The following is a 50,393-nucleotide window of genomic DNA, read 5'->3' as shown; positions in this document are numbered from 1 at the left end:
TTTTAATGCTTGTTGCAGAGTTTCCTTTGTCTCGGAACTGAGAAAGTTTTTAGCAGGCATTGACTTTTTCTGGATATCATTATGTTATATTATACCAATATGCGTTTTAAATGCACAACAGCTTACTGCTAAATCTGTTTCGCGTTTCGGATTCATTTGATGTTTTAATGATGGCAGGTGGAAATTCTGCAAGTTGGGAAGATAAGGTAGATAATCAAGAATTTTTAATTTTGGCAAAATCTCGAAAATTGGCAAGGCTGGGGCGATCGGGAAGATAAGGAAGATAAAGGAGAGATTGGGATTCATCGTCCTTTTAGCAGTTAAGCTGAAATCCTAGCAGGAAACGCCGGACGAGCTTAATTCTTGAGAGCGTTTAATGCTAACAACGCTGCACCGAAAGCTGGTTCGGATCGGGGCGAAATTACTTTAGCATTCGGGGCGATCGCACTTATCGCACTTTCAAACCTACCCCGGAAATTAGCTTCTGAACCCCACACACCTCCGATCGTCACAATTTCAAATTCCTCTGTGGGGCTAAACAGCGCTGAAATAGCTGTTTCGGTGGAAAATGTTAATTCTGCCACAGCACGACTAATAATGCCGTCAGCGACGCGATCGCCCTCTGCTGCTGCTCGATCGACAATCGGGGCTAAAGCTGCAATTTCTGTCACTCCCCAACCCCGCCGGTAAATGACTTCTACCAATTCTTCTAGGTTGTTGAGGCGTAAATGCTGTTGAAATTTTTCCGCCAGCACGGTAAACTCCGAGCGTCCATCACAGAACTTCAAAGCAGCTTGCAAACCGGCAACAGCGATGTCATATCCGCTACCTTCATCGCCTAAAATATATCCCCAACCGCCGACTCGTTTGGTTTTCCCTTGACGGTTTTGGCCGAAAACGATCGAACCAGTTCCAGCAATAACCGCGATACCGACTGGATTGCCCGTACCGCCCACAAGTGCGATCGCGCAGTCGCTGCAAATTACAATATTTCTGGGCAAGAGCGATCGAGTTACTGGTAAAGTCTTTGTCAACTGCAAGTTCTGCACTACAAATTGCACTATTTCAATATCTTTTGGACGCGCGACGCCTGCTAGTCCCAGACAAATTGCTTCTATGTTGAGATTGCTATTTGCCTCTATTTTAGCGGACATAACTGCTCGTTCGATGGCCACTTCAATAGATTTTTTGGCTGTCTCGATTCCCTGCGTTTGATAATTTGACGGCCCTGCTTCCCCCCGTCCCAAAACAACTCTGTTTTCGTCTATTAAGACGCAGATAGTTTTAGTTCCGCCGCCCTCGATGCCGAATACGTAACTCATGGATAATTTAGAGAATGAACCGCATAGCAAGCCCGACCGACGCAGATATCTCTATTCTACGCTTGATATAATTTGATTAAATCGACAGGGCAATGCTAATAATAATTAAACCAAATAAAGCCAACCAAATGACATTTCGCTGACACCAATTTTTGATTGATTGGGGCCAGCCGCCACTGATATAACGGCTCGTCTGTGGTACCAGCGGCTCAGCTCGATCGTGATAAAGCGTGCATTCCTTGGCGAAGGGACGCTGCGGGTAGTTGCAGGTGTCGTCTTCGTGGTAAATACAGGTAGCGCACAGAAATTCTGCCGATGGCGATCGATAGAGGGGGATACCCGGATGACCGAAAGCTTTGAGAGGGGTTTTGCAGTAGGTGCAGGCGATCGCTTGGGAGTCTACAGGTTGGTGACAGCGGGGACACTCAGGCATTGGATAGCAGGGTGATGGGGTAATTTTGTCGGGAGGCTTTTTAGCGGGTTTTCCGAACGCCCATGGGCGGGTTAAACTCGCCAGCAGGCTGCTGGATGCTCCAAAATAGAAAGGTAGGTCAGTGCTGATGTAACTAAAATTGTACAAAGGGTTTCGCAGCGACCGCAGGCGACCTGAGCCGATCGGGTATTTTGGGGCAAACAGTAGGAAAAATCTATGGATAACAATAGCAACTTACTCAAACAACTGGTAATGCTGGGCATTGGTACTACCTCCTTGGTGGCGGAGAAATTGCAGGAAGCCAGCGAGCAATGGGTCAAAGATGGCAAAATCAATCCCGAGCAAGCCAAAACCTTTGTCGATGACGTGACTGAACATCTCAAGTCCGAGCAGGGAAATTGGGATACGCAGTTGCAGCGCCAACTCCGGAATATGCTGCAAGATATGGGCGTTCCCCGACAGTCGGAAATGGATGAGTTGCGCGGCAGGCTCGATCGACTCGAACGTCAGATGCGGGATCTAGAAAACCGTAACTGGCGCTAAGTGCGATCGCGTGCTCTCGCTGCTCGGACTTGTGATAAAATTGTCACCCGAACGCAGAAGGCTCGATCGGGCACTTCTTTAGAAAGCAGAAGGTAGAATTACAAAGATTCTGACTTCATACTTTCTTTTGCCTTTAAAATTAACTGGCACCCGCTGTTTTTGGGCGGAAAAGTTCAGATAAAATTTTGTGGTTCTTGTTGTACTAGATGTCTTAGATATCTGAGATATCGCGGTTAAAAGTGTCAGGAGGATTAATTGTGCAAGGAATTCTGGTCAGCTTGGGCATAATGCTGGTTTGCTTTGTGTTTTTGATAGTCGCTCAAATGAGCGGCTATGTACCTACAGCAGTTGCCTCCGAAGTGAATAATCCTTTAACCGATGCTGCGCTTGAGATACTCTCAGCGAAGTCTTTCACTGAAGATAGCTTGCTAGTAGCTGATGCTAATTTACCAAAAGAACCAGCTACTATCGCTGGCAATAACATGACTGGAAATACTGAGAAAACTGGAAATACTGAGAAAACTGTCACCACAGGTTCAGGTCTGAAATATGTTGAATTGAAAGAAGGTAATGGGGCGACTCCAAAAACCGGTCAGACGGTTGTAGTGCACTATACTGGCACTTTGGAGGATGGCACAAAATTTGATAGTTCGCGCGATCGCAATTCTCCTTTTCAGTTCAAAATTGGCGTCGGTCAAGTAATTAAGGGTTGGGATGAAGGTGTCGGTACAATGAAAGTTGGAGAACGCCGCAAGTTGATTATTCCCCCTGAACTAGGTTACGGTGCTCGCGGTGCGGGCGGGGTGATTCCTCCTAATGCTACGCTGATTTTTGATGTGGAATTATTGAAAATCGCTGGCTAGGTAGCTCAACCTAACTAAGCGTAAAACTTTTAAGCTGTTTGTAAACCCGGTTTTTGTCTTGAGAAACCGGGTTTCTGCGTAAATCCTGGTTGATTTAAGTAGATTGACCTAAATTAAACGTAAAATACGGATCGTGCTCAAGCTTGCTGTGTGTTCCTTCTTCCTTCTTCCTTCTTCCTTCTTCCTTCTTAAGAGCGCTTTGGAGATGCCAGATTGCGGAACGAGGTATATTGAGCGTCAAATATTAGTTTGATGATGCCTGTGGGGCCGTTTCTGTGTTTGGTGATGATGACTTCGGCAATTCCGCGATCGGGCGAATCCGGGTTGTAATATTCATCTCGGTAGAGCATAATTACTAAATCCGCGTCCTGCTCGATGCTATTATGGACTACGATTTCATTAGCGACAAAATTATGCAGTGCAGGCACTGTTAAATCGTAAACTTCCGCTTCGCCATCAACTTCTATTAATGCAATTTCATCCCAGTAAATATCGCTCTTAGATAAGAGGGCAAGTTCATCAGATTTGACAATTGTAGCTAATCTTCCTGCTCCTTCTCGACGGAAGTTTTGTTGGTAAAGGGTTGTGCCGCAATATAAGTTTTCAAGCTGTGCTTGCATAGGTAAAGCAATACGATCGCCTATTTTCAACTCGTCCAATCGCCGCCAGCCCTGAATGGTTAAGAACTTATGATTAGCCGTTGCTCTAATTGCCCGTCCCGAAAGAGTTTGCAGTCGCAAAACAGGTTTCACACCTGTAGCAAAGGCATTGGTAACAACAGCTTTTTCTAACTGCATGGTGGCTTGATTTAGCGCCCAAATGGTGAAGCCAGATTTCCCTACTAATTCACGAATTGGTACGCGTACATCGGTATCTGCTAGCATTACGCAACTATCACCTGTTAAGCAGCCACTTTCTCTCAAGTCTGACATCATCGGCCGCTTATTTGTCCTCGCTTCCACACTTCGACTCAACTGAGACAAAGCAATAATCGGCACGTTGAGTTCGCGGGCTAAACCTTTGAGACTTCTGGTAATTCGAGATAATTCTTGCACGCGGTTGTCGCTGCTACCTTCCATTAATTGTAGATAATCTAGCAAAATTAATCCGAGAGCTCCGCCTTGTTCTGCTTGGAGGCGGCGGACTTTGGAGCGAATCTCCATCACGGTAATATTAGGAGTATCATCAATAAACAGCGGTAGTTCTGATAAGTTACCAATGGCTGTACTGATGGGTTCCCATTCGTTCTGACTGATTCTGCCCGATCGCAACCTATTACTTTCTATTTTGGCTTCACTGGATAGAATACGCTGCACTAGCTGTTCTTTCGACATTTCCAAGCTAAAAACGGCAACCGGCAATTTTTGCTGTCCAGCGGCGATATGATGGGCGATATTGGTACAAAAGGCCGTATTGTGAACGCAGATATCGTTAGCCACAAAATTGTGCGTCTCCGGGATAGTTAAGTCATAGACTTGCTTGTTTCCCATCGGTTCGATCGAAACTATTTCATCCCAGTAGACCTCGCTATTTGCTAGTTGTTTCAGCGACAAATTATCTAAAGCAGTTGCTAAAACTAAAAATCTTTCCCTGGACAGCGCACGTTTACCAACGTGAATATTGGAATAACCTTTGATACCTGCACGTTTTGCTAGCGATACCCAAGATTCGTTGCCTTTGGCTAATGCTAGGTATTCCCAAGCCTCGACAGGAATTAAATCGCGATTATTGTGAGATATTTTATTTTCTAGTGCTTCTTCTACTTTAGCTAGTGCTGCCTCTTTGCCAAAAATCCCAATTTCTGATATGAATATTTTGATAGATTTTGCATTAGTAATATCAATAAACCAAGCTGGGTTGCGAGTATTTTTGTATTTGACTAAACGCTTTTTGAGGGCGGCAATGATGCCAAATCTCAGCAGTAGATGCTGTACGTGTCTGGCTAGTCCTTCACTGACAGAACAGTAGCCTAGCTGAGATTGACCGCTGGTAAGTACGGTAGCCCAGCCGTCAGTGGAAAAGAGGCGGTTGAGGAAAAGGGCAACTTGCGATCGCCGCAATCTAAACACTATATCCGGTACGGTTTTTTGGTGAGCATCTTTTCCCATCAGACCTAACTTTTCTAACCAATGTGTCAGGGGATTTTTATGAGTTGTATTAATAACATCCATTCCCTCATCGGCTAGGTGTTCTGGTTCTACTCTTAAAACTCTGCAAATGCCACTAAATAATTTTTGATTGGGAAATGCTATTCCTTCCATCCAAGACCGGACTAATCGCGGTTTAATTTCCAATTCTCGCGCTAATTTTTTAGCATCGAAATCTCGTTTGAGAAGGATTATTTGTAAATTATAACCAAAGTTTTTTATACTATCTGTGTAACTTTCTCGATCGCTGATAAGGCGATATTCGGGTGCGCGTCTCCCTTGATCGTTGAATCGCAGCTTAAGACCTCCGAAGCTAGTAGCAGCTTCAGCAAAATCTTTCAGTATAGCAGTATTTCCATTGGTGAAGTGTGGCGCAGTCTGTGTCAAACACCCATCGCCAATTAGATAAGCTAATAACTTAACTTCACAGTCGCGGATGGTTTCTCGACCAAAAACATTCATCCGGCGAGGTACAGCAATCTTATCGCCTGCTTGTATTTCCGCCAACTGTCGCCAACCCTTAATTGTTAAAAATGGGTGTGTAATCGTAGTTTCTATAAAACGTCCCAGTCTGGTTGTTACCCGAAATACAGGCTTAATTCCATCATCTATAAAAGCTGATGGTCTAGTTAGGTGAAATTGCAAATCTTTTCCTAATGTTAGTAATTCTGCTTGACGTTTTTGATAGATTTCTTTAATGGTAACAAGGCTTCCATCGCTTTGTACGATAGCAGCCTCATCCGTGGCGCATTTGCCCATTGCCGGCCTGGCAGCAACGATGATTAAATCCGATCGCTGAAAGCCTCCTGTCATCGCATCTAAATCATAAAAACCGCACGGAATACCGGGAAGCGTGAGGCCTTCATTGCGATTTTCTAAGTCTTGAAATGTTTGGTTTAGGGTTTCGCCGATGGATACTAAATCTTGTTGCGGGCGGTCTTGAGTGATGCCAAAAACTTCTTGTTCGGCGCGGTCTAAGACTGTTTCTAGCGGCGCTGCTGTCTCGTAACCTAATTGTACTATGTTGTTGCCCGCTTCGATCAATCGGCGGCGCTGATATTTGTCTTCGACTAGGGCAGCATATTGGTCGATGTTGACTGCTGAAACTGTGCGATCGACTAATTGTGCTAATTTAGTTAATCCTCCGACTTGTTCTAACTGGTTGCGATCCGTCAGCCAAGTTGTTACGGTCATCAAATCCGTCGGTTGACCTTGCAAAAATAGCCCTAATGCCGATCGATAAATGACTTGATGAGCGGTGATGGCAAAAAACTCCGGTCGCAACATTTCAGCAATTCGCGAAATAGCTTCGGGGTCGATTAAAATCCCGCCCAAAATTGCTTCCTCTGCCTCTATATTTGTCGGCATCAAATCGCTCATTAGTCAATAGTTATTGGTTATTAGTTATTGGTTATTGGTTATTAGTTATTGGTTATTGGTTATTGGTTATTGGTTATTGGTTATTGGAAAAACTATTGACCAGTGCTTTCATGCCCAATGCCCAATGCCCAATGCCCAATGCCCAATGCCCAATGCCCAATTACCAATTACTATTACATCGGAACAACTTGAACATCAACTTCGGCGGTAACTTCTGCGTGCAGTTTGATTTCAGCTTTGTATGTACCAGTGCCGCGAATTTCGGGCAGGGTGATGCCGCGCCGATCGACTTCTTGACTGGTAGAGTTGAAGATCAGCTCTGCTACTTCTTGGTTGGTGACAGTACCAAAAATCGCGTCTCCTTCGCCGACTTGCTTGGAGATGATGAAAGGCCCGGCTGCTTCCAGGGCGGTTTTGCGGACTTCTGCTTGCTGCTTGAGCTCTAGCTGGCGCAGTCTTTCTTCTTCTCTGCGGCGGGCTGCTTGCTTGAGAATGCCGGGAGTGGCTTTAAATCCCATTCCTTGGGGTACTAGGTAGTTGCGGGCGTAGCCTGGGGCTACTTCTACTACGTCGCCAGCTTTGCCGAGTTTGCTGACATCTTTGTTTAAAACTAATTGGACGCGCTTGGCCATGATCGTTGCTTCTGGGTTTTAACTCGAACAGTCTATAATAGCGAAGTTTGAGCGGCGATCGCAAGGAAGAGGACTGAAGTCCTCACTACGAACCTATTATGTGTGTTTTACGATGTACAGGAAGAAGGACTGAAGTCCTCACTACGAACCTATTATGTGTGTTTTACGATGTACAGGAAGAAGGACTGAAGTCCTCACTACGAACCTATTATGCGTGTGTTTTACGATCGTAGAATCGCCCGCGCTACAGTAGCAACTAACTCACTCGGATCGATCGGCTTAGATAAGTGCTTTTGAAATCCGGCTTGCAAAACTTGGCGCTCGTTGGCTTCTCCAGCATAGGCTGTGAGGGCGATCGCCACTAGCCCCCGATACTGTGGCGGGAGTTGAGTGCGGATGTGACGGATCAGCATATACCCGTCCATGTCGGGCATTCCGATGTCGCTGACGAGCAGATCCGGTGCGGTTTGGACGATCGACAGCAGCACCTCAGCAGCAGATGACAGGGAAATCACCTCTGCACCCGCGTCCTCTAGCACGAAGGCGACAAAATCGCGCGAGTCCGGCTCATTATCTACCACCAAAATTCTCAATCCAGCGAGTGGCAAAGATGAAATATCGGCACTCTCAGATGAATGACGTTCTGTCTCATCCTGCGTTCTAGAATCATCATTTAATAGCGGTAATCTCACCGTAAACGTCGCTCCTTGACCTTCTCCGGGGCTTTCTGCAAACACCCTTCCGCCGTGAAGTTCGATCAGTTGGCGGACGATCGCCAATCCCAATCCCAAGCCGCCAAATTTGCGAGTTGTGGCGCCGTCTTCTTGTCGGAAATGCTCGAAAACATAGGGCAAGAAATCTGGAATAATGCCTTTACCCGTGTCTGAAATTTGAATTTGAACTTCGCGTGCGATTTGCGCTAATTTAACTTCAACTCGACCGCCTTCTGGCGTGAATTTCACCGCGTTCGATAACAAATTCCACACAATTTGCTGCAAGCGACCTGTATCGCCGACAACGAGTCCGATCTCTGGATTTAAGATTGTTTGAATTTGAATCTTTTTAGCTTCGGCTGCTAGTTGCACGGTTTCCAAAGCAGACAAAATAATGGTTGCGATATTCACCGGAGCAACATTCAATCTGAGTTTTCCTTGCAGAATCCGGGACACGTCGAGCAAGTCTTCTATTAGTTGAGATTGCAGTCGGGCGTTGCGTTCGATCGTCTCGAAGGCTTGGGCGGTTTTAGCCGCGCTCAGTTTGCCGCCGAGCAGCAGTTGCGACCAGCCTAAAATCGGATTTAAGGGCGATCGCAACTCGTGAGAAAGCACCGCCAAAAACTCGTCTTTAATCCGGTTAGCTCGTTCGGCTTCCGCGCGCGCCGTTTGTTCCAATTGCAGAACCATATCGCGCTCGGTTTCCACTTGTTTGCGCTCTGTAATGTCGATCGCAGAACCAATATAACCCTCAAATTGTCCGCTTTCGGTAAATCTAGGAGCAGCCGCATCCAGCGCCCAAGAATATCCGCCATCTTTGCGCCCCAAGCGATATTCCGTACTGTAATGTTCCTGGCGTTCGTTGGCCCTCAAAAATCCGTTAAGGGCGTATTCTCGGTCTTCTGGATGCAGCGCGTTTACCCAACCAAATCCCAAACCTGTTTCCTCAGTTTGACCTGTGAATTCATACCAGCTTTCGCTCAAGAAAGTGCAGTAGCCTGTGGAGTCTGTTACCCAGACCATAAATGGAGCGTTGTTTGCCATATTGCGGAATCGCTGTTCGCTCTCAAGCAGTGCGGCTTCTGATTGTTTGCGTTCTGTGATATCCCGACAGACAATCACTCCGCCTGTGATTTCTCTGCTAGTATCAACTACCGGATAACCGCTGATACTGATCCAGCGGCCTTCGCAATCTTGGCGGCGGACAAATATCGCTACATCATTGACATATTCACCTTTGATTGCTCTGGTTAAAGGTAGTTCCTCCTCGGGGAAAAGGTTTTTTTGGTCTGGTAAAAATAGTCCGTAGGTGCTCGACCATTCCTGAGAGGATTTTTCATTCGTTAGCTGACCGAACATTTTCACTGCGGCGCGGTTAAACAGCACAAATTCCCCTTGTTGGTTGGCAAGAATTAAACCGTCACCAATGCTGTCTATAATTACTTGCAGTAACTTCGTTTGTTCTTGCAGTGCGACTTCGGCTCGCTTGCGATTTGTGATGTCGTTGGAAATGCCAATTAGACCGATTACTTCTCCGGCTTCATTGCGGTAGGGAGCTTTTGTTCCCAGAAATGTGCGAATGCCATCGGGAGATTCTTCGACGATTTCTGTTTGACCGGATTCCATAATCCGCCGATCGTTGGCGCTGACGATCGCTCCCAGTTCTGCTACTGGATATAAATCGCGATCGCGCCGGCCAATTACGACCGCAGCAGGTTTGCCGAGCGCCTCCAGGGTGGCTGGATTGGCATAAATAATACATCCTTGTCGATCTTTGACAAAAATTGGCGTGGGTGCTGACTCGTTAATCGCGTTCAAAATTGCATTTTTTTGCCGCAGTTCTTCTTCTGTGCGTTTGCGATCGCTAATATCGCTCCAATAAGCCGTAAGTCCATCGGCTGCTGGATAGGCGCTGACTTCTATATACATTTGAAGGGAAGGCGAAAACTCTTCAAACTTCACAGAAACTTGCTCGATAATAACTCGATGAAATTCTTGATACAGGCTCGAATTGGATTCTGCTTCGGCGGGGAATATCTCCCAAATCGATCGACCTAACAAGTCGTTTCTCGATCGCACCAGAAGTTTTTCAGCAGTGGCATTAACGTAGGTATAGCGCCACTGCGAATCGATCGCGATAAAGGCATCGGTAATACTTTCGATAATATTGCTGACTTGCTGGTTTGCCAATTGCAGCGCGAGTTCAGCGTTTTTGCGATCGGTGATTACTTCGGAAAAAATCATGATTCCGCCAATCTCACCGCTGTTGGTTCGCCACGGGTGAATTTCCCAGCGCACCCAGTCAACGCAGCCCTCAGCACGGGGAAACGGGTCTTCTTGGCACATTTCGACTGCTCCCGCCAGACAGCGCTGGTGGATTTGTTTCCAACGATCGGGTACATCGGGAAATATCTCGTAATGCGATCGGCCTACAATGTTTTGAGCGCCCAGCCCGTAACTTTCCAGCCAGCGATCGCTCACCAGCATATACCGCATCTGGCGGTCAAACATCGCCACCCCCGCAGGCGAATGTTTGACGAACAGCCGCAGTTGCTCGGACTGTTCCCGCAGGCGATTTTCCGCCTGTTTGCGATCGCTGATGTCTTTGAAGAGCACGGCGACTTTGCGGCTGTGCAGCCCAGGAGTGCGGAATGCCGAAACCTCAAAGGAGCGGTTCATGGCTTCGGAGCCGTCTTCAAAGCGCACTGGTTCGCCTGTCAGCGCAACTTTGCCGTAGATATCGAACCAATAATTTTCGAGTTCTGGAATCAGCTCGCGCGCCGTTTTACCGACAGCTTGTAGGAGTCCGGTTTGTTTCTCAAAGGCGGGATTAACTTCCAAAAAGCGGTAATCGATCGGCTTTTGGTTGTCGTCAAACAGCATTTCGAGTACGCAAAAGCCTTCGTCTAGGGACTCAAACAAAGTGCGGTAGCGTTCCTCAGAATCGCGCAAAGCTGCCTCCGCTCGTTTGCGATCGCTAATATCCACAAACGCCGCCACACAGCCGCGAACCGCGCCCTGTTCGTCAAATAACGGCACCGCATTCACCAACAAATCAAATGCAGCCCCATCCGATCGCACCATTTGAATTTCCGCATCTCGCACTGCGGCGCCGGAAAACGCAGCCCGCTGCATTGGGAGTTCTTCTGGCGGGATTTCCTGTCCGTTACTCAGTTGCATCAACGGTAGCAGTTCGGCTTGGTCTCCGGTGGCAGAAACATTGGTATCGGGCGGCACTGCGAGCATCGACTGAGCAAATCTGTTAGCGCGAATTACATGACACTCAGGATCGCGGGCGATCGCGATCCCGACGGGTACAGCATCAAATATTGATTGCAGTTCGTTAACTCTGCGCTCTAGTTCCTGGTTGAGCCGTTGAATTTCTTTTTCCGAAGCTTTGCGATCGGTAATTTCGTGTACCATCACATTCACGCCCAGCACGCGATCGTCAAGAGCTTTCAGCGGATAGAGACTCAGCAGCCAAGCGCGTTCTACTCCCGGCTGCGCTGCATTCGTGCCGTGAATTTCGAGCTGTTCGAGGGGAACTTTAGTGGCGATAACTTCTCGGTAAAGTGGCTCTAAATCATCTGCTTGTTGTGGTAAGATTTCGCGCAATGTTTTGCCGATATGAGCGGCGGCGGGAACTCCATTAATTTCTGCGAGGCGCGAGTTGATGCGGACAAATCGCAAGTCGGTATCGATAAAGCAAAGTCCGATCGGCGCGCTAGCATAAATTGCCTCGATTTCTGCTAGTTGTTGGTGCGCCGTTTGCCCTTGTTTAATAAAAGCAGCCCGATCGGCTTTCTGCTCGGTCACATCTTGAAAATAAACGGCAATTCCCGATGCGATCGGATAAGCTCGTACCGCATACCAAGCATTGAGTGGCCCATAAAAAGATTCAAAACTAACTGTAACTTGCTCTGTGGCGCAGCGGCGAAATTCCTGCTCGAACAAACTGCCCGCAGACTCGGGAAACTCTTCCCAAACGGTGTTGCCGATCAAATCTTTCGAGAGTCGATTTATCCACCGCGCCGCTTGAGAATTAACGTAGGTAAACCGCCAGTCTCGATCCAAAGCAAAGAACCCATCGGAAATACTTTCGAGGGTGTCTGACTCTTGTGGTGCGGGCGCGTCAGCGAATTGTGGTTCAGGTTGACAGATTTCTATAAAGGTGGTAACTACGGCGTAGGGAGTCGATCGATCTGCTTGAAATAAAGGTTGAGAATTGATCTTCAACCAAATCAATTCTCCCTGTGGTTGATAGAAACCCATGATGACATTGCAGCAGGGTTGCCCGGTTTGCAGCGCCACCATCGCCGGGTGAGTCTCCCCAGAAAAATCCGAGCCATCTTCACGCACAGTCTGCCACGGACTGTTGATGAAAGTGTTGCCCTGCATTTGTTCGACTGTCATCCCCAACAGTTTCTCGGCGCGAGAATTGCAGGCCTGAATGCTGCCGTCTGCCAATTGCAGAACCATCCCTACATCTGTTGACAAAGCTGCATCTGGGTTGAGTGCTTTGTTAGAATCCTCTGAAACAGAGGGGTCGATTTTCGGTTGGGGTTCAGTATTGCCTAGATTTTTCATCTTCTAACAAATTACTTGTGGCAAAGCCAATCGTGTTCATCAATTATATATAAGGAAATAATCACAAGAATTTTTAATGCAAGCAGGCTGACAATTCAAACCTCAGAGAGATGTCGATCGTCCTGCTGTAATTTTGATATCTCGACAATTTATTTTATACCAGAGTTCCACGCCTTGCCCAGTTGTCCAAGCAAAGGCGACAGGCAATTTTCTGGCTGTGGCAAATGAGCGATCGGTCTCATCATTCTTCAACGTTTCTGTAGATTGCGATCGACAGCAGTCGATCGTTTTCGAGGGCGAGCCGATCGCACTTTCGCATTGGTTGAAAGCCTCTCCCTTTTAAATAAAAATTAAAATCAGACGATTCATTACTCCAATCCCTTTCCTTCTTTTGTCAACTGTCAACTATCAACTGTCAACTGTCAAAATCGGTCTTTCATGCCGCGCAATCGAGCGAAGGTTTGGACTGGATCGCGGGTGTTTGCCGCTAATTGGAGGTTGGGAAAATCCCAGCGCAAAAATGGGTTTGTGCTTTTCTCAATACCGATCGATGATGGTATTGTAGGTTGCGATCGGCTGCGAGCTTCTTTAACTGCTGCCAAGCGCTGCTGTAACTCAGGATTGTCGGGATCTACACTAATGGCAAATTGCAAGTTTGTCAGCGTGTATTCGTGGGCGCACCAAACTCTGGTATTGTCGGGCAAGTTCCGCAATTGTTCGAGGGAAGCTAGCATTTGGGCGGGAGTGCCTTCTTTGAGTCTGCCACAGCCTCCAGCAAACAAAGTGTCTCCACAGAACAATTCGCCGGTTTCCCCTGGGTTGCTGGGCGGGAAATAGTAGGCTATGTGGGCTTTTGTGTGGCCGGGTACGAAGAAAATTTCGGCGGTTCGATCGCCAAATTCAACGCGATCGCCCTGATGTAAAAATACTTGCTGTCCGGGAATTCTGCCTCGGTCTTCGGCGCCGCCGTAAACTGTAATTTGGGGAAAGCGATCGATCAGTTGCTGGTTGCCGCCTACGTGATCGCGATCGTGGTGCGTGTTGAAAATTGCGATTAATTCGGCATTGAGCGATCGCACTTGCTGCAATACCGGTTCTGCTTGCGCTGGATCGACCACTGCTACTGTATGGCGATCGGGGTCGTGCAGCAAGAAAATGTAATTGTCCGACAGTACCGGAATCCGATAGACCTGCATAGAAAACAGCCTCTCTAGAAAAAATATTATACAATTAAAATATTGTGAGCGTGTTCCGAAGACATAATGCAGAATTCTATAATCAGCGCATCTATCTTTGGAAGTAAAACTCTGATACATTGTTTCTGCTGTTCCACAAATTGCTTTGCAGTCTGGTACGGACGATTTTTAGGTCGAGAACTCCCAGCAGCTTTAAATATTCTGACATAAATGCGATCGAATAAATGCGAACATCTCAAAACAAATCCAACGTAACAATTTCCCAAATGGTCGATCGGATTATCACGTCTGGCAAAATCTCTCGCCGGGAACATTTAGTTTTGACTTCTACGATCCTATCTGATGATAAAATTTCAGAGGAGGATCGATATCAAATCAATCGGATATTTGATTACATCCAAATTGGTCGCCTCAAGTTCATCGATTGAGCTGGTAAATTCACAATATAATCCACAGTTGCAGTTAAGGCCGATCCCCCTAACCCCTTAAAAAAGGGGGGGGACAAGAGAATTCTCACAGCCTCCTTAAAAATGGGGGAACAACAGAATTCTCACAGCCTCCTTAAAAATGGGGGAACAACAGAATTGTCAAAGCCCTCTTAAAAATCTGGGGACAAGAGAATTCTCACAACCCTTAAAAATCGGGGAACAAGAGAATTCTCTTTCGTCCTCCTTCTTAAGGGGGATTTAGGGGGATCTCCGGGGCATAAACAGGCTTAACCCAACCGTATTGCAATTTCATCGACAGTTACAGCTACAAAACAACCCAGAATAATATGAGTACAGAAAAACCAACAATTTTGGTAACAGGCGGAGCTGGATATATTGGCTCTCACGCAGTATTAGCGCTGAAAAAAGCGGGTTACGGTGTAGTGATTTTAGATAATTTAGTTTACGGCCACCGAGATATAGTAGAGCAGGTTTTGCAAGTAGGGTTAGTAGTTGGCGATACAAACGATCGCGCCCTTCTCGACAACTTGTTCGCCACCCACAACATTGCAGGGGTAATGCACTTTTCTGCTTACGCTTACGTCGGCGAATCTGTTACCGATCCAGCTAAATATTACCGGAACAACGTCATCGGCACGATTACACTTTTGGAAGCGATGATTGCTGCTGGGATTAAGAAATTGGTGTTTTCTTCTACTTGCGCGACTTACGGCGTACCGCAGAAAATCCCCCTCACCGAAGACCACCCGCAAAATCCGATCAATCCCTACGGTGCTACTAAGTTAATGGTAGAAAGGATCTTGTCAGACTTTGACGCGGCGTACAATTTTAAGTCTGTTTGTTTTCGCTATTTTAACGCCGCTGGAGCCGATCCGAACGGGTTGTTAGGAGAAGATCACAAGCCCGAAACTCACCTGATCCCGTTGGTGTTGTTCGCTGCTTTGGGTAAACGAGATTCGATCGCAATTTTCGGCACCGATTACGATACTCCTGACGGTACTTGCATTCGCGATTACATTCACGTTAACGATTTAGCCTCGGCTCACATTTTAGGACTAGAATATTTGCTAAATGACGGCAAATCAGATTTCTTTAATTTGGGGAACGGCGGCGGGTTTTCCGTAAAAGAGGTAATTGAAACAGCCCGCCAAGTGACGGGAAAAGAGATTAAGGCTGTCGAGTGCGATCGGCGTCCGGGAGACCCGCCTGCTTTAGTTGGCAGCAGCAAAAAGGCGATCGAAACCTTGGGTTGGTCTCCAGAATATCCCGACATTAAGGATATTGTAACTCACGCTTGGCAGTGGCACCAAAAACGTCATCACGCTTAGTTTGTAGGGTGCGCGCCGCGCACCTTACCTTAACCAAAATAGCGACTATGTTGATAATATCTGCTAAATCGGGACAACTAGGCAACAGACTGCTGCTTTTTGCCAATTTCATAGCTTGGGCGATCGAGCATAATTGCACTGTCCTCAATCCAGCTTTTGAAGAATATGCAGAATTTTTTGTTGGAACTGCCGGGGATTCTTTTTGTTGTTATCCTCCTCCATATTTGAACGCAGCAGGCAACAAGTTTGTCAGAAGTAAATATTATCAATTTATCAAGTATCTCAGTAATAAAAAGATATTAAAAACGCAAGAAATTACTCGAAAAAAACCTTTTAATTTGAGCGAATATCAGGAAATTGAACAAATCGATCGCGCTTCTATTGTTTGTTTTCAAGGCTGGCTGTTCCGAGATGGCTGGTTTGTCAAAGATATTCCCAAGTTACACAAGTACGCCAACGAGATTAGAGCCTACTTTGCGCCCTTAGAGCGATATACAATTAATGTAGATCGTTTGATATTAAATGTCAAAAAAAACTCCGATCTAATCGTCGGAATTCACATCCGTCAAGGCGATTATGCCCAACATCAAAAAGGGAGATACTTTTACACAACTCAGCAATATATAGAGGTCATGAATTCTGTGTTCAGGCTATTTGAAGGGGGAAAAATTAAGTTTTTGATTTGTTCTAATCTTCAGCAAAATCGAAGTTTGCTTGAGAATTTCAACTGTGAATTTAGTAGCGGCCACTTAATTGAAGATATGTATGCTTTGGCTGAGTGCGACTATATTGTCGGGCCGCCTAGCAGTTATACTATGTGGGCTTCTTTTTATGGAGATAAACCTCTTTACATGATTAGAAATGTCAATAAAACAATTGACCTCAAAGATTTTGTACATTATTATGAGTGGCAAGGAGTTTTTCACGAGCGAGATGACTGGAGTGAGAGCTTTTGGGAGTGGACACACTGAGTTCAGTTGACTGTTGACTGTTGACTGTTGACTGTTGACAAAAAAAGGAAGAGGATTGGAGTAATGAATAGTCTTATTTTAATTTCTCCCGATCGGGGTTCCAGCTTTCAATCAATTATTTCTGGTAAATCAAACTAAATCCATCTAATTAAACGTAAAATAGGCTAGACAAAAAGCTTACTTTGTATGTCTGTCTTCTTCTTTCCTTCGGCTATCCTGGCCGACAAGTCTTCCTTCCTTCTTCTTCCTACTTCCATCCGTTACATCCGTTACACAATCCGTTACCGAACTCTCTACTTCCATCCGTTACATCCGTTACACAATCCGTTACCGAATTTCCATCCGTTACATCCCGTACATTGCTCGTTGCCGAACTTCCTTCTTCTTATGAATTCAAATAAATTAGAAAGCCAGGGATTTATCACTATTTTAACAGGTCTTTACTCTTTCCAAGATTGCGTTCATTTTCTAGCGTCCGTCAGGAAATTTCACCAGGAACCAATTATTATTTTAATAGATAGAGTACCTCGAATTTTATATCCTTTACTTCAGGTGTTTGGAAATGTCATATTGCAAAGAGCACCCTCTCACGAAAATCCTGTTTTAGCATCGCGCCAAGCCAAGCTGGCTTTGTACGAAGAATCTCTATTTGAGAAAACTATTTATATGGATTGCGATATTTGTTTGCTGTCGCCAATAGATGAGGTTTTCGGCTATCTTGATGAGGTAGATTTGTTGGTGACGGAAGATGTGCAGCCTGCGATTGCGAAAGCGAGCAATTTATTAAGAGTCAAGCAAGATATTCTGTCAACCTTGCAGTCTGTGGGATTGCCGCTGAACAAAAATACCATTCAATATAATGGCGGATTTATCGCTTTTACGAAAAGCAGCACAAATCAGGAATTGTTCGCAGAATTTAAGAAATATTTCGAGATAGTAGTTGCGAATCAAAATGTGCTACTGTTGAAAGACCAGGGTGCTTTTGCTGCTGCTATTGAATCTGTGAAACCGCAAATGAGAACATTGTCCCCTGTTTACAACTATTTGGATAAGTGGAAAGATGCTTATGCGATCGACAAACCGATAAAAGTCATGCACTGCACCTATCCCTACCGCCCGCAGTACGCAAAGAACGTCACGCGATCGCTTTTTACTCGAATAGTCGATCGCACTGCTAAAATATTTTTACCAAATCAAATTAACAATCCTTGGCGCTTAAAATAAACTTCAGCACTATAACAACCGCAGCCTAATTTGCAAACATAGCACGCACGCACACTCTCTCTTATCTCTCTGCGCCCTCTGCGCCCTCTGCGGTTAAAAATCACAAAATATAAATAGGATCGCCCTAGATACCGTGCAACATTATACCAAAGAATTATATCAATACTTACAAACAACTGCACAAGAATCCGCCACAGAAATTATCCCTATCCTTTGGGAATTCGTGCAACCCAAACGAGTAATTGATGTCGGTTGCGGTACGGGGACTTGGCTGTCCGCATTCCAAGAATTCGGCGTTAAAGATATTCTCGGAATAGACGGTGATTGGGTAGATATCAAAATGCTAGAAATCCCTACAACCAACTTTTTAGTATTAGATTTAACCCAACCTTTGCGCGTCGAACAACAATTTGATTTAGTTGTTTCTTTAGAAGTAGCAGAACACTTGCCCCCAGAGTGCGCCCGAGTATTTATAGAGTCTTTAGTGAAGCTTGGCCCAGTGATTTTATTCTCTGCCGCAGTACCATTTCAAGGGGGAACAAATCACGTTAACGAACAGTGGCCAGATTATTGGGCGAAACTCTTTCAAGAGCAAGGATATGTGGCGATTGACTGCATAAGAAATAAAATATGGCAAAATGAGCGAGTCAAATGGTACTACGCCCAGAATATACTTATATTTGCGAATCGGGAATATTTAACAACAAATCCAGTCTTGCAAAAAGAGGCAGCTAGAACTAACATTTTTCAGCTTTCCTTAATTCATCCGCAGCTTTACTTGCGAACGGCATCAGCAGCTACCAAATTAAGACAAGAAATCAAAGATATTTTAGCCTTAAAAGATCCAAGGATTTCACTGAAAAAAATATTTTTTGCTTTGCTACCCTTGACAAAAGCTCGTTTAAGCAGGAAAATAAAGCAACTTTTTTAATAAAAAATTACCAAGTGAAAGTTTCATTAGTGGTGAGCGATTTGTCTGGAGGAGGTGCAATTCGTGCTTTTCTACTAGCTCAAGTCCTAATCGAGCTTAAATGTGATGTAGAAGTTGTGGGATTTCAGTTTGGTAAGGAATTGTATGCTATTCCTCCGAGAGGTATCCCGGTATGTGCGATACCGGGGAAAAACTATCCAGGGTTTTTGATGGATGTTCAAAAATTATTGAAAAAAATCGATGGGGATATTATTTATGCAGTGAAGCCTAAGCCTACAAGTTTTGGTTTATCGCTGCTCAAAAAACTCGATACTCGCCGCCCTCTCATTTTAGATATTGATGACTGGGAACTTAGCTGGTTTGGCGGCGACGAATGGAAATATCGCCCTTCTTTTAAGCAACTTTATCGAGATATTTTTAAACAAAATGGTCAGTTGCGAGAACCGGATCATCCGCTGTACATCCAGTGGATGGAAAGTTTAGTTGGCCGTGCTGATGCTGTCACCGTTGATACTGAGTTTCTCAAACAGCGTTTTGGTGGTGTATATTTGCCTAATGGGAAGGATACTGAAATGTTCGACCCTGCTAAATACAATCCTGAATTGAGCAGAGAGCGTTACGGCTTGTCCGACTATAGAGTTCTGATGTTTCCCGGGGCGCCGCGAGCTCACAAAGGTGTTGAGGATGTTTTGATGGCCCTCGAACAGTTAAATGAGCCCGATTTAAAATTAGCGATCGTCGGTGGAAGTCCTTATGATGATTATGATGATAGACTTATGGAACAATGGGGTCGTTGGGTTATTAAACTGCCAAAATTTCCTGTGGAAACGATGCCGGAAGTTGTAGCGGCTGCTCACGTTGTCGTTGTTCCTCAGCGAGACACTCTGACAGCGGTGGCTCAGTTTCCACTCAAGCTGACAGATGGCATGGCAATGGCTAAGCCTGTTTTGTCTACGCGCGTGGGAGATATTCCAGCAATTTTAGGCGGAACAGGTTATTTAGTCGAACCTAGTTCTCCCGATCAAATTTCCCAAAAAATTAAATGGATATTTCAAAATTTTACAGCCGCCAATTTGCAAGGAATGAAAGCTCGGGAAAGATGCGTGAAAAAATATAGTATTCAAGCAATGGCACCGATACTTTCAGATCTAATTGCAGGTAGCTATAGGTGAGATTGTAGCGACTGAATGGAGGAAGAAAAACTGGCTGGAATTAAAGAATATTTTGAGATGCCGTACTGTTTAGCTGGGAATGCTTCATGTCTGCCAATAAGCTACTCCTAAAATTTGCCAGACGATATCCGGGCAGGATTGTGTTAACTGTGATGCTGGGCTTTGCTGGGGCTTTATTCAGCGGTATCAGCACTACTCTGATTGTACCAGTGCTTTTAATTTTTTTGGGGGAAGCTATCGAGCTGCGCGGCGCTCCACCTCTGATTAAAAGTTTGATGTATCCCTTTGAGGGAATGCCGGAAAATCAGCGTTTAATGTTGATGACCGGGGCGATTGTTATGACAATTATATTCAAAAATCTTGCTGGCTATATTAATACTTTAGTCGCCACTTCTCTGACGCGCTCTCTGACTTTTGATTTGCGAGAAGCAGGTTTGCAGTTGTTGTTAGAAGTAGATTTAGATTTTTATTCTAAAACTAAAGTCGGGGATTTAATTAATAGATTGGGCGGAGAGATTGGCAGGACTGCGAGTGCAGTTGGTACGGCAATCGGAATGTTTACTACCTCAATCACTGTTTTGGTGTTTCTGGGTTTGCTGCTTTCTATATCGTGGAAGTTGACCTTGACATCTACGCTTTTGTTGGGATTGGTTGCTTGCACAAATCAATATATTATTAACCGTTCTAAGCACTTTGGTCTCGTGCTTTCTGAAATGTCGAAAGATTATTCGGTGAGGGTGCTGGAAACGATGACTGGGATTCGGCTAGTTAAGTCAACGGGTAACGAAGAAAGGGAGTATCAGCGGATTAAGCATTTAATTCAAAGGCGAGAACACGCGGATTTTCAGGCTCAGGTAAATTATGCGGCGATTGCCCCAATTAACGAAGTTGTTAATTTGATCGTGATAATTTTGATTGTATTTATCGGTCGTACAATATTTGCCAATGAAATTGAGTCTATTTCAACGGTTTTGCTGACCTATTTATTGGTACTTTTTAGGTTAATTCCTTTGATTTCTCAGTTGAATAGCGGGCGCAGTCAATTTGCTAATACATCAGCTAGCGTAGAAGTGGTCAATGATTTTTTGAGCTGCGATGACAAGCCGTTTATGCTGAACGGTTCTGTGCCGTACACTCATTTACAATTGGGAATTAGTTTTAATAAAATATCTTTTAGTTATCCGAATCACAAAAATTTAGTTCTTCAAGGAATTGATTTATTTCTACCTTACGGTACTACTTTGGCTTTGGTAGGAACTTCGGGATCGGGGAAGTCAACTTTGGCAGATTTACTGCCGAGATTTTACGATCCTACTGAAGGTAGTATCTCGATAGATGGTAGGGATTTGCGCGAATTTGAGCTAAAAAGTCTCAGAAAGGCGATGGGTATTGTTAGCCAAGATACGTTTTTGTTTAATGCTTCGGTGCGCGAAAATATTGCTTACGCTAGGCCCGATGCGACGGAGGCTGAAATTGTGGAAGCGGCGCAGGGGGCGAATGCTTATGAGTTTATTGAAGGGTTGTCGGAGGGGTTGGATACTCAAATTGGCGATCGCGGTGTGATATTATCGGGAGGGCAGCGTCAGAGGATTTCGATTGCTAGAGCTTTGCTGCAAAACCCGGAAATCTTAATTTTAGACGAGGCAACGAGTTCGCTAGATACGGTTTCGGAAAGATACGTGCAATCGGCGATCGAGAAACTGAGTTGCGATCGCACAACCTTAGTCATCGCCCACCGCCTCTCCACAGTCCAAAAAGCCGACAAAATCGCCGTGATCGATCGCGGACAAGTCGTAGAAATCGGTTCTCACGAAGAATTGCTAGCCAAAGGAGGTTACTACACTCGCTTGTATTCAATGCAGTTTGCGGAAGAAACCGCCCGCGATGAAGCATTAATTAGAGGTTCTTACGAAATTCGCACTCGTTTGACTCCGATGATAGCTTACCTGAAGTTGCTAGTAGATGAAATGGTTGATTCTCCCGAAGAAAGAGATGAGTTAATCAGAGAATCATATCACTCGGCGGCTAATATTTTTAAAACTTTGGAATTTATAGAAAATACTATTAAACGTCAAGCAACAAAATAGTTATTGGTTATTAGTTATTGGTTATTAATTATTGTTATTAGTTATTAGCTATTAGTTATTGGTAGCCATTCACAAATAAGATTGGACAAATAACAATGCCCTGTTTGCCCAATGCCCTGTTTGGCCAATGCCCTGTTTGGCCAATGCCCCATGCCCCATGCCCCATGCCCCATGCCCCATGCCCATGTCTAAACATTATGTATTTTTCACCAGAAATATCTTGCCACAACCGAATGTAGCCAGCTTAGTTCAAGTTGCACACTCAGCAAATGCCGCAGCAAATCTCGGTTTACCAGCAGTTTTGGTATACCTCCGCAAAGGCTGGAGTGCTTTGAATCCGGTTGATTTACTGGTTCCTTTTCGGCCGCGAAAACCGGACGATCAATTTGCCAAGATTTATAATATTCAGGATAAGTTAAAAGTAGCAGATTTATCTGTACCGTGGCCGATCGACCTTTTGGACAGCAAGTGGACGAGTTCCAGTACAATAGTGTCAAAATACTACTTGCCGATTCACCTGCGGAAATCCACTCAAATCGTCCACACCCGCGACTGGAACTTTGTTAAAGCGGCAATTAAAAACGGAATTCCCGCTATCTACGAACAGCATCACCATGAAGACAAGCAATTTGAGCCGGAAATTGTCTGCAATCCGCTGTTTCAGATTGCTGTAACTGTTGCAGATACTGTGCGAGACAGCATGATTCAAAATGGGATGCCAGCGGAAAAAGTCATTATGCTGCACAATGGTTTTAACCAGTTGTTTCTGGCGAGACAAACAGACGCAGCCGAGAATTGGCGACAGCGATTATTAGCAGGTGGAAGGCAATATTTAGCGGTGTATGCGGGTGGGCTGTACCCGTTTAAGGGTGTGGATATGCTGGTGGATGTGGCGCGGGAGTTGCCGGAAGTTCAATTTGCGATCGCCGGTGGAGACTCATCCCAAGTAACAGCATACCAGCAGCTAGCCACAGACAAGCAGGTCAAGAACATCAATTTTCTCGGCTACCTGCCGCAAAATCAACTGGCTGGCTTGCTGCAAGCCGCCGATGTTTTGACTCACCCTCACTGTCAGACAGAGGCCGCGACATTCACATCTCCTTTGAAGTTCTTTGATTATATGGCATCGGGAACTCCTATTGTAGCCACAGAGATTGCATCTTTGGTTGAGTTTAAATCGGGAAATATAGCTGCCATTTGGTGCGAACCTGATAACCCGCACAAGTTCGCGCAAAGCATTCGAGATAGTTTGGCAAAATATCCGAGGAGAAGCGAAGGTTATGCAGAAACATTGGGTTTTGTCAAGCAGTATTCGTGGGAAAATAGGATTGAGAGGATTTTGAGTTATGTGGATGAAGAAGTGCGATCGTAAATTACTTGTTAGTCTCGCAGCCCGCCAGGGGTTTAAACCCCTGGCTAATAGCAAAAGTCCTCTAAAGAGGACTAAGATTATTAGTTGTTTAATCCAAAAAATATACTTAAATAATAATTTAATTCCTCAGTCCTCTTCAGAGGACTTTAGCTTTGAGACAGGGGTTTTCAACCCCTGGCGGACTGTCGGGTAGCGAGCTAGCCGAATAGCGGAATGAATAACAAACTCACCGACTGACCGACTAAAATACAATACGTAAAATATCAAACTATGACCCCCAAAATCATTGGCACAATCACCACCTACCCAGGAATGAACCAAAGCGATTGGCTGTGGCAACAAACACCTCACAATTTTGGGAAATGGGGCAACATTCAAATGCTCGCCAACCACCCAGAACCAGATTTTTTGCTCATGTATCAATTCGATTTTCCCCGCCAGCCAAAACAGCAGTCATGGCTCGATAAAATACGCCATTACAGGCATCCCCAACCAGAAAACGACATTCGAGACAAATTCCGCAACGTCCCCAAAGAACGGATTATTTATCTAATTAGAGAACCACCTTTAGCAGAAGTAATTGAAATTACCAAAGCCAACTACGAAAAAGCAAAACTTTATTGCGGTTACGTTTCCGGGCCGGATGATTTTGCGCCCAAACCGGATTATATGCCCGCGATTTGGTATCACTCAAACTCGTTTCGAGAATTAAACGAAATGCCACCACCAACTAAAACTAAATCCTGTTCTTGGATAACTTCAGGCGTTAGTCGCACAGCCAACCACCGACGCAGATTAGATTTTATCAAATTGCTGCAAGAAGCAGAATTAGATTTTGACCTTTACGGGCGAAACTTGCCAAGTTGGGCCCAGGGAAACGGCACGGTTAATAATAAATGGCACGCTGTCGCCCCTTACTATTACAATTTGGCTGTGGAGAATTATGCAGAAAATGATTGGTATGTCAGCGAGAAACTTTGGGATGCTTTGTTAGCTTGGAACTTGCCAATTTATTACGGCGGTTCGGCGGCGGATAAGTTGTTGCCTGCGGGAAGTTTTTTGCGGCTTCCCAGTTTGGATGAGAAGGGAGTAGAATTTATTCAAGAGGTGATTGCTACGCCGGATTGTTGGCATGAAGCGAGGGAGAAAATTGCCGAAGCTAGGCAAATCATTCTCCACGAATTCAACTTGCTCAATTGGCTGTCCAATTTTGCATCTTAAGAAATAGTACAAAAAATAGGTTCGTAGTGCGGACTTCAGTCCGCATCAAAGAAAGGACTAAAGTCCTCACTACGAACCTATTAGGGTAATTTAATGGACATGATATGAACGGAATTTGCACCCTAGCCAACGATACAGTCCGCGACCAACTAATTGCCTTGCTCAACAGTATTGAATTTATCTTAGGCTCAAATACTCCAGTCTGCATTTATCCCTTCGATGACCACATAGAGCAAATCAAAGCAGAAATTATTAACCGTCCCAACGTGTTTATTTATGAAGATACTGCATCAATTCAGCGATGGGATGAATTCATGGAAGCAGCCGCACCAGAGCGTTTGAACCGCAAAAAGTTCCGGCTTTACGGCGCGCACCGCCGCTTTTGCGCTTTCGACGGCCCGTTTGAAAATTTTATTTATCTGGATGCGGATACTTTAGTAATGAATTCCCTTGATGCGGTTTTTCAGAAGTTAGAGTCATCGGACTTTGTGGTTTATGATTTTCAATTTCTCTACCCAACTAAAGTATATAACATTCAGTCGCCAAAACTTCTCGAAGTTTTTGAGCAAAATCGAATCGACTCGGAAATATTTTGTTCGGGATTTTACGGCAGCAAGCAAGGATTGTTTGACCGAAATACTAGAGGATGGCTGGTAGCTGAACTCAAATCGGGAGATGCAGAAATTCTGTATGCTGGTGCGGGAGAACAGCCTTTGCTCAATTATATGGTGATGAAAACGGGGATGAACAGCTATAATTTTGCTTGCAGTCTCCCAGATGATGAAAAAACTGGTTGCAGTGTCACTTCCCCACATTTTCAAACCCGAGATAATATTTTGTACGATAAGGGAAATCGCCTGACTTACATTCATTATATTGGGGTGCAGCCGGATTTGATTCGGAGAGTTTGTGCTGGCGAAAATATTGAGTTTCCCTATCGCGATTTGTTTCTGCATTACCGCTTTCTCCGCGAACCGTCGAAGCGTCCGATTTTTACGGAACCGCCTAAGTCTTATACTGAGGTTTCTCGGTCGAATTTGTTAACGAGGGTATTGAGAAGGTTGAGGGTAAATGTTTGATTTAAACCGCAGAGGGCGCAGAGAACGCAGAGTGAGAGAAGAGAGAGATGAGTAGTTATGATGTTGGGGGATTTGATGTGAGTCGCGGGATTTATATTGTTGCTAATGATAAGGTGATGGAAAGTGCGATCGCCCTTTTGGCAAGCATACGCCTGTACAATTGTCAAGTACCAGTTTTTTTGATTCCGTTTGACGACGATTATCTGCAAGTTGCCGCCGCCCTCAGCAGTCTCTACGGGGTGCAATTGTACCCAAATCTGGGGTTTGTGGAACAGTTTACCAGACGGATAGGTGAAATGTTCGATCGCGATTTTCTAGCCCTTCCCAACAAAATGCGGAAACTCTGCGCCTGGTTTGGCCCCCTTGACGAATTTCTGTACATCGATACCGACATCATCGTCTTTGAAGACATTGCAGCCAATCTCAACAAACTCTCAGAAGTAGACTTTTTTTGCTGTGACTACCACCATCTGGGCGAAAAACTGCGAAATGTATTTTCACCCGTTGTCAAAGAACAAAATATCTTTACCGACTCACAGCTTCAAGATGTATTCAACAGCGGTTTTTGGGCTTCCCGAAAAGGCACGATTGCAGAATCGCAAATGTATGAAATTTTGCGAGAATGTTCGCAACATCGAGAATATTTTGACTTTACTCAAAATGTCACTGACCAGCCTATACTAAATTATATGATTCTTAAGTTGATTGTCAAACGCTGGAATCTTGTTAATGATTCACCAGCAGAACCTGGAAGCTGGGCTGGTTCTACACATTTTCAGGAAATAGATTATCTGCTTTATGACAAAGGCAAAAGATTAAAATACATTCATTGGGCTGGAATACCAATTAAATCCGGTAGTCCTTATTGGAAACTTTGGCAACATTATCGTTATTTGGATGAGGCAAAACTAAATTTAGTGCAAAGATTGTTCCGATATTTGTAGGTGTGTTGGGCATTATTTTGATATTTGACACTCCTCGACACATTAGGTACGTTGTTGCGCTTCAGCGCTCTTTTTTATAGAAAACAGCGCTGAAGCGCAACAACGTACCTTTATTATTTGTTAGTGCCCAACACGCCCTACGGGATTAATTTTTTAATGAACAACTATGACTGATGGTATTTATATTCTGGGAAACGATGTGGTTTTTGACCACTTAGTCGGTTTATTGAACAGTCTCGAAGTTAATGGGGCGAGAAATATTCCTGTTTGCATCATTCCCTACGATGATAACTTGCAAAAAGTTCGAGTAGAAATTGCCTCGCGAAGCAATGTTACTTTATTTGACAATACCGATTCCATCCAATTTTGGGAAGACTTCGCGATTCAAGCTTGGACATCTCACCAAAAAGCTCAAAAAGTTTGGCAAGCTAAAGGTTGGGCGCAAGTTCACTGTTTGGGAATGCACCGAAAATTTTGCTGTTTTGATGGCCCTTTTGACAAGTTTGTCTATTTTGATGCGGACACTCTGTTAATGGGTTCTCTGGATTACATTTATCACAAACTTGATGAATTTGATTGGGTAGCTAACGATTTTCAATACAAATCTGACCTCAATTATGTGTTTGATTTATCATCGGAAAAACTCGCAGAAGTTTTTGAGATTGAAAAACTGGAATCTCAGATTTTTTGTGCTGGTTGGTTTGCTTCCAGAAAAAATATATTAAATCGAAATAACTTAGCCGAACTTTTAGATAAATTGACTTCAGGAGAAGCGGAAATTTTGTCTTTGCGGGGAACAGACCAACCTTTATTTAACTATTTAGTCGCCCGCAGCGCTATCTCTTTTTATAATTTTGCTTATCATCAACCTGCACTGATAACGGGCAATCATTGGTCTTCTCAATTTGATGTGATAGATTATGTTTTATACGACAAAGGACGGCGGCTGACTTATTTGCATTACATGAGTATTTCGGCTGCAAAATTTACTCGATTGTGTGGGGGCGAAGATGTTGAGATTCCTTACCGAGATGTATTTCTGCACTACCGCTATTTGAATTCGCCGGAAACACGACCAAAACTCGCACCTCCCAATTTGTTAGTGCGCTTGCAGAGGATTTTCAAAAGTTGGGGTATTCAAAGGGTTAATAATGTTCTATTTAAGTTGCGTATTTTAATCAAGAAGGACTAAAGTCCTTAGTACGAACCAACCCTCTTTGTTGTTGTCAAAGAGGGTTGATATGGCTTTTATCAAAAATATCGGGTATGGCTGATAGCTTACATAACCAGTTCAGCTAAGAGGGCTGAAGCCCAACAACGTACCATTAAGAGGGCTGAAGCCCAACAACGTACCATTAAGAGGGCTGAAGCCCAACAACATACCCATCTTATGGTTCTTCAAAAAAAGAATCCAAGTCTAAGGCTTGGGAACCTCCGCGTTGTAGTTCAATTAAAAGCTTACCTAGCTGAGTCCAAACCAGCCACCCAGTTAGTAGTGTCAGCGGCAGGGCTAAAACATAAGAAAGTAATTTTGGGAAGCCAAAAATTTCCATCCCTGAAGCTAAAAATACGCAAATTCCGCCGGCCATTCCCAAAAAAGGCAACTGCAATTGTAGACCTTTTAGGTTAGACAAAGTACGGCTAGAACGATTTTTAGACCAGAGTTGTACGGCTTGTTTGAGAGTTGCTTCAAAGGCTAAGCCTGAAGCCATACCTGCTAGTAATCCAGCGGTCATTAAAAAATAGGGAGGTTCTGGAAAGTAATACACGAATAATTCTTTTGGGGTAATTGACAGTTGACAGTTGACAGTTGACAGTTGACAGTTGTCGGTTGTTATTAGTTATTGGTTATTAGTTATTGGTTATTAGAATTAACAACTTATAACTCACAAATGATCCTTCGACTAGGCTCAGGGTATTGCTGACAACTAACAATTAACCCTTCGACTACGCTCAGGGCACCGCAACTGACAACTGGCTAAAATCGAGTCAGCGCGGCTGTTCCTGCTGTGGAAAGTTCTGTCAAAGCGCCTAAAGCAACGTTGAACAAGCGACTTGGTTGCAGGTCTTGTTTGACTAAGTTCCAGAGGCTGCCAACTTCTTGGGTGTGAATGCGATCGTCCTCAATTAACGCTAACATTAGCTGGCGTCTCAAAAACGACCCTTCCTCTGATAGCAAGAATTGCAAGCCGAGTTGGGCTGTGGGTAGCAGGTCGAAACTGCGATCGGATCTGGCGATCGCAATCATCTCCTCTAATCTACTCCACTGGAATTTGCCATCTTTGAATAATACCTCAATCAGGCGACGGCGCAATGCCGGAGATTCCCCGTTCAACAATCTGCGCGCTACGTAGGGATAGGCTACCTCGACTATTTTGAAGTCGGGATTCAGCGTCAGGGCTAAACCTTCTTCTGTGACGAGAGAACGAATAATTAGGGCAAATTTGGCGGGGACTCGGAAAGGATAGTCGTACATCAACTCCGAAAACTCGTCTGTAATCGTCTTGAAGTTAAAGTCTGCTACCTTTTCACCGACGATATCGCCGAGGACAGATTCCAGCGCCGGGACGATCGGCATAATATCTGTATCTGGTGTCAAAAACCCAAGTTTTACAAAATCCTGGGCTAACTCTAAATAATCTTTGTTGATCAAATGAACGACAGAATCAACCAAAGTTTCTTTGGTTGTTTCTTCCATCTGATCCATCATCCCAAAATCGATGTAAGCCATGCGGCCGTCCGCTAAAGCAAACAGATTTCCTGGATGGGGGTCTGCGTGAAAAAAACCGTGTTCCAGCAACTGCCGCAAACCGCTGCGAACTCCGATTTCAATTAAGCTATTGGTGTCTAAACCTGCGGCTTTGACACTTGCCATATCTGTTAGCTTGATGCCGTCAATCCATTCGAGGGTGAGAACGCATTTTGAAGTATAGCGCCAGTAAATACTCGGCACTTTTACTGTTGGGTCATCGGCAAAATTGGTCGCAAATTTCTCGGCGTTGCGACCTTCATTTATATAGTCAATTTCCTCGAATAGTTTAATGCCGAATTCATCGACTATCAAACAGAGGTCGTGACCGAGATTCAATGGCAGTAAGGGGCCCAACCATCCAGCCGCCCACCGCATTAAATAAAGGTCGAGACTCAAGATTGGTAGCAAATTTGGTCGCTGAACCTTGACTGCAACTGCTTCGCCGCTGATTAAACGGGCTTTATAAACTTGACCGAGACTTGCTGCTGCGACTGGTTGCGGGGAGATTTCGCTGTAGGTTTCGCTTATTTTGCGATCGAGTTCTGCTTCAATAATCTCAAATGCTCGTACCGAATCAAAGGGTGGTAATTGATCCTGAAGTTTGATCAATTCTTGCAGAAAGTCTTTGCGGATTAAATCTGGTCTGGTAGAGAGGGCTTGACCGACTTTAATGAAAGTGGGGCCTAAGTAAGTGAGTATTTGTCGCAGGTGGGCGGCACGTTCCGGCTGGTGGGCTGCAACTTCGTGCTGCCAACTGTCCCACAACATCCCGAGTACGAAGCCTGCAAATGACCAAATAACGGTTATTGCTCGCCAAATTGCTTTCCAAGGACGGTTGCCGTAATATTGGGCGATTGCCTGTGGATCGTAGCGTCTAGCCTGAGTGAATTGATACTGAGGCACTCGTTTATTTTCCTCTTATTTTATGAAAATTGCAGCTTAAATTGAGAATTGAGAATTGGGAATTGGGAATTGGGCATCGGGCATCGGGCATCGGCCAAACAGGGCATCGGGCATCGGGCATCGGCCAAACAGGGCATCGGGCATCGGAAGTCGAAACCTTCTTCCTTCGGCTACGCTGGCAGACAAGTCTTCCTTCTTCCTTCCATCCTTTACATCCGTTACATCTTGTACAGTGCTCGTTGCCGAACTTCCTTCTTCATCATTAACCGATCGCAAATTTTAGGCGAGCGGAAAATGCACCCGTTGAAGGCGGATTGCCAGCCTAAATTTGTTTCTTTTCATTAAATATAGTACTTGACACTCCTCGACTATCAAGGTACGAGGATTCTTGGGCTGAATCGTGCCTCTACCAACAATGTCAGTTTTGGTCTTACAGTTTCATGTCTAGTCCGACTACACCTTTTACAGCAAGCACTCTTACGGACTACTCCCCAAGCGTAAATTCGCGTGTGTCCCACGCTATTTGATTTTTATTTGCTCTTACCGTGTGGATTTGGTTTTTACCATTGACGGTTAAAGATTTTGAGATCGCCCAGGAGGACGTTCAACCTGTTTCCTCACGTTCTCACGGTCAGCAACCTACGAGTACTATAGCAGAAAGCCGTCCTTGAAGGACGGGGTTTTAAACCCAAATTTCTGATAAAAGTACAAGTGTTCAGTCAAAATACTTAATATATTTTCCTGACCGCTGCACCAGTACGACACTGCAACCCTACAATTCCTCTATTCTCAGCTATTTCTTTCGATCGGGCGATCGCACAAAAGCCACTAAATCCTATCAGCCCTTGGTCAAACAATCTTTCAGCCCGTAAATTGCCCTCTCCTGTTGATCCCTCGAAAGTTCCGGGAACATCGGCAAAGACAACACCTCGCCACAAACTTGCTCAGCTACAGGCAACTGACCGACTTGATAGCCCAAAGATTTGTAAACAGGTTGCAGGTGCAAAGGTAACGGATAGTAAACCATCGAACCAATTCCGGATTCCTGCAACTTAGTCCGCATCGAGTCCCGGAAATTACCAGAAGGATTTGGCGCTTCTGCTTGACTTATCAAGCGAATTGTGTCTTGACTGGTCAAGCGAATTGTATATTGATTCCAAACAGGCTTGGCTGCTGGCAATTCCTTGGGGACAGCAACTCCGGGCACGCGGGAAAGAAATTCGCTATAAACGGCTGCTTTCTCGCGCCGTTGGGAGTTCCAACTGTCGAGATACCGCAATTTAATGCTGAGAATCACCGCTTGCAGGGCATCCAGACGGCTGTTGTAGCCTATTTCCTCGTAAAAATACCTAGAAGACTGTCCGTGCTCCTTAAGCATACGCATGGAAGCTGCCAGGGCGCGATCGTTTGTTGTCACCGCGCCGCCGTCACCGCAAGCGCCTAAATTTTTGGTCGGATAAAAGCTGAAGCAGCCCACATGGCCGATGCTGCCGACTTTTCGAGACTCCCACTCGGCCCCGACAGCCTGGGCGCAATCTTCGATGACGGCTAGGTTATGCTTGGTGGCAATTTCCATCAACCGAGTCATGTCTGTGGGTTGTCCGAAAATGTGAACCGGCATAATTGCCTTGGTTTTGTCGGTAATTGCCGCTTCCAAAAGTTCGACATCCAGATTAAAAGTCCCGCTGTCAATATCGACAAATACGGGAGTTGCACCGACGGCGCTGATGGTTTCAGCGGAAGCGAAGAAGGTAAAAGGAGTGGTAATTACTTCGTCGCCGGGGCCGATTTTGAGAGCTCGCAAAGCCAAAATTAGGGCATCGGTGCCGGAGTTGCAGCCAACGCAGTCGGAAACGCCCGTGTAGTTGGCAAACTCTTGCTCAAAACTCTTGACGGCTGGGCCGCCGATGTAGCCGCCAGAGGCGAGCACTTTTTGTACCGCAGCGCCGATTTCGTCGCCAATCTGGGCGTACTGCTGGGTTAAATCGAGGGGGGGAACGTTATTCACTCTTGACACCACAAATTGCAACCATTATCAAAGCAAATTCTTACAGCAAAACTGTTTCTCAGAAACCTTTATTCAAATATCTTATAGTTGGACGGGCAAACAATCACTTTATAGAAAGGGAGCGCGGATGTTAATTCTCCTAGATTTTACTGATTTGGGTTGGGCTTTGGGGATGGTGGCGATCGCGATCGGGCTTTCGGCGTGGCAGGGATTGGGCTTGGAAGGGGCTCTGGCGATCGCGGCAGGGCGCACCTTGATCCAGCTAATCGGAGTCGGCTACGTGCTCGCCGTGGTGTTTGCGCCGGAGGGTAAAAATCCGTGGCTGGTGTTAGCAGTGTTAGCAATCATGCTGACAACGGCTAGCATGGTGGCCACCAACCGGATTAGCAAAAAAATCAAGCACTTGCTGCCGTTAGTTGTGGGTTCGATATCGATCGGTACGGCGTTTACTCTCGCCTATACACACTTACTAATTTTGCAACCTGATCCCTGGTACGAACCGCAGTATTTGATTCCCCTAGCGGGGATGATTTTGGGCAATGCGATGAACTCAGGGGCGATCGCTGGTGAAAGACTTGTGAGTACAGTTAACAGCAGCCAATTAGAAATAGAAACCCATTTAAGTTTAGGATCGACTCCGCAGCAAGCAGTAAAACAGTACCGGAAAGATGCGATTAAAGCTGGATTAATCCCGACATTAAACACAATGACAGTCGTGGGAATCGTGACATTACCGGGAATGATGACGGGTCAAATGTTGAGCGGTGTCAGTCCTTTGGATGCAGCATCTTACCAAATTTTGATTATGTTTGTGTTGGTGCTAGCAACTTTAATTGCCACTCTATTATTGACTGAGGGATTGTGTCGGAGGTTTTTTAATCAAGATGCACAATTAATCAAATGGTAATTGGGAATGGGGCTTTGGGCATTTATAATATGAATAGCGCTTATCAGAAACATGAGGTACGTTGTTGGGCTTCAGCCCTCTGAGTTTAGTGATTATCGATCTGTCAGTTACACCTCATCTTTTTGAGAAAGGCTATAGGTAAGAACTTGCATTTAGCCTTATTTTCTTGAACAGGCTTTCCGGCCTGTGCCACAAAGAGTGAGTTTATCTTGTGGGGTGGGCTTCTAGCCCGCCCGATTCATCACTAAGGAGAATAGCCATGATTCAAATAGCAACTAAAACGCTAACTTTTGAAGAATTTGCGGAATGGAAGCCGGAAAACGGACACTATGAACTGCACAATGGAGAGATTGTTGAAATGTCACAGCCATTAGGAAAGCATGAAACAGTTGTCGGTTTTGCAGCCAGAAAATTGACCGCGCAATTCGATCGCCTAAACCTGCCATACTTCATCCCCAAAGAAGCATTAGTTAAGTCGTCCGAAAACGAATCAGCTTATTCGCCGGACGTTCTGATATTAAATGAAACCAATTTAGCCTCAGAACCTCTGTGGGAAAAATTCTCCACTGTGACTCAAGGCGCATCAATTCCGCTGGTTGTTGAAGTCGTTAGCACGAATTGGCAAGATGACTACATAAAAAAGGTAGGTGAATACGAACTAATTGGGATTCCTGAATACTGGATTGTGGATTATCTCGGTTTGGGCGGTCGCAGGTTTATTGGGAATCCCAAGCAACCGACTATCTCGATTTATCGGTTGGTTGATGGTGAGTATGAAGTTAGTCAATTTCGGGGAGATGATAGGATTGAGTCGCTAACTTTTCCCGAGTTGAAGTTGAAGGCACAACAGATTTTTCAAGCGGGATTGACTGAAGGATAAAATTGCTGGAAATACCGATATCGGGTAGGGACACGGCATGGGTACATCTGGTTTTTGAAGCCTGAAGAAGCATGACCGCATATAAGTTATTAGTTATAATCCCATATTGATTGCGGTCATGCTTCGCCCCTACGGATATATTGGCCTTGCACCAGATGCAGCCCACGGCATTCCCGTGTTGTGTATTTCATCCGCCTCTGGAAACTCGCTATGCTGATTGTTTCAAGGCTGCGATCGCCCTGCCGATATATTCAGACACGGCTGAATCAAGTCCACCCTGGGAGACAACCTCTACTCCTTCCTGTTGATACATATTGTTGAGCGATCGCGCAATTTCGGCATTGCCTCCTGTGAATTCCTGAACCAGTTCTAGCCAGCGTCGAGCCAAGACTTGCACCAATTCGTCAGCCGGATATGTGCCGTTTTCCATTTGAGTCCGAACCTGTTCAATGAGTTCTTGCCAATCTGTTTGACTTTGCTGGATTCGTTCCTCACCCAACAACTCCCGGCGTTGCTTGATGGCTTCCAACTGTTCGGGCGTATAGTATTTCTCAAACATACAAATTGCCTCAATTGTTTGAATCAAATTTTCGACAGAAACCGATTCTTTCGATTGTAAACTGCTAGAAATAGACTCTAATCGGTTGAGCAATCGATGAGACAAATCAATCTGTTCTTTCAGACGCACTAGATGGAGTTGAATGATTTGCTGTAGCGAGAAATTGCGCTGTTCCAAACATTCTCGGATTTCCTCTAAGGAAAAGCCTATTTGTCGCAGCGATACGATTTGCTGCAAGCGGATAATGTCATTATTCGCATACAGCCGATAGCCTGTTTCAGTCCGCCCCGACGGCGAGAGTAAACCAATTTCTTCGTAGTAATGCAGTGTCCGCACGGAGACACCTGTTTGTTTTGCCAAATCGCCGACTTTCATCGCCAAGGGTGGCATAGCTTTTCTCCTTTCGGTTCAGAGTCGATCGCTCAATGAATCAATGAATCAATCGTAAAACCCTCACGTAGCGTCAGTGTCAAGGGGTGAAGCGAACCCCCCAGCGCCAACAATCTGGGCCACAGCAACCGCCGCTAAACCTGTGCCGGTAGCGATATCTAGAACTTGCTGGTGCGATCGCAATTTGGCTAATTCTACTAACCGAGTTGCCGCCCGTTTGTGAAATTCATTTTCGTAATCCGGACGGTTGTTAAAGTCATTCAGAATCTGCTGTTTGTAGGCACTTAGCGAGTCAGTCATGCCGAGTAATTGGTGGGATTTTTTACACACCTGGACGCAACTGGCAGAATATGGGAGTTAACGCTTAGGTATGTTGTTGCGCTTCAGCGCTCTTTAAATCTATATGAAAGAGCGCAAAGAGAGCAACTACGTACCTTGTATCAACTTATCTGGCAACAAACATCTCAAAACTGGGATCGCGAAGCTCTAATCAGCTACAATCCAGTTTGGTAAAGAATTTTTACGAGCTAACTGCCCATTACAGCCTTTTGGGCCTGTATTACCCAACGTGACTGAAAATATGGATTTTGCTACTCTTGCAGCCCAGCTAAACGCTGGAACTATCTTACCCGAGGGAATTGTCATCATCACCCTCTTGGTGGTTCTCGTCGGCGATTTAATCGTAGGCCGCAGTTCCTCTAGTTGGACTCCCTACGTTGCCGTTGCGGGTTTGCTCGCCGCCGTCGGTGCCTTGTGTTTGCAGTGGGATAACACTAACACTATCTCGTTTCTGGGCGGTTTTAACAGCGATGCCTTGAGTTTGGTGTTTCGCGGAATTATCGCTTTGACGGCGGCTGTCACTATTTTGATATCCGTGCGCTACGTACTGCAAACGGGTACTGCTTTAGCGGAATTTATCGGCATTTTGCTCAGCGCTACTTTGGGGGGAATGTTCCTCAGCGGCGCTGATGAATTGGTGATGATTTTTATTTCGTTGGAAACTCTGAGTATCTCGTCTTATTTGCTGACGGGTTACACAAAACGCGATCCGCGTTCCAATGAAGCTGCTTTGAAATATTTGTTAATTGGTGCATCTTCTTCGGCGGTGTTTCTCTACGGTATTTCACTGCTGTACGGATTGTCTGGCGGCCAAACTACTCTAAGTGCGATCGCAGCCAACCTTTCTACAGTTAATAATGGTGAATCTCTTGGTTTGGTGATTGCATTGATTTTTGCGATCGCCGGAATCGCCTTCAAAATCTCCGCAGTTCCCTTTCACCAGTGGACTCCAGACGTTTACGAAGGTTCGCCAACACCCGTTGTCGCCTTCCTTTCCGTCGGTTCCAAAGCCGCCGGTTTTGCCCTAGCCATTCGGTTATTAACCAGTGCATTCCCCGCACTTACCGAACAGTGGCACTTCGTATTTACAGCCTTAGCCATACTCAGCATGGTGTTGGGCAATGTAGTCGCCCTCGCCCAGACTAGCATGAAGCGGCTTTTAGCTTATTCGTCGATCGCCCAAGCCGGATTTGTGATGATTGGTTTAGTCGCAGGAACCGAAGCCGGTTACTCCAGCATGATATTTTATATGTTGGTTTACCTGTTTATGAACCTAGGCGCTTTCGCCTGCATCATCCTCTTCTCCCTGCGGACTGGAACCGACCAAATCAGCGAATACTCTGGTTTGTACCAAAAAGACCCGCTGCTAACATTAGCCTTAAGTATTTGCCTGCTTTCCCTCGGTGGAATTCCGCCCCTAGCTGGATTCTTCGGCAAAATTTATCTATTCTGGGCAGGCTGGCAAGCAGGACTTTACGGCTTAGTTATCCTGGGATTAATTACCAGCGTAGTTTCAATTTACTACTACATCCGCGTCGTCAAAATGATGGTAGTAAAAGAGCCTCAAGAAATGTCCGACGCAGTGAAAAATTATCCACCCGTTCGCTGGAACCTTCAGGGAATGCGGCCATTGCAAGTCAGCGTTGTACTCACCTTAGTTGCCACAACTTTGGCAGGAGTTTTATCGAATCCTTTGTTTAACTTGGCAAACGATTCTGTCACCAAAACTCCCATGCTGCAATCGGCATTAACTCGAATTGTACCAGTGGCGACTGCGAAAGTTGAATCAAATCTTTTATCTCGCAACGATTAATTTGCGCGAATTCTGAAAGATGATATAGCGCCTAACTGTAACAAGTTAGGCGCTTTTTATATCTAAAAAATCTGTTCGTAGTGAGGACTTCAGTCCGCATCAAATCCTGAGGACTGAAGTCCTCACTACAAACTGTTCCTGTGATATAATATTAATTAAAATGTTAACTAGCTAATTAATATATAATGAGCAAAGAACACACCTATCGCATCCACACAGTTTGGACAGGTGCCAGTCAAGGTTATACTTCATCTTATGATGCCTATTCTCGCGAGTATACAATAAATATCGAGGGCAAGCCGCCCTTCCTAGGTTCAGCAGACCCAACTTTTCGAGGCGATGCTGCGCTGTACAATCCTGAAGACTTATTGGTAATGTCGCTGTCAGCTTGTCATATGTTGAGCTATCTCGCTTTGTGTGCTCGTGCTGGGATTCCGGTAATTTCTTACTCGGATGAAGCGACGGGCAAAATGACACAAAAAGATGGCAAAATTAGATTTACAGAGGTAATGCTACGTCCGAAAGTAACCATCGAAGCTGGTCACGATCTAGAAAAAGCACGAAACTTGCACGATAATGCACATCATGTTTGTTATATTGCGAATTCGGTAAATTTTCCCGTACTGAATGAAGCAACAGTTATTGAAGTCAAGGGTTCCGAAGTCAAGAATTAAAAAATAGTCGCAATCCCTGAGGTGAAAATGTTAGTAAAAAATAAGCCCAAGTTTCATACAGCCGATGAGTACCGACAATTAGAAGAAGCTGCGGAGTTTAGAAATGAATATCGCGATGGAGAAATTGTAAAAATGACAGGTGGCACAATTAATCACAGCCAGATAATCGGTAATATTTATGCCTTCTTGAAATCTGCTTTGCGGGGAAAGAATGCCAGACCATTTATGAGCGATTTGCGGTTGTGGATTCCTCGGTATCGACGCGGAACTTATCCAGATGTGATGGTAGTTGAAGGAGAATTAGTTTGCACAGAGGGACGGAAAGATGAAATACTCAATCCTGTGCTGATTGTAGAAGTGCTTTCTAAGTCTACTAAGGATTTCGATAAAGATGATAAGTTTCGGTTGTATCGATCGATTCCTGAATTCCGTGAATATGTGTTAGTCAATCAATCTGAGTTTTTAGTCACACAATATATTAAAAACGAATCGAATGATTGGTTATTTCGGGAATATGAGGGAGAATCAGCAATAGTTTCCTTCGCTGCGCTGGAAGTGCAAATGTCTATGAGCGATATTTATGAGTTGGTTGTATTTGAAACAGACGAGACAGAATTGCCTCAGTAATTTGGTTCGTAGTGAGGACTTTAGTCCTCATAAAATCTGAGGACTAAAGTCCTAACTACAAACAGCTATCAAGGAATAAGATTGCATGAATGTAATTTGGCTACTATTAAAAGCTTCTTGGTTGAATGTTTCCATCGCCATACTCACAGGCTTAATTAGCGGTGGTTGTAGCGCGCAGTTAATTGCTTTCATCAACCGCGCCATCAGCGATAATTCTAATCAGAATTTAGTCTGGTATTTTGCGGGATTGGCAGTTTTAGCCCTCGTCACCGGAGTTATCTCCCAATTTTTGTTAATCTACCTTTCTCAAGAAGCTGTTTACAATCTGCGGCTGAGTTTAAGCCGAGGGATTTTGTCTTCTCCTTTGCGACAGTTGGAAGAATTGGGCGCTAGTCGCTTGCTGGCTACTCTGACTGACGATGTGGGAACGCTTTCCAATACTATATTTGTGATTCCTTTTCTGTGCATTGATATCGCCATTGTGGTTGGATGTTTGATTTATTTAAGTACGCTTTCTGGGGCAGTTTTTGCCGTTGTCTTTGCTTTTTTGGCGGTGACAATTGGCGCTATACAACTGCTGCTTAATAAAATGCGGAAATTCTTCGATTTAGCCAGAGAAGAAAAAGATGTATTGTTTAAGCATTTTCGCAGCATTACTGACGGAATTAAGGAACTAAAGCTGCACTCTTTGCGTCGCCAAGAGTTTTTTACTGAAGAATTACAGGTAAGCGCTGCTGATTCCCGCGATTACAATTTGCAGGCCCTGAATACTGGAGCGCTGGCGATTGGAGTCGGGCAATTGCTGTTTTTTATGTTGATGGGTTTGCTATTGTTTGCTTTGCCCAAATTTGTGCCAGTTTCTACTCCTGTTTTGTCGGCTTACATTTTGACAAGTACCTATTTGATGTCTCCGTTTCAGAATATTTTGGAAAGGCTGCCAGAGATTTTTCGAGCCAATACTGCTGTAGAAAAAATTGAGAGAATGGGATTGGCTTTGGCGAGTCAAGCTGAGATAACTGCTGCGGTTCAACCAGTGAAAAATGCTGATTGGAAAATGCTGGAGTTGAAGCGGGCTACTCACAGCTATCCGGGAGATAAGGAAGACAGTAATTTTGTTTTGGGCGAAATTAGTTTAAAGTTCCATCCTGGTGAGTTAGTGTTTATCATGGGTGGAAATGGCAGCGGTAAGTCTACTTTTGCTAAGTTACTTACTGGTTTGTACATTCCTGAATCGGGAGAGATTTTGCTAGATGGACAGCCGATTACTGATGAGAATCGTGAGTGGTACAGGCAGCATTTTTCGGCGATTTTTTCTGATTTCTATTTGTTCGATCGCCTTTTGGGAATGACTAATCACGATTTGGACAGTCAGGCTGCTGAATATCTGCAAGAGTTTCATTTAGATAATAAGGTTAAGGTGAAAGATGGGGTTTTGTCAACTACGGCTTTGTCTCAGGGACAGCGAAAACGGTTGGCTTTGCTGACGGCTTATCTGGAAGATAGACCGATTTATTTGTTTGATGAGTGGGCTTCGGATCAAGATCCGTTTTTTCGGGATATTTTTTACAAGCAGTTGTTGCCGGAGTTGAAACGGCGCGGAAAAACGGTGTTTGCGATCACTCACGACGATCGCTATTTCGATCTAGCCGATCGCGCAATTAAACTAGATTACGGTAAAATTGAGTATGACAGACAACATGGATAAGTACCGAATTGTCGCAACTTTGACTGAAAGTCAGGTTTCCGACTTGATGGATTTGTACAAAAACGAGTTTTGGTGCGACAAGCGGACGCGCGAGGATGTGGTGAGAATGCTGGCCGCGACTGATGTTATCATTGGTTTGGTCGATGAGGGCGATGGCGTCCCGCCCCGCAAGCTACGGCTAATTGGCTTTACCCGCATCATGACTGATTTTGTCTACAGAGGCACAATTTTGGATGTAATTGTCCACCCAACATACAGAAAGATGGGACTGGGTAAGGTGTTGATGGATGCAGTCTTAAATCATCCCCAACTGCAAGCCGTGGAGAATTTGTCTCTTAACTGTTTGCCGAAAATGATACCATTTTACAAACGCTGGGGTTTCACTGATGATATCGGTGAAATGAAGTTTATGCGAAAAATACGCTGAACTTAGTTTGTTCAAATCCCTAATTTTTCGCGAATTACTTCGGCTTTGAAACCTACTAAAACAGCCGTTCCATCTTTAATAAAAAGAGGACGTTTCAGCAGCATCGCATCTCTAGCAAAGGCTTCCACCCATTTTTCACTCGTCCACTCTTTCTTGTCGTCGCCCAAGGCGCGGTAAGATTGACCGGAAGTATTTCGCATTGGTTGAAAACCTAAAGTAGCTACCCAGTTGTGAATGGTTTCGCGAGTGGGTGGCTGTTCTTTTGTATTAATAAACTCGTAAGTGACATCGTTATCTTTGAGCCACTGGAAAGCTTTTTTGCAGGTTCCGCAGTTGGGAATTCCGTAAATTTGAACAGACATAATATTTGGGAATTGGGAATTGGGAATTGGGAATTGGGTCGAAAAGCATTGGGCATTGGAAGCAACAAATAACCAATAACCAATAACTAATAACTAATAACCAATAACTAATGACTGCTAACTAATCTAGCTTGTAGAACCCATTTTTGCACGCGATCGACTGAAGGAGTCAAGTCATTGCGCTGCATTGTCGCTACGTGGAGTCTGAGGATTTGTTGGTGCAGTCTCTCCACAGGCATTTGAGCCAATTGAGCGGCTGAAGCAACGCCTGCGTGCAGCAACAGCCCGCAATACTGACAGCCTACACTCGGAATTCGAGCCAACTCTGCCATTGCTACCCATTTATTAAGATGTTGAACGTTAATCTGTAATTGATGTGCTAGCAACACTTTTGCCGCCGGTGTTTTCGTCATCCGAATTAGTTGTGCGATGGTGGTGATGCCGCACTCTTCTAGTTGAGACTGGTTTGCGTTGCTCAATCCCGGCAAGTGTTCGATCGGCCAATCGCGTACTTGCACCGAAGTTTTAGAAGTTGTGTGAGAAGTTTTCATATTTTTTTCAGTGAATTTACTTATACTTTAAAGTCTAAGATATACGATCGTCAATAGAGGCTATTACTCATGTCACAAAATCAACAACAATCCGATCGACTAATTTTGCAGATCCCGGGTGTTCAATTCTTGCTGTATTGCTTGTGCAGTAGCATTTTCAGCCTTTCTATCCTGGCTGTATGCGAAGGTTCGTGGTGAAAAAATTAGGCCCAGGATGACGACAAAGACGATCGCAAACATAGCACTAAAGAGTCCAGCAAAAAAGAAAATAAAGATTAGACTTTCCCCCAAAATGGCTGCTAAATTTGTAGTTAGCACAAAAGTGCTGTAATGCCTACAATCAAATGACTGAATTCCTTATTAAGAACCCAACTCAAGAGTATGAATTTTTACCCATGCAAATTACAAAAAGTGATGAATTGTTAAGAAATATTTTACACGAACGGCGGCAAAAACTGGCCAGTTTAATTGATTTTCCTGTAATTCTATGGTCTGGCCGCAGCATTCCTCGCAATTATCCGGCACTTGTTTATCCTTTTCGCGCCAGCAGTCACTTTCTATATTTTGCTGGTTTGCCGTTAGAAAATGCGGCGATTCGTTTAGAATCGGGCAAGTTAGAACTGTTCTTAGATGATGCAGATCCTGGTAGCACGCTTTGGCACGGGGAAATGCCGAAAAGAGCGGAAATTGCTGAACGAATTGGCGCTGATGCTGCTTTCCCCATGAGTGAGTTGAAAGCGCGAGGGACAAATGCAGCTACGATCGCCCTTCAGGATAGCTCGATTCGGTTGCAACAGTCGGATATTCTAGATCGCTCTTTAGCACCGTCCAAATCGCCAACCGGCATCGATCTAGAGTTAACTCAGGCGATCGTCTCGCTGCGCCTGAGCCACGATGCAGCCAGTTTGGTTGAATTGCGTCAAGCTGCCGCTGTCACCGTAGCAGCTCACAAAGCGGGCATGAGGGCAACTCCCACAGCTAAGATTGAAGCGGGTGTGCGGGCTGCGATGGAAAGTGTCATCATCTCGGAAAATATGACTTACGCCTACCCAAGTATTGTCACGGTGCACGGGGAAGTTTTACACAGCGAGCACTATCACAATCCGCTACAAGTAGGAGATTTGCTGTTAGCAGATGTCGGTGCAGAATCATCAATGGGATGGGCGGCTGATGTGACTCGCACTTGGCCGGTTTCTGGCAAGTTTTCGCCGACTCAAAGAGCGATTTATGATGTAGTTTTGGCAGCCCATGATGCTTGTATTGATAAAATTAGTCCGGGCGTGGAATATCAAGACATTCACCTGTTAGCTGCTCGAATCATGGCGGCAGGATTGGTCGATCTGGGTATTTTGCAAGGCAATGTTGACGATTTGGTAGAAATGGATGCTCACGCGCTGTTTTTTGTGCACGGAATCGGACATTTAATTGGTTTGGATGTTCACGATATGGAAGATTTGGGAGATTTGGCAGGCTATGAAGCGGGGAGAGTGAGAAGCAGTCGGTTTGGGCTGGGATTTTTGCGGCTGAATCGTGTTTTGCGATCGGGAATGCTGGTATCGATCGAACCGGGTTTTTACCAAGTTCCGGCTATCTTAAATAACCCAGAAACTCGTGCCAAATATGAAGATTTTGTAAACTGGGACGAGTTGGGTAAATTTGCGGATGTCCGGGGAATACGCATTGAGGATGATATACTTGTGAGCGCAGGAGGTAGAGAAGTATTGACGGGGGAACTGCCAACAAAAGCTCTGGAGATTGAGGACTTAGTTGGCGTAAGTGCATAGGTATCGATCGCATTAGTGCGATCGGAAGCATCTCAATTTTTGCAAAAAGCATTTTTTTTACAGTGCTGTGCTGGCTCGCGTGCTATACATGGCACGAGAACTCTTGAAATGCACTACAAATGCAAAACTGAGATGCTCGCGCGTGCGATCGCCCGCAGTTCCATCATGTGTGATCACCATAAATAAATATGAATAAAGCTTGGCAAATCGGTCTGTTTGTGTTCGTTGAAAAACTAGCGATGCAAGTCCAAAAATTTGCAGCACGGAGACTGGCGCGCATTTTTCGGACAAAAAGTGTAGTCGCACCGCCACCGATGCAATCTGCACCTTTGCCTAGCAATGAAGCAGACAGGCTAAAAGCACTTAACCGCTACAATATTCTCGATACAGATGCCGAAGCAGCTTTTGATGACTTAACAGCTTTAGCATCCTATATTTGCGGCACTCCTATTGCTTTAGTCAGCTTAGTAGATACTAACAGACAGTGGTTTAAATCAAAAGTCGGTCTTGCAGCAACAGAAACTCCCAGAGAGATAGCATTTTGCTCTCACGCTATTTTAAATCCCAACGAATTGCTAGTTATACCTAATGCTATGGAAGACGATCGCTTTGCCAGCAATCCGCTAGTAACTTCCGATCCAAATATTAGGTTTTATGCTGGGGCGCCGTTAGTAACTCCTGAGGGTTTCCCCATTGGCACTTTGTGCGCGATAGATACAGTTCCTCGCCATCTCACCCCAGAACAACTAGAAGCCCTGCGGACTTTAGGCAGGCAAGTTATTAGCCAAATGGAGTTGCGAATTAATTATGCTAAATTAAAGCGGGCGCAACTCAGGCACAAACAAGTAGAAGCCAAACTCCGTTCTAATGACGAGCAAATTGTCAATTTTTTAGAAGGAATGAGTGATGCTTTTTTTGCTCTAGATCCCCAGTGGCGATTTACTTATGTCAATTATAAAGCATCGCAATTTTTGCAGCGCGAGCCGGAAGAACTTTTTGGGAAGAATTTTTGGGAAGAGTATCCAGATTTAGTAAATTCGGTATTTTATAAAGAGTCTCATGAAGCTGTCTCTAAACAAGTCGGAGTAACTTTTGACAAATATTATCATCCATTAAAAGTCTGGTTGGAAGTCAGGGCTTTTCCTTCTCACGATGGCCTTTCTGTATTCTTTCACGATATCACCAAGCGCAAGCAGATGGAATCTGCTCTCAGAAAAGAACAGAAAAAAACAGAGAGTTTGCTGCTAAATATTTTGCCAGAAGCTATTGCAGATAGGTTGAAGCACGAACCGGGAGTAATTGCGGACAAGTTTGAACAAGCTACAATTCTTTTCGCTGACTTGGTGAATTTTACTCAAATTTCTACTACGATGTCCGCCACAAAATTGGTATACTTACTAAATGAAATTTTTTCAACGTTTGACCAACTGACTGACAAGCACGGGTTGGAAAAAATTAAGACAATCGGGGACGCTTATATGGTAGTAGGTGGCATTCCCATTGAACGCCCAGATCACGCAGAGGCGATCGCCGAAATGGCACTGGATATGCTAGCGGCAATTCAGGAATTAAATGTGAAGCTAGACTCGAGTTTTGAAATCCGCATCGGAATTAATAGCGGCCCGGTGGTAGCGGGGGTAATCGGTACTAAAAAATTCATTTACGATTTGTGGGGAAATGCGGTGAATACAGCCAGCCGCATGGAATCTCACGGCATCCCCGGCAGCATTCAAGTTAGTATCTATACTTACGAGTTGCTGCGGGATAAATATGAATTTGAAGAGCGGGGCTTGATTGAGATTAAGGGTAAAGGGGAAATGCGGACTTATTTTCTGAATGGCATAAAAACAGCAAGCGAGATGGAAATAGTCAGAGAGTAAATTAAATTAAGTGCAGTATGGTGCCTAGAAGGTGTGTCAGCTTGGCAAATTTTTGCGACAAATTCACAATCTCATTCTGAGGCACAATTTGTTAGCTCGTGCGTCAGAATGAGATTGGGAGTGAGGATTCAGAATTATTTTTGCTGGCGCACCCTACGGCTAAGACTTGAAAGTACGTGAACAATCAGGCTCGATCGCACACCAAGCAAAACCGCCGTCGCAGAGGAACCAAATCAGATTATGCTATATGCAGAGATATCCCGGCAATCCCATGTGCCGTATATAGATCCTATAAAAATATTAACTTAAAGTCGTCGGAGCCTTTAATATGGTTCAGTTTCATATTCAAACAGATAGCGAGATCCCCGCATCTACGCAATTATTCAATCAAATCAGGTTTGCGATCGCCTCGCGCCAGTTTCCGCCCGGGCACCGCTTGCCCAGCACCAGGCAGCTAGCGATGCAGACGGGTTTGCACCGCAACACCATCAGCAAAGTATACCGACAACTCGAAAATACCGGACTCGTAGAAGCTCAAGCCGGATCGGGTATATATGTCCGCGCCCAAGGCCACGAAGGCGGCAGCAAACTCAAATCCCCGATCCTCGAAGAATATCCCCTTGCCAATAAAATAGTGCAAGAAAGTATGGATCAACTGCTGGGAGAAGGCTGCACGCTCAACCAAGCGAGGGAATTATTTTTGGCCGAAATAGACTGGCGGCTCCGGTGCAGCGCCCGAGTGGTCGTCACAGCCCCCACAGAAGACATCGGCGTGGGTGAGTTGATGGCAAAAGAACTGGAACAAGCTTTGCGGATTCCCATCCAGTTAGTGGCGATGGAAGAGTTAGGTAGTTTTCTGGATAAAATCACTGCGGGCACTGTAATCACCAGTCGTTATTTTATCGGACAAGCGGAATTGATTTCGGCGCCGCGTTCGGTGCGAGTGATTCCCGTAGACATCTATGATTATGTTCAGGAAATTCAGTTAGTGGGGAGTTTGCCGAAGGACAGTTATTTGGGTATTGTCAGTCTGAGTTCGGGAATGTTGCGATCGACTGAAGTGATTATTCACAGTCTCCGGGGCGAGGATTTGCTGGTGATGACGGCTTTGCTGTCGGATGCTTACAAGATTAACTCGATCGTGCGATCGGCTAGAACTATTTTCTGCGACCAACCGAGTTTTGCTACAGTAAAAGCTGCCATTAACGCCGCCAGAGAGGATATTATTCGTCCTCCGCAACTGGTATGCTCCGAAAATTACATCGGCTCTAAGTCGATTAATTTGCTCAAGCGCGAGTTGGGTTTGGGGTAAGTCAGTTGACAGTTGACAGTTGACAGTTGACAGTTGACAGTTGACAGTTGACAGTTGTAGGGGGAGTGGATGGTGCGGGCCTGCCCTCTTAGTTGACAGTTGACAGTTGACAGTTGGTAGTTGTGATTTGTTATTCCAATAACCAATAACCAGTAACCAGTAACCAATAACCAATAACCAATAACCAATAACCAATAACTAATAACCAATAATCCATGCCAATTGAAATCCAACCTTCAATTAATGTTAAAACAGCGATCGAAAGCCGGCGGGCAGCCCGCAGCTTCAAACCCGATCGAATTCCCCCAGCAATATTGGCAGAGATTTTGCGCTTGGGAGTGCGATCGCCCTCCGGTTATAATTTGCAGCCTTGGCGGTTTATTGTACTTAAAGATCCAGCCAGTAAAGAAAAATTAAAAGCTTGTGCCTTCGACCAGCGACAAGTGGTAGAAGCCCCAATCGTGTTAATCTGTTGTGGCGATCGGCGCGCCGCCCAACCCGAAAACACCGAAGCCGTCATCGAATTGGGCAAAGCCGTAGGTGGAATGAACGAGAATTTAGCTGGTTATATGCGACAAGCAATCCCCCAATTGTTCGAGAACCATCCCTGCTTTGAGTCCGTAGAAGCTTGGACAAACAGACATACAATGCTCGCAGTAGCTCATTTAATGATTGCAGCTAAAAGCTTTGGAGTAGACAGTTGTCCTATGGAAGGTTTTGTCGCAGCTAAGGTAAAAGAAGCCTTTCAAATTCCCGCAGAAGTAGATGTGTGCTGTTTGCTGCCGCTTGGTTATGCAGCAGAACCTTTCAAACAATACGGCGGTCGTTTTGACGTGACTCAAGTTTATTTCAGCGAAAGTTATGGAGAGGCCTTGCAAGTTGAGATTTGAGAGTTAAGATTTGAAAGTTGAGATTTGAGACTTAAGATTGGGTGAATCTGGTTTTGGCAAATATCCGTAGGGGCGAAGCATGACCGCAGTCAATATAAGATAATAACTAATAACTTATATGCGGTCATGCTTCGCCCTCTTTCAAAACCAGATGCACCCTTAAGATTTGCCAGAGTTGGTGCATACCAGAAGGAAGAAGGCAGAAGGAAGAAGGCAGAAAAGCAATGGTTTGAGCAATTAAGAACTTTCTAATCGTCTTGACGATTTTTATAAGTTCAAAAAAAGCTGAAATTCCGATAATTTCTTCAAACTAAAATTTCAAGTGTGGTGATAGTAGACAGAGGAGCCAAATATGACAGTAGCAGCGCGACAAAGCAAGGCACAAATTCTAGAAGTAGAGTTGCAAAAGCACTTGCAAGCAGCCGGATTTAAAAATTTACCGCTTTATATTAGTTGCGAGTTTCGAGATGACTCTTTAACAGTTGTGGGAGAACACCCGCGCAGTTTAGTTCTCAAAGCTAAACCGACTTTTGCAGTGCTAGAAGCTGCCATTCTCGAAATAGAACCGGAATCGATTCAACAGATTGGACTTTGCCTCAAAATTACCGGGCAAAAACAGCCTTATGCTTTCCATTCTTTTACCATGCACAACCCTGTTTTGTCAAGACCCAGAACAGTGGAAGTGCTGAAAAAACCCGAGAAGAAACCCGCAGTAGAAACTGGGCTAGTTTTAGCAGAAAATGCTGCTGAGACGGCGGATGCAGCGGAGGAGATGCCGTTAGAAACGGATGTTAAAAATGCGGGTAGTGATGAATATTTTCCTGATTTTTCGGAGAGTTCCAGCGATTCCGATGCGATCGCCTTTAAGGTAGCTGCAATCAATCCAGATATCGCAGAAAATCCCTTCGATGCGCTGGATATGGAAGCGGTAACAGTCACCGAAACGCCGAAGACTTCACCGTTTACGATGTTGGTGGCGGCCGGAATGGTAAGTCTGGTGGCGGTGATTTTGGCGGGCGGTTATTACCTGCTGAGTCGGCCCTGCGTCATCGGAGAATGTACTGCATTAGCCAATGCCAAACAGTTGAGCGACAATTCGGCGAAGACTCTGAAAACTTCCAAGGTTGCTAGCAGCCCAGAAGAGGCGCAGGAACAGTTAAAACAGGCGATCGCACTTTTGGAACCAATTCCGGCTTGGTCAGTTCATCGCGGTGAGGCTCAAACTGCGATCGAAAAATATCAGGAGCAAAGTCAAAATATCACATCTGCGATCGATGCAGCGCGCCTCGCACAGTCCGCAGCCGGGAAAACCAAAAATCCGCCTGTTTCCGAACAGAACTTGCAGCAAGCCGAAACATTGTGGCAAAGTGCGATCGCCCAACTCGGAGAAATCCCCACAAGCAGCCCAGTTTATTCCTACGCTCAAAGAAAGGCGAAGGAATACCGGAAGAATTTAGCCACTGGAAATCGGCAATTAGGCACAGAAAAACAAGCCGAAAAATTGTTGCTCGCCGCCAAAAGTGCAGCCCAAATAGCAGAAGCTCGGGAAGCAGTAGCTCAGACAGCACAAACATGGGGACAAGTGCAGGCAGGTTGGGAAAAAGCCCTAGGAATCATATCAGAAATTCCCGGGAACACGCAATCCTATCAACTAGGTAGATTGCTAGTTCCCAAATACGAAACCAAGCTTTCACAAGCTCGCGAGCGCCGAAATGTCGAAGGAATTTCGGAAAATGCCTACACTCAAGCTGTGACTTTAGCAGCGGAAGCTCGAATTTTTGAAGGCAAAAACGGCTGGTTTAAAGCATCCGAAAACTGGCGAAGAGCTTTGAGTTACGCCGAGCAAGTTCCGGCGGCTACTTCCTATTCCCAAAAAGCCAAGCCGCTGATTGAATCCTATACAACATCATTGCAGCAAGCGGAAGTTAAGTTGCGGGAAGAAAGAAACTTGCAAAAAGCACGCACGGATTTAGATAGAACTTGCAAAGGCAATCCGAAAATTTGCGATTATACAGTTAGCAATGGTTTGATTGCGGTGCAGATGAATTCTGATTACGTGCAGAAGTTGCAACAAACTTTCATTCAGGCGAATAACAATAATTCTGTGAAGAGTCGCCAAGCTGTGGAAAAGCACGTTGCTACTTTGCAAAAGGCCTTGGAGGCGATCGCGGAAAATGCAAAAATTCCCATGCAGGTTTACGATGCCGAAGGCAAGCGGATTGCGAGTCACGAACCGAAGTAGAACATACGCTGAGAAATCTCGCTTTGATGCGAGGCCAGATCCCCCTAAATCCCCCTTAGGTCGCAGGGTGGATTAATTGTCGAGAGGTTAAATCAAGGCTATGAAGGCTATTGACTGACATCATGCGAGGCATTTAACAGGTTTATCTGAACTAGATAAATCAAAAAGTAACTCACTCAAATCTTCAACTTGATTAGCCATTAATCTTAAAGCTTCGGGAAAAGTATGAGTACATTTTATGCGAGCCAATGAAACCAAGAATTGTCTAATTATTGCCCAATTAACAGGTGCATTACCACCACAACGAATATCGTTATCCTCGTTTAACGTCACATCTTTAACCCAATGCAGCCTGTTTTCAATCAACCAGTGACCACGAATAGCATCAGCAAATTCACTGGCTGACCAATCCAGACTACTTAAATAATAGTGTACTCCATCGAAATTAATCAGATGGCGACGACTTTTTTTCCCTCCCATCGAGTCCCATATCTCCTGACCACAATTATATGTTTTGCACCCGCCCAAAGTGGCAATAATTCAGGTGGAATTGGATAAATTTTGGTCTGGCGAGTTGTGGTGCGTCCATGTGCAGATTCAGAAACTTCATTTTCGTCAGATGCTCTAGTAGAACTGACTAATTTCTTGGCAGATTTAAACAGATTTAACGCTCTTTCATCACTCTGGACAAAGTAAAACAATGGCATACCAACTTTATCCAGAGTCTAATGTTGTATATCCACGAAATTTATTCATGATATTTAATAGTTCTATAAATCCTGCTTTAAGACATG

At 44.9% G+C, this 50,393-nt stretch carries 45 protein-coding genes and 1 pseudogene; 27 read left to right on the top strand and 19 right to left on the bottom strand.

Annotated elements, in window-relative coordinates:
- The first annotated feature begins 110 nt into the window (after positions 1 to 110).
- Positions 111 to 278, top strand: a complete 168-nt coding sequence (locus QZW82_RS25620; protein WP_293154810.1) for a hypothetical protein — start codon at positions 111 to 113, stop codon at positions 276 to 278.
- Positions 279 to 356: 78 nt separating this feature from the next.
- Here QZW82_RS25620 and QZW82_RS25615 read toward each other — a convergent pair whose 3' ends face one another.
- Both QZW82_RS25615 and QZW82_RS25610 read right to left on the bottom strand, forming a co-directional pair.
- Positions 357 to 1,322, bottom strand: coding sequence for a BadF/BadG/BcrA/BcrD ATPase family protein (locus QZW82_RS25615; RefSeq protein ID WP_293154807.1), 966 nt, complete (start codon positions 1,320 to 1,322; stop codon positions 357 to 359).
- Positions 1,323 to 1,398: 76 nt separating this feature from the next.
- Positions 1,399 to 1,755: a zinc ribbon domain-containing protein gene (locus QZW82_RS25610; protein WP_293154815.1), complete on the bottom strand. Its 357-nt coding sequence runs from the start codon at positions 1,753 to 1,755 to the stop codon at positions 1,399 to 1,401.
- A 216-nt stretch (positions 1,756 to 1,971) separates the two neighbouring features.
- On the opposite strand from QZW82_RS25610, the gene QZW82_RS25605 reads away from it, so the two are divergent.
- On the top strand, positions 1,972 to 2,298 hold the full coding sequence (locus QZW82_RS25605; RefSeq protein WP_265235356.1) for a phasin family protein: 327 nt from the start codon (positions 1,972 to 1,974) through the stop codon (positions 2,296 to 2,298).
- A 257-nt stretch (positions 2,299 to 2,555) separates the two neighbouring features.
- A complete protein-coding gene (locus QZW82_RS25600) occupies positions 2,556 to 3,161 on the top strand; it encodes an FKBP-type peptidyl-prolyl cis-trans isomerase (protein ID WP_293127508.1) in 606 nt (201 codons plus the stop codon).
- A gap of 188 nt (positions 3,162 to 3,349) precedes the next feature.
- On the opposite strand, the gene dnaB is transcribed toward QZW82_RS25600, so the two are convergent.
- The 3 genes from dnaB to QZW82_RS25585 form a co-directional block, all read right to left on the bottom strand.
- Entirely contained in the window at positions 3,350 to 6,688 is a 3,339-nt protein-coding gene (dnaB, locus tag QZW82_RS25595; protein ID WP_293127510.1) for a replicative DNA helicase, read from the bottom strand.
- A 173-nt stretch (positions 6,689 to 6,861) separates the two neighbouring features.
- Positions 6,862 to 7,320: a 50S ribosomal protein L9 gene (gene rplI / locus QZW82_RS25590; RefSeq protein ID WP_293127513.1), complete on the bottom strand. Its 459-nt coding sequence runs from the start codon at positions 7,318 to 7,320 to the stop codon at positions 6,862 to 6,864.
- A 221-nt stretch (positions 7,321 to 7,541) separates the two neighbouring features.
- Positions 7,542 to 12,620 carry a PAS domain-containing protein gene (locus tag QZW82_RS25585; RefSeq protein WP_293154805.1) on the bottom strand — a complete coding sequence of 1,693 codons (5,079 nt, stop codon included), beginning with the start codon at positions 12,618 to 12,620 and terminating at the stop codon, positions 7,542 to 7,544.
- 133 nt (positions 12,621 to 12,753) lie between these two features.
- On the opposite strand from QZW82_RS25585, the gene QZW82_RS25580 reads away from it, so the two are divergent.
- Positions 12,754 to 12,963 carry a hypothetical protein gene (locus tag QZW82_RS25580; RefSeq protein WP_293154802.1) on the top strand — a complete coding sequence of 70 codons (210 nt, stop codon included), beginning with the start codon at positions 12,754 to 12,756 and terminating at the stop codon, positions 12,961 to 12,963.
- Positions 12,964 to 13,042: 79 nt separating this feature from the next.
- Here QZW82_RS25580 and gloB read toward each other — a convergent pair whose 3' ends face one another.
- Together gloB and QZW82_RS25570 are read right to left on the bottom strand one after the other, a co-directional pair.
- The gene (gene gloB / locus QZW82_RS25575) at positions 13,043 to 13,816 is read right to left on the bottom strand and encodes a hydroxyacylglutathione hydrolase (RefSeq protein WP_293154799.1); all 774 of its coding nucleotides are present in this window, start codon (positions 13,814 to 13,816) and stop codon (positions 13,043 to 13,045) included.
- A 26-nt stretch (positions 13,817 to 13,842) separates the two neighbouring features.
- Entirely contained in the window at positions 13,843 to 14,130 is a 288-nt protein-coding gene (locus QZW82_RS25570; RefSeq protein ID WP_293154818.1) for a hypothetical protein, read from the bottom strand.
- 461 nt (positions 14,131 to 14,591) lie between these two features.
- Between QZW82_RS25570 and galE the strand changes: the two genes are divergently transcribed.
- The 11 genes from galE (at position 14,592) to QZW82_RS25510 (ending at position 27,786) form a co-directional block, all read left to right on the top strand.
- Positions 14,592 to 15,593 carry a UDP-glucose 4-epimerase GalE gene (gene galE / locus QZW82_RS25560; protein WP_293154793.1) on the top strand — a complete coding sequence of 334 codons (1,002 nt, stop codon included), beginning with the start codon at positions 14,592 to 14,594 and terminating at the stop codon, positions 15,591 to 15,593.
- A gap of 47 nt (positions 15,594 to 15,640) precedes the next feature.
- Positions 15,641 to 16,564, top strand: coding sequence for an alpha-1,2-fucosyltransferase (locus QZW82_RS25555; protein ID WP_293154790.1), 924 nt, complete (start codon positions 15,641 to 15,643; stop codon positions 16,562 to 16,564).
- A gap of 570 nt (positions 16,565 to 17,134) precedes the next feature.
- Positions 17,135 to 17,788, top strand: coding sequence for a hypothetical protein (locus QZW82_RS25550; RefSeq protein WP_293154787.1), 654 nt, complete (start codon positions 17,135 to 17,137; stop codon positions 17,786 to 17,788).
- A gap of 133 nt (positions 17,789 to 17,921) precedes the next feature.
- Positions 17,922 to 18,719: a class I SAM-dependent methyltransferase gene (locus QZW82_RS25545; RefSeq protein ID WP_293154784.1), complete on the top strand. Its 798-nt coding sequence runs from the start codon at positions 17,922 to 17,924 to the stop codon at positions 18,717 to 18,719.
- Positions 18,720 to 18,733: 14 nt separating this feature from the next.
- Positions 18,734 to 19,891, top strand: a complete 1,158-nt coding sequence (locus QZW82_RS25540; RefSeq protein ID WP_293154781.1) for a glycosyltransferase family 4 protein — start codon at positions 18,734 to 18,736, stop codon at positions 19,889 to 19,891.
- An 86-nt stretch (positions 19,892 to 19,977) separates the two neighbouring features.
- Complete coding sequence (locus QZW82_RS25535) at positions 19,978 to 21,978, top strand: ATP-binding cassette domain-containing protein (RefSeq protein ID WP_293154778.1); 2,001 nt, start codon at positions 19,978 to 19,980, stop codon at positions 21,976 to 21,978.
- 184 nt (positions 21,979 to 22,162) lie between these two features.
- Positions 22,163 to 23,350 carry a glycosyltransferase family 4 protein gene (locus tag QZW82_RS25530; RefSeq protein ID WP_293154775.1) on the top strand — a complete coding sequence of 396 codons (1,188 nt, stop codon included), beginning with the start codon at positions 22,163 to 22,165 and terminating at the stop codon, positions 23,348 to 23,350.
- 270 nt (positions 23,351 to 23,620) lie between these two features.
- Positions 23,621 to 24,571 carry a glycosyltransferase family 10 gene (locus QZW82_RS25525; protein WP_293154772.1) on the top strand — a complete coding sequence of 317 codons (951 nt, stop codon included), beginning with the start codon at positions 23,621 to 23,623 and terminating at the stop codon, positions 24,569 to 24,571.
- Between the two features lie 104 nt (positions 24,572 to 24,675).
- Positions 24,676 to 25,650, top strand: a complete 975-nt coding sequence (locus QZW82_RS25520; protein ID WP_293154769.1) for an Npun_R2821/Npun_R2822 family protein — start codon at positions 24,676 to 24,678, stop codon at positions 25,648 to 25,650.
- A 77-nt stretch (positions 25,651 to 25,727) separates the two neighbouring features.
- On the top strand, positions 25,728 to 26,594 hold the full coding sequence (locus QZW82_RS25515) for an Npun_R2821/Npun_R2822 family protein (RefSeq protein ID WP_293154812.1): 867 nt from the start codon (positions 25,728 to 25,730) through the stop codon (positions 26,592 to 26,594).
- 166 nt (positions 26,595 to 26,760) lie between these two features.
- The gene (locus QZW82_RS25510; RefSeq protein WP_293154766.1) at positions 26,761 to 27,786 is read left to right on the top strand and encodes an Npun_R2821/Npun_R2822 family protein; all 1,026 of its coding nucleotides are present in this window, start codon (positions 26,761 to 26,763) and stop codon (positions 27,784 to 27,786) included.
- 196 nt (positions 27,787 to 27,982) lie between these two features.
- Here the strand turns inward: QZW82_RS25510 and QZW82_RS25505 are convergent, their stop codons facing one another.
- The 4 genes from QZW82_RS25505 to QZW82_RS25490 form a co-directional block, all read right to left on the bottom strand.
- On the bottom strand, positions 27,983 to 28,363 hold the full coding sequence (locus QZW82_RS25505) for a hypothetical protein (RefSeq protein WP_293154763.1): 381 nt from the start codon (positions 28,361 to 28,363) through the stop codon (positions 27,983 to 27,985).
- 209 nt (positions 28,364 to 28,572) lie between these two features.
- Positions 28,573 to 30,249 (bottom strand): AarF/ABC1/UbiB kinase family protein, encoded by a 1,677-nt coding sequence (locus tag QZW82_RS25500; RefSeq protein WP_293154760.1) that lies wholly within the window; start codon positions 30,247 to 30,249, stop codon positions 28,573 to 28,575.
- 36 nt (positions 30,250 to 30,285) lie between these two features.
- Complete coding sequence (locus tag QZW82_RS25495) at positions 30,286 to 30,525, bottom strand: hypothetical protein (protein ID WP_293154757.1); 240 nt, start codon at positions 30,523 to 30,525, stop codon at positions 30,286 to 30,288.
- Between the two features lie 562 nt (positions 30,526 to 31,087).
- Positions 31,088 to 32,257 (bottom strand): DegT/DnrJ/EryC1/StrS family aminotransferase, encoded by a 1,170-nt coding sequence (locus QZW82_RS25490; RefSeq protein ID WP_293154754.1) that lies wholly within the window; start codon positions 32,255 to 32,257, stop codon positions 31,088 to 31,090.
- A 127-nt stretch (positions 32,258 to 32,384) separates the two neighbouring features.
- On the opposite strand from QZW82_RS25490, the gene fetB reads away from it, so the two are divergent.
- Positions 32,385 to 33,164 (top strand): iron export ABC transporter permease subunit FetB, encoded by a 780-nt coding sequence (fetB, locus tag QZW82_RS25485; protein WP_293154751.1) that lies wholly within the window; start codon positions 32,385 to 32,387, stop codon positions 33,162 to 33,164.
- 259 nt (positions 33,165 to 33,423) lie between these two features.
- Entirely contained in the window at positions 33,424 to 34,044 is a 621-nt protein-coding gene (locus QZW82_RS25480; protein ID WP_293154748.1) for a Uma2 family endonuclease, read from the top strand.
- Positions 34,045 to 34,252: 208 nt separating this feature from the next.
- Here the strand turns inward: QZW82_RS25480 and QZW82_RS25475 are convergent, their stop codons facing one another.
- Entirely contained in the window at positions 34,253 to 34,993 is a 741-nt protein-coding gene (locus QZW82_RS25475; protein ID WP_293154745.1) for a MerR family transcriptional regulator, read from the bottom strand.
- 63 nt (positions 34,994 to 35,056) lie between these two features.
- Entirely contained in the window at positions 35,057 to 35,293 is a 237-nt protein-coding gene (locus QZW82_RS25470; RefSeq protein ID WP_293154742.1) for a hypothetical protein, read from the bottom strand.
- A 280-nt stretch (positions 35,294 to 35,573) separates the two neighbouring features.
- Here QZW82_RS25470 and QZW82_RS25465 point away from each other — a divergent pair, with 280 nt between their 5' ends.
- The 5 genes from QZW82_RS25465 (at position 35,574) to QZW82_RS25445 (ending at position 40,578) form a co-directional block, all read left to right on the top strand.
- Complete coding sequence (locus QZW82_RS25465; RefSeq protein WP_293154739.1) at positions 35,574 to 37,145, top strand: NAD(P)H-quinone oxidoreductase subunit N; 1,572 nt, start codon at positions 35,574 to 35,576, stop codon at positions 37,143 to 37,145.
- A 185-nt stretch (positions 37,146 to 37,330) separates the two neighbouring features.
- Positions 37,331 to 37,819: an OsmC family protein gene (locus tag QZW82_RS25460; protein ID WP_293154736.1), complete on the top strand. Its 489-nt coding sequence runs from the start codon at positions 37,331 to 37,333 to the stop codon at positions 37,817 to 37,819.
- Positions 37,820 to 37,846: 27 nt separating this feature from the next.
- Positions 37,847 to 38,446, top strand: a complete 600-nt coding sequence (locus tag QZW82_RS25455; RefSeq protein ID WP_293154733.1) for a Uma2 family endonuclease — start codon at positions 37,847 to 37,849, stop codon at positions 38,444 to 38,446.
- A gap of 85 nt (positions 38,447 to 38,531) precedes the next feature.
- Positions 38,532 to 40,151 carry a cyclic peptide export ABC transporter gene (locus QZW82_RS25450; protein ID WP_293154730.1) on the top strand — a complete coding sequence of 540 codons (1,620 nt, stop codon included), beginning with the start codon at positions 38,532 to 38,534 and terminating at the stop codon, positions 40,149 to 40,151.
- A complete protein-coding gene (locus QZW82_RS25445; RefSeq protein WP_293154727.1) occupies positions 40,132 to 40,578 on the top strand; it encodes a GNAT family N-acetyltransferase in 447 nt (148 codons plus the stop codon). The genes QZW82_RS25450 and QZW82_RS25445 overlap by 20 nt, the downstream gene beginning before the upstream one ends.
- Before the next feature lie 11 nt (positions 40,579 to 40,589).
- On the opposite strand, the gene QZW82_RS25440 is transcribed toward QZW82_RS25445, so the two are convergent.
- Both QZW82_RS25440 and QZW82_RS25435 read right to left on the bottom strand, forming a co-directional pair.
- Complete coding sequence (locus QZW82_RS25440) at positions 40,590 to 40,940, bottom strand: Spx/MgsR family RNA polymerase-binding regulatory protein (protein WP_293154724.1); 351 nt, start codon at positions 40,938 to 40,940, stop codon at positions 40,590 to 40,592.
- A gap of 107 nt (positions 40,941 to 41,047) precedes the next feature.
- Positions 41,048 to 41,491: a DUF4332 domain-containing protein gene (locus QZW82_RS25435; protein WP_293154719.1), complete on the bottom strand. Its 444-nt coding sequence runs from the start codon at positions 41,489 to 41,491 to the stop codon at positions 41,048 to 41,050.
- 395 nt (positions 41,492 to 41,886) lie between these two features.
- Between QZW82_RS25435 and QZW82_RS25430 the strand changes: the two genes are divergently transcribed.
- A complete protein-coding gene (locus tag QZW82_RS25430) occupies positions 41,887 to 43,275 on the top strand; it encodes an aminopeptidase P family protein (protein ID WP_293154716.1) in 1,389 nt (462 codons plus the stop codon).
- A 57-nt stretch (positions 43,276 to 43,332) separates the two neighbouring features.
- On the opposite strand, the gene QZW82_RS25425 is transcribed toward QZW82_RS25430, so the two are convergent.
- The gene (locus QZW82_RS25425) at positions 43,333 to 43,455 is read right to left on the bottom strand and encodes a hypothetical protein (RefSeq protein ID WP_293154713.1); all 123 of its coding nucleotides are present in this window, start codon (positions 43,453 to 43,455) and stop codon (positions 43,333 to 43,335) included.
- A gap of 8 nt (positions 43,456 to 43,463) precedes the next feature.
- Here QZW82_RS25425 and QZW82_RS25420 point away from each other — a divergent pair, with 8 nt between their 5' ends.
- Positions 43,464 to 45,155 carry an adenylate/guanylate cyclase domain-containing protein gene (locus tag QZW82_RS25420; protein ID WP_293154710.1) on the top strand — a complete coding sequence of 564 codons (1,692 nt, stop codon included), beginning with the start codon at positions 43,464 to 43,466 and terminating at the stop codon, positions 45,153 to 45,155.
- A 328-nt stretch (positions 45,156 to 45,483) separates the two neighbouring features.
- Positions 45,484 to 46,467, top strand: a complete 984-nt coding sequence (locus QZW82_RS25415; RefSeq protein WP_293154707.1) for a GntR family transcriptional regulator — start codon at positions 45,484 to 45,486, stop codon at positions 46,465 to 46,467.
- Here QZW82_RS25415 and QZW82_RS25410 read toward each other — a convergent pair.
- Positions 46,413 to 46,613: a hypothetical protein gene (locus QZW82_RS25410; protein ID WP_293154704.1), complete on the bottom strand. Its 201-nt coding sequence runs from the start codon at positions 46,611 to 46,613 to the stop codon at positions 46,413 to 46,415. The genes QZW82_RS25415 and QZW82_RS25410 overlap by 55 nt on opposite strands.
- A 69-nt stretch (positions 46,614 to 46,682) precedes the next feature.
- Here QZW82_RS25410 and QZW82_RS25405 point away from each other — a divergent pair, with 69 nt between their 5' ends.
- Complete coding sequence (locus tag QZW82_RS25405) at positions 46,683 to 47,357, top strand: nitroreductase family protein (RefSeq protein WP_293154701.1); 675 nt, start codon at positions 46,683 to 46,685, stop codon at positions 47,355 to 47,357.
- Between the two features lie 352 nt (positions 47,358 to 47,709).
- Positions 47,710 to 49,599: a hypothetical protein gene (locus tag QZW82_RS25400; protein WP_293154698.1), complete on the top strand. Its 1,890-nt coding sequence runs from the start codon at positions 47,710 to 47,712 to the stop codon at positions 49,597 to 49,599.
- A gap of 120 nt (positions 49,600 to 49,719) precedes the next feature.
- Here QZW82_RS25400 and QZW82_RS25395 read toward each other — a convergent pair.
- Positions 49,720 to 50,028, bottom strand: a pseudogene (locus tag QZW82_RS25395) (ISAs1 family transposase); the annotation flags it as partial.
- A 20-nt stretch (positions 50,029 to 50,048) separates the two neighbouring features.
- Positions 50,049 to 50,306: a hypothetical protein gene (locus QZW82_RS25390; protein ID WP_293154652.1), complete on the bottom strand. Its 258-nt coding sequence runs from the start codon at positions 50,304 to 50,306 to the stop codon at positions 50,049 to 50,051.
- Positions 50,307 to 50,393: the final 87 nt, after the last annotated feature.

It is taken from the genome of Microcoleus sp. bin48.metabat.b7b8b9.023 (assembly GCF_013299185.1).
GTDB lineage: Bacteria > Cyanobacteriota > Cyanobacteriia > Cyanobacteriales > Microcoleaceae > Microcoleus.
Note: the sequence above shows the minus strand (reverse complement) of the source record. Positions and strands in the feature narration are given on the sequence as shown.

What these genes read in the sequence shown, in the direction of transcription:
- QZW82_RS25455 (WP_293154733.1), top strand. Translation starts at nt 37,847, where the DNA reads ATGTTAGTAAAAAATAAGCCCAAGTTTCATACAGCCGATGAGTACCGA.
- QZW82_RS25530 (WP_293154775.1), top strand. Translation starts at nt 22,163, where the DNA reads ATGTCTAAACATTATGTATTTTTCACCAGAAATATCTTGCCACAACCG.
- QZW82_RS25480 (WP_293154748.1), top strand. Translation starts at nt 33,424, where the DNA reads ATGATTCAAATAGCAACTAAAACGCTAACTTTTGAAGAATTTGCGGAA.
- rplI (WP_293127513.1), bottom strand. Translation starts at nt 7,320, where the DNA reads ATGGCCAAGCGCGTCCAATTAGTTTTAAACAAAGATGTCAGCAAACTC.
- QZW82_RS25535 (WP_293154778.1), top strand. Translation starts at nt 19,978, where the DNA reads ATGTCTGCCAATAAGCTACTCCTAAAATTTGCCAGACGATATCCGGGC.
- galE (WP_293154793.1), top strand. Translation starts at nt 14,592, where the DNA reads ATGAGTACAGAAAAACCAACAATTTTGGTAACAGGCGGAGCTGGATAT.
- QZW82_RS25465 (WP_293154739.1), top strand. Translation starts at nt 35,574, where the DNA reads ATGGATTTTGCTACTCTTGCAGCCCAGCTAAACGCTGGAACTATCTTA.
- QZW82_RS25585 (WP_293154805.1), bottom strand. Translation starts at nt 12,620, where the DNA reads ATGAAAAATCTAGGCAATACTGAACCCCAACCGAAAATCGACCCCTCT.
- QZW82_RS25400 (WP_293154698.1), top strand. Translation starts at nt 47,710, where the DNA reads ATGACAGTAGCAGCGCGACAAAGCAAGGCACAAATTCTAGAAGTAGAG.
- QZW82_RS25615 (WP_293154807.1), bottom strand. Translation starts at nt 1,322, where the DNA reads ATGAGTTACGTATTCGGCATCGAGGGCGGCGGAACTAAAACTATCTGC.
- QZW82_RS25445 (WP_293154727.1), top strand. Translation starts at nt 40,132, where the DNA reads ATGACAGACAACATGGATAAGTACCGAATTGTCGCAACTTTGACTGAA.
- gloB (WP_293154799.1), bottom strand. Translation starts at nt 13,816, where the DNA reads ATGCAGGTCTATCGGATTCCGGTACTGTCGGACAATTACATTTTCTTG.
- QZW82_RS25405 (WP_293154701.1), top strand. Translation starts at nt 46,683, where the DNA reads ATGCCAATTGAAATCCAACCTTCAATTAATGTTAAAACAGCGATCGAA.
- QZW82_RS25610 (WP_293154815.1), bottom strand. Translation starts at nt 1,755, where the DNA reads ATGCCTGAGTGTCCCCGCTGTCACCAACCTGTAGACTCCCAAGCGATC.
- QZW82_RS25510 (WP_293154766.1), top strand. Translation starts at nt 26,761, where the DNA reads ATGACTGATGGTATTTATATTCTGGGAAACGATGTGGTTTTTGACCAC.
- QZW82_RS25440 (WP_293154724.1), bottom strand. Translation starts at nt 40,940, where the DNA reads ATGTCTGTTCAAATTTACGGAATTCCCAACTGCGGAACCTGCAAAAAA.
- QZW82_RS25525 (WP_293154772.1), top strand. Translation starts at nt 23,621, where the DNA reads ATGACCCCCAAAATCATTGGCACAATCACCACCTACCCAGGAATGAAC.
- QZW82_RS25520 (WP_293154769.1), top strand. Translation starts at nt 24,676, where the DNA reads ATGAACGGAATTTGCACCCTAGCCAACGATACAGTCCGCGACCAACTA.
- QZW82_RS25430 (WP_293154716.1), top strand. Translation starts at nt 41,887, where the DNA reads ATGCAAATTACAAAAAGTGATGAATTGTTAAGAAATATTTTACACGAA.
- QZW82_RS25620 (WP_293154810.1), top strand. Translation starts at nt 111, where the DNA reads ATGCACAACAGCTTACTGCTAAATCTGTTTCGCGTTTCGGATTCATTT.
- QZW82_RS25460 (WP_293154736.1), top strand. Translation starts at nt 37,331, where the DNA reads ATGAGCAAAGAACACACCTATCGCATCCACACAGTTTGGACAGGTGCC.
- QZW82_RS25605 (WP_265235356.1), top strand. Translation starts at nt 1,972, where the DNA reads ATGGATAACAATAGCAACTTACTCAAACAACTGGTAATGCTGGGCATT.
- dnaB (WP_293127510.1), bottom strand. Translation starts at nt 6,688, where the DNA reads ATGAGCGATTTGATGCCGACAAATATAGAGGCAGAGGAAGCAATTTTG.
- QZW82_RS25470 (WP_293154742.1), bottom strand. Translation starts at nt 35,293, where the DNA reads ATGACTGACTCGCTAAGTGCCTACAAACAGCAGATTCTGAATGACTTT.
- QZW82_RS25555 (WP_293154790.1), top strand. Translation starts at nt 15,641, where the DNA reads ATGTTGATAATATCTGCTAAATCGGGACAACTAGGCAACAGACTGCTG.
- QZW82_RS25570 (WP_293154818.1), bottom strand. Translation starts at nt 14,130, where the DNA reads ATGTTCCCGGCGAGAGATTTTGCCAGACGTGATAATCCGATCGACCAT.
- QZW82_RS25475 (WP_293154745.1), bottom strand. Translation starts at nt 34,993, where the DNA reads ATGCCACCCTTGGCGATGAAAGTCGGCGATTTGGCAAAACAAACAGGT.
- QZW82_RS25415 (WP_293154707.1), top strand. Translation starts at nt 45,484, where the DNA reads ATGGTTCAGTTTCATATTCAAACAGATAGCGAGATCCCCGCATCTACG.
- QZW82_RS25390 (WP_293154652.1), bottom strand. Translation starts at nt 50,306, where the DNA reads ATGCCATTGTTTTACTTTGTCCAGAGTGATGAAAGAGCGTTAAATCTG.
- QZW82_RS25420 (WP_293154710.1), top strand. Translation starts at nt 43,464, where the DNA reads ATGAATAAAGCTTGGCAAATCGGTCTGTTTGTGTTCGTTGAAAAACTA.
- fetB (WP_293154751.1), top strand. Translation starts at nt 32,385, where the DNA reads ATGTTAATTCTCCTAGATTTTACTGATTTGGGTTGGGCTTTGGGGATG.
- QZW82_RS25425 (WP_293154713.1), bottom strand. Translation starts at nt 43,455, where the DNA reads ATGGTGATCACACATGATGGAACTGCGGGCGATCGCACGCGCGAGCAT.
- QZW82_RS25435 (WP_293154719.1), bottom strand. Translation starts at nt 41,491, where the DNA reads ATGAAAACTTCTCACACAACTTCTAAAACTTCGGTGCAAGTACGCGAT.
- QZW82_RS25450 (WP_293154730.1), top strand. Translation starts at nt 38,532, where the DNA reads ATGAATGTAATTTGGCTACTATTAAAAGCTTCTTGGTTGAATGTTTCC.